Origin of the sequence: Streptococcus sp. HMSC034E03, assembly GCF_001811505.1 — a bacterium.
In the GTDB taxonomy this organism is placed as follows: Bacteria; Bacillota; Bacilli; order Lactobacillales; family Streptococcaceae; genus Streptococcus.
In genome coordinates this window covers 65,043-114,663 of record NZ_KV804976.1, presented here as the reverse complement: position 1 = coordinate 114,663, position 49,621 = coordinate 65,043, and the positions used below count along the sequence as shown (strand labels likewise).

The window sequence follows — 49,621 nt, the reverse complement described above, 5'->3', positions numbered from 1 at the left end:
ACATATAGGATTTTATGATTTAAAGTCAGAAATAGAAGTCACTATTACTGAAATTCTGCAATAAGTTACCGTCAAAGAACATTTAGACCTCATTACCCAGATTACAGGCGGTGTGGGATTTTAGGATTTGAAATCAAGGATAGTAATCTAGGGGAACTAAACCTACGAGCGCTGGTGATGATTCAAAAGATAATACTTGGTCAAGGGATGATCGCTGGCTACTTCAGATGCTCATACTGGATGAAGTGCTAGAAATTTTAAGTTAGTGGTTGATATGGCTACAAAACCTATTGTCCATTTTAACTTTAGAAGGCGATTATATATGTTTAAAATTACAAAAGAATACGATATGAACGATAGACGATTAGTTTATAGACCAGAAGAATATAGTTTTGATTCCATACCTCTAAAAAATTCTGATTACTACATATTATTTGACACACTCCAACTTGGCTTTGATTCAGAAAACAATGCGTGCGTACAAATTTTTGGATTTTTTCCTCAGGCATTAAAAGCAGAAGAAAGAGATGTTCTCGTTCCTAACTCGAATAAAGGGAGTATTATTCTATTATTGGATGAATGCCAGTTAGATTTAGGGGATAGTATTCGATTCGTACAATCAGATAGTTGGGTAAGTTATTATTCACCAATCAAAGGATATACTTATTTTGGTAAGGAAAAATTATCAGATTCAGTAGAGTATGTTGAGTTTTATCCAGATTGCATTGCAGCGTTAAATGAGAAGGGTGATATAGAAGCTTTTTGGCTAAAGGTGAATTTTGAAGAGTAGTATAATGACTATTTTAGAATATCTAATGATAAACGATAGCAATTCGTACCTCATTTCATTTATCCAGTAAGTATATCTGATTAGATAGGGACTCAGTTTTGAAATCAATACCTTGTTTGAATCCTCAAAGGAGATTGTTAGTAGTTGCGCGATAGTGACTTGGTGCTAGGATGAACCTTGTAGTTGAGTTTATTTAAAACAAGATTATCTGCAAGTGAAGGCAGAATTCCTTTGACTGGAGGTAAATAAAATGACTTTTGAGGATTTAAGAGAACTCTTACTCTCGATAGTTGAAGAAGACGCTATTATTTCGACTTTATTTTCGTTTTTTATTAAAAATAAAGGATATTCAACTCAGATATTGGAAGAGATTATTTTTTATGGAGTGACAATAGGTTGGTTTGAAATAGTTAATGTCGAAAATAATGATATTCTCTATACAGATATCGAGTGGAGAATTGATAATGACTTCCAAGAAATCGTTTTTGCGATAATGATTTTGCTGTAAAGGCTTTATTTACACAGGAAGGTGGAATTCCAGAATTATTTAAGAAATTTATCTTATGACAGGAACAATCTTCATTTGTCAAAGAGAGAATTTTGGTAACTTGAATCTCCAGGCCTATGCGATAAGGAAGTTCAACATACCCATAATAAAAGTAGAAAGACTAGATAAAGCATGACAGATCAGCAAGCACTATTTTTCCAAGAACTAAAAATCATCCAGAAACAAGCTGTAAATATGAATCTCCATCAAAGTGATTTAACTAAAGAAGAACTGCTTTTTAATGTTAGTTATGATACTTTGGTTTTGATGATGGAATTATTGGATGGCTATCGTAATATGAATTTAGAGTTATCTGATAAAGAGAGTAAGGAAGTTTTAAATAAGAATATACAATTGTTGGATGGCTATCGTAATATGAACTTGGAGCTATCTGATAAAGAGAGCAAGGAAGTTTTAAATGAGAATATACAATTACATGATGGGTTGGTTGATTTTTTGAAGTCATTTTAGTTTAGCTAAGAAGTGACATGTGCTCTAATCTCCATAAAATAGGGAGTGAATAGGAGGAGAGGAAATGGTTGGAGATCTTTTGAAAATCGATAGGATTAAGACGCTATTGCTCGAGAATGGCATTTCTTTGGAACCAGGTCTAAGTGATGAAGAAATACAAAAAGTCGAGACAATCTATGGAATTGAATTTCCTGAGCAGTGGCTGGCAGTTTATCAACAATTGTTGCCTATTTCAGAAGGTTTTTATAACTGGAGAAATTTCTCAGCTGAAAATATAGAACATATAAAACGGAGCCTAGTTGCTCCCTATGATGGAATTTTGGAAAGTTTGGATGAACTGGTGTGGGATGCCTCTTGGGGGAGCGAGCCAACTACACTCTTGGACAGAAATATTCAAATCAGGAAAATGTTAGAAGCAGCACCTCGACTAATCCCCTTATATGGGCATCGTTTTCTCCCTAGTTATGAGAATCAGGAGATGCCGATTTTATCAGTAGTGGATTTAGATATTATTTATTATGGCAAAGACTTATACGATTATTTTGAGATTGAATTTGGGAATAGAGAACTTTCTCAGTCTTTAAAAGACTATAAGCCAGTGCCCTTCTGGACGAGTGACTTTTATTAAATGGTTTTACAAAGATAACTGGTCGCACCCTTGAAAACTTCATCTTACTTTGCAAATGTACTAATCCCGCGATTGGAATTTCTAGATGTCAAGTTAGAGTTTGATCTGTAACTAAATGCCAGGATAAGCGTCGTATTTGTTCTGATAGGAAAGTCTGTATCGGCTGCGCGTTAGTGCTTTTAAAATAGCTTCTATAGGCGTTCCAGCCTGTTTAGCAAGATGTTGGAATTTATGAGGACCTTGATGGATATTATTTTTCTTCATGGTATGTGGTGTTATCATGTAGATACGATATGAAAAATTAAGATAGCTCTGTAAATTCTGTAAATGTCACTTTGTGTGAACATGAGTAAATTTGAGTTTAGAGAATGATAGGAGATGGTTTAGAATGATAAGTTTAGAGTTGATGTCTGAAGAAAATAGCATAGATGTTTATTCTTTTGAAAAAGAAAATCGGGAGTATTTTGAGCGAAGTTTACCTCCTAGACCAGCCCACTATTTTGACTCAGAAGGTTTTAAAGAACTTACAAGGGAATTGTTAAGGGAACAAGAGAATCATGATGTCTACATGCATCTTATTAGAGATGCACAAGGCGCTATGGTCGGAAGAATCAATTTAAGTGTTTTAGGGAAGGATAGGAAAACAGCAGAACTTGGATATAGGATTGGAGAAAATGTTACTAATTTAGGTTATGCAAGTGAAGCAGTTAAACTCGTTTTAGAAAAGGCCTTTACTACTTATGGTTTACATAAGATTATCGCAGGGACGGCAACGGACAATCTGGCTTCTCAGAGAGTGCTTTTAAAAAACGGTTTCACCTTTAGTAAAATCATAGAGAATGACTTTCAAATGCATAACGAGTGGATTCATACGGCAGTATTTGAGATAAGGAATCTATAGCATCATCATTCCCAGTCGTTTGCCAAAACTCAACATTTCTAGTAGACATTCGTCTGCTTTTATACGGAAAATATAGTAGAATGAATCTAGAACAGTACACCAAGGCTGCTAAAAATGTTTTAGAATCTATATTGTATTACTCTAAGTTCAATCCGCTATAGCATTCTTTGTTCTTGTTTTTAGTTCTCTATCGTCATGATTACAAGCCAATTTGTATCTATAATACTTCTTTATTAGCCTTGTTTCTTGTCAAACTTTTTAATCCTCAGATCAAGACGAATATCTTATCAGCTAGTTTTGCTAGGGGATTTAATATTCTATTAAATTCTTTAATTTTCTTTTATCTTTATTTTTTTGAATTAAGGAATCTTAGTTTTAGTCTTTTCTTATTCTTTTGTTTACTATATTTTATAAAAATTTTTATCATTCCTTTATGTTTGGTTTCTAGTCAAAATTCTAAGTATGGTCCTTATCTAGTCCATAGTAGTTTCTTTAAGGGGAATGCTTCAGATGTAATTCATGTTTAATTTTATAAAAATGATGACTTTCTACTTTTTGGTAGGAAGTTTTTTATTATTTCCATATCGAAATAGTTGACAGATGTAATTCAGAGTGTTACAATAATTAAAAGGTTCGATATAGAACAAAAAAGGAGACAAAATGCACAAAATGTTAGGAGGCTACCAAGCTCTACAGATTCGATTGTTAAACGGGCGTATCTTTCAAAAACTATTGAGCAATGAACCAGATGCTCAATACAGAAGTGAACAGGGAAAAATTTTAACGATTTTGTGGAAGCAAGAGTTGGGGTGCGCTACAGCGACCGATATCGCTCTTGCGACGGGTCTAGCCAATAATACATTGACCAGTATGGTTAAGAAATTGGAAGAACAAGGCTTGGTCACGATTCAACCTTGCACACAAGATAAAAGGAAAAAATATATCTCTTTGACAGACCTCGGTTGGGCGCAAAAAGAAATTGGAGATCGTGTCAGCAAAGAACTGGGAGAGATTTTTTATCAAGGATTTTCGGATCATGAAATCCGAGAATTTGAAACCTATCAAGAGAGAATTATCTCAAATCTAAAGGCTAAAGAAAATGACATCTAAGGAAAGGAAGTAACAGTTATGATTGGTATTACAGGGGTAACAGGGAAATTAGGTTCCTATGTGGCTGATCTTGTCGATAAAAAAGAAATCGCTTCAGTCCATCTAGCACGAAGCCCAGAGCGTGCAAAGATCTATGCGTCAGCGGAAATTCGTAAAATAGTGTATGCCAATACTTCAGAGGTGGTTGAGGCCTTAAAGGGGATCGATATCTTGTTGATGGTTTCTGCTCGGGAGAATCCAGAGCGTGTCAAGGAACACAAGGACTTTTTAGATGCTGCAAAGCTAGCAGGAGTAGAGCATATCGTCTATACCTCCTTTTATGGGGCAGATGAGAAGGCAACTTTCACTTTGTCTCGAGATCATGCCCAGACGGAAGCCTATATCAAGGAGTTAGGGTTCACCTACACTTTTTTGAGAGATAATTTTTACTTGGACTTCCTGATTGATATGGCGCTTGAAAATGGAGAGATTCGTGGTCCGGCTAGCAGTGGCCTTGTGTCAGCTGTTGCCCGTAAGGATACATCTAGGGTTGCAGCAAAGATTCTTTTAAATCCTAAGGAGTGGGAAAATCAAAGCTTGAATCTGACAGGGCCTGAGAATCTTTCTATGAAAAAAATCGTAGCGCTTCTCTCAAAGGAGACCGGTAAGGCCATCATGTATGTAGATGAATCAGTAGAAGAAGCCTATGAGTCACGGGAAAAATGGCCAGCACAAACTTGGGAGTACGATGCCTGGGTCAGCACCTATACAGCGATTAAAGCTGGCGAACAGGCTGGGGTTTCAACAGATATCGAAAAAGTCTTAGGGCATCCAGCAAGCAGCCTATTGGATATTATTAGAGACAGAAAACTTATTGAGGAAGAACATGATTGAATACAAACATGTAGCCTTGCGCTACACGGATAAAAACATTTTAAAAGATGTCAATCTCCGCATTGAAAATGGAGAATTCATGGTGCTAGTGGGTCCTTCAGGATCTGGTAAGACCACCATGATCAAGATGATTAACCGTCTCTTGGAGCCAACGGATGGTAATATCTATATGGATGGGAAACGCATCAAAGACTATGACGAACGGGAGTTGCGTCTCAGTACCGGCTATGTCCTTCAAGCTATTGCCCTATTTCCAAATTTAACAGTTGCTGAAAATATAGCATTGATTCCTGAGATGAAGGGTTGGAGCAAGGAACAAATCTCCTCTAAAACAGAAGAACTCTTGGACAAGGTGGGTCTGCCTGCTGCAGAGTATGCAAAGCGCATACCTAGTGAGTTATCTGGTGGGGAGCAACAGCGGATTGGGATTGTGCGGGCTATCATTGGGGAACCAAAAATCTTGCTGATGGATGAGCCTTTCTCTGCTCTCGATGCCATTTCTCGCAAGCAGTTGCAGGCTCTTACCAAAGATTTGCACAAAGAATTCGGCATGACTACCATCTTCGTTACTCATGATACGGATGAGGCTTTAAAATTAGGGGATCGAATTGCAGTTTTACAAGATGGAGAAATTCGCCAGGTCGCAGAACCTGAAACAATTTTACAAGCGCCTGCGACAGACTTTGTAGCGAACTTGTTTGGAGGTAGCCTTCATGTCTAATTTCATTTCAACCTTTCAGGAGCGATTTAGTGAATGGGTAACAGCTCTGGGTCAACACTTACAATTATCGCTTTTGACCTTATTGGTTGCTATTTTTCTGACCATCCCACTTGCGGTTTATCTAAATGGTCATAAAAAAGCAGCGACCTGGGTGCTGCAAGTTGCGGGTATTTTTCAGACCATTCCTTCAATGGCCTTGTTGGGGCTCTTTATTCCTTTCATGGGGATTGGAACCTTACCAGCTCTCACAGCCCTTGTCATTTACGCTATTTTCCCGATTTTAGAAAATACAATCACAGCCCTGAATGGTATTGATCCTAGTCTTGAGGAGGCAGGGATTGCTTTTGGGATGACCAAGTGGGAGCGACTTAAGAAGTTTGAAATTCCACTGGCCATGCCCGTCATTGTATCGGGGGTTCGTACAGCAACCGTTATGATCATTGGGACAGCGACTTTAGCCGCTCTTGTTGGAGCTGGAGGATTGGGATCCTTTATCCTTTTGGGAATTGATCGTCGGAATGCTAGTCTGATTTTAATCGGGGCTATTTCATCGGCTATCTTGGCCATTCTTTTCAATGTCATTCTCAAATGGTTGGAAAAGGCAAAGTTGCGTACGATTGTTGCAGCCTTTGCGGTGATGCTCCTTGGTTTGGGAGTTAGTTATGCTCCAAGCATGATTCCTCAGACAGAAAAAGAAAATCTAGTCATAGCTGGGAAATTGGGGCCTGAGCCTGAAATTCTCATGAATATGTACAAGCTTCTCATTGAGGAAAATACGGATATGACGGTGACGGTCAAGCCTAACTTTGGGAAGACAGATTTCCTTTATCAAGCGCTGAAAAAGGGTGATATCGATATCTATCCAGAATTTTCTGGAACAGTGACAGAGAGTCTCCTCCAACCATCTCCACAAATTGGGCATGACCCAGAAAAGGTTTACGAGGTGGCTCGTGATGGCATTGCCAAACAGGATCAACTAGCCTTTCTTAAACCCATGGCTTATCAAAACACTTATGCTATAGCAGTTCCCAAAAAAATTGCGCAAGAATATGGACTTAAGACGATTTCAGACTTGAAAAAAGTGGAAGGACAGCTCAAGGCAGGATTCACTCTAGAGTTTAACGATCGTGAGGATGGAAACAAGGGCTTGCAGTCTGTTTATGGATTGAATCTCAATGTGGCAACCATGGAGCCAGCCCTTCGCTACCAAGCCATCCAGTCAGGGGACATTCAAATTACAGATGCTTACTCGACAGATGCTGAAATTGCTCGTTATGATTTAGTGGTTTTGGAGGATGATAAACAACTCTTCCCTCCATACCAAGGCGCTCCACTGATGAAAGCTAAATTACTCGAAAAACATCCTGAGTTGGAAGCAGTCCTCAATAAACTAGCTGGTAAAATCACCGAGAGCCAGATGAGTCAGATGAACTATCAGGTTGGTATTGATGGTAAGGATGCTTATACTGTTGCACATGATTTCTTGGTGGAACAGGGATTATTGAAGAAATGATGAGGCAAGAAGAAATACAAGAGACTCTTTTGCGACTCTGTAAGCACTATGGAGAACAAAATTGGTGGCAATCGGATAACAAGCTTGAAGATCTGGTATCGACTATTCTTATCCAGCGAACATCTGAGAAAAATGCTAAGTTGGCTTTAGCTGGTCTTATGGATGTCATGACAGTAGAGGGTATCCTAGGGTTATCACTAGAAGATTTACAGGAACGTATTCGACCTGCTGGATTTTTTAAGCAAAAGTCTCAAACGATTAGGGGACTTCTAATCTGGCTAAGAGAAAATGGTGGTTTTGAGGTTCTTGCTAGGATTGGAACAGAAGATTTACGGAAGCAACTTTTGGAGTTAAAAGGGATTGGACCAGAGACTGCAGATGCACTTTTACTATATCTTTTTGATCGTTCAGTTTTTATTTCGGACGAATATGCTAGAAGACTTTTTCGACGATTAGGATTTGGAAATTTTGATACCTATAATGAAATGCATGCTGTTTATTGTAATGTATTGGAAGGACTCACTCTCAAACAATGCCAAGAGATTCATGCTGTTATTGATGAACATGGGAAAGCTTTTAGCAAAAGTAAAGGCCAGTTAGACGAAAGTTGGTTACGATAAAAAAATTCTAAGGCTCCTTGTCTTAGAATTTTTTTAGTTAATGTACTTGCTTAAAAAATCATAATTTGATCAGATTACTAAATAGAAAGTAGAGGCAAAATATTCATGGTGAATGGAATATTTGAATGATAGAATGTTGACAGGTATTTTTCTTTTGAGTGGATATGAAATCTATAGTTGTGTTTGCTACTTCATCCCCATGACGTCTAAGTAAAATCTCACTACTTGATCCTCCGTGTAAGATTTCCCCTTTTTCAGCCACCAGGTCAATGTTTCGATAAAGTTAGTTACAACATAGTGTTTGAGATAAGAAGCAGGAATATTAGGATAGGAAACTTGCAAGTCCTCTGCGACCATAGGATAAACATGGTGTTCCAATTCTTTCTGCAATTGACGGAGGAAGTAGTCGTTTTTAGAGAAAAGAAGACTGGTGACGTGGTCCTGATTTTTCTTAAAATGTGAAAAGATATGTGTCAAGTAAGCATTTGTAGTTATATTTTCCTCACGTTCAAAAAGATGATGAAAGAGATAACGGCAGAGCTCGTCTAGGAGTAATTCCTTGCTCTCATAGTGACTGTAGAAGGTGGAACGACCGACATCTGCTAGGTCAATAATCTCCTGAACAGTGATGGATTCAAAATTTTTTTGATTTAGTAATTGTAAAAAAGCAGTATAAATAGCTTTTCGAGTCTTGGTAATGCGACGATCTTGAGCAGTCATATGGACACTTTGAACAAACTGTTCATTAACTTACAAAGTAAACAGTTTGCCCCTATCCTTTCTTTTCGGAGTAAGAGATAATACTAGTAAAGGAAATAATTATACTACAATTATACCAAAGGAGGATGGGAAAATGTCAACGAAAGGTGCTGTTTGGTTAGCTTTTTTCTTAAATTTGAGTTATGCCATTATTGAGTTTATCGCAGGAGGGATTTTTGGTTCTAGTGCTGTGCTTGCTGACTCCGTTCATGACTTGGGAGATGCAATCGCAATTGGGGTATCAGCCTTTCTAGAAACAGTCTCTAATCGTGAAGAAGACAGCCACTATACCTTGGGCTATAAGCGCTTTAGCCTCTTGGGGGCCATGGTAACGGCTGTGATTCTAATAACAGGGTCTGTTCTCGTTATTTTAGAAAATATAACGAAACTCTTTAATCCACAACCGGTCAATGATGAGGGTATCCTCTGGCTAGGAATCATTGCTGTTAGCATTAATGTGCTGGCGAGTCTAGTAGTTCGCAAGGGAAAAACAAAAAACGAATCCATTCTTAGCCTGCATTTTCTGGAAGATACTCTGGGTTGGCTGGCTGTTATCCTAATGGCTATTGTTCTGCGATTTACCGACTGGTATATTCTGGATCCGCTCTTATCTCTTGTCATTTCCTTCTTCATTCTGTTAAAGGCTATTCCACGTTTTTGGTCTACACTCAAGATTTTCCTCGATGCCGTGCCAGAAGGAGTGGATATCAAGCAAGTAAAGAGTGATTTGGAACGGTTGGAGTATGTGGCTAGTATCAATCAGCTTAACCTATGGACCATGGATGGTTTGGAGAAAAATGCCATTATCCATGTTTGTCTAAAAGAGATCGGACAGATGGAGGTTTGTAAAGAATCCATTCGAACCCTACTCAAAGATTGTGGTTTTCAAAATATTACCATTGAGGTAGATGCAGACTTAGCAAGCCACCAGGTTCATAAGCGTAATATGGCAGAGCTAGAAGAAAGCCATGATCACGATCATCATCATTGATGAGGAGTAGTATAAGAGAGCGAAAGCTTCATAAAAAGTGTATACTTGAAGTAAGTTAGATACAGAGAGGTAAATGTTTATGAAATCAGCAGTCTATAAAAAAGCAGGTCAGGTTGGTATTGAAGAGGTTAAACGTCCAAGCATTCAAGAAGCAGATGATGTGATTATCCGTGTGGTTCGTGCTTGCGTTTGTGGTTCAGATCTATGGAGTTATCGTAATCCAGATATTAAAGCGGGTCACAAAAATAGTGGACATGAAGCAATTGGAATCGTTGAAGAAACTGGAGAGGCCATTACAACAGTCAAGCCCGGTGATTTTGTGATTGTACCATTTACTCATGGATGTGGGGAATGCGACGCTTGTCGTGCTGGATTTGATGGTTCTTGTGACAATCATATTGGAAATAATCTAGGAGGAAATTTCCAAGCTGAATATCTCCGTTTCCACTACGCTAATTGGGCACTTGTGAAAATTCCTGGTCAACCTTCAGATTATAGCGAAGGCATGCTCAAGTCACTTTTGACACTTGCTGACGTCATGCCGACCGGTTACCATGCAGCGCGTGTGGCTAATGTGCAAAAAGGCGACAAAGTTGTCGTTATTGGGGATGGGGCTGTTGGTCAATGTGCTGTCATTGCAGCTAAGATGCGTGGCGCTTCACAAATTATCCTTATGAGTCGTCACGAAGACCGTCAACAGATGGCCTTAGAATCAGGTGCGACAGCAGTTGTAGCGGAACGTGGTGAAGAAGGGATTGCCAAGGTGCGAGAAATTCTCGGCGGAGGAGCAGATGCCGCTCTTGAATGCGTCGGTACGGAGGTTGCTGTAGAGCAAGCGCTCGGTGTCCTTCACAATGGAGGGCACATGGGATTTGTAGGTGTTCCACATTATAAGAATCGTGCACTTGGTTCAACCTTTATGCAAAATATCTCTGTTGCAGGTGGAGCAGCTTCTGCGACAACATACGATAAACAATTCTTGCTCAAAGCTGTCCTTGACGGTGATATCAATCCAGGTCGTGTCTTTACTTCAAGTTATAAACTGGAAGATATTGACCAAGCCTATAAAGATATGGATGAGCGCAAGACTATCAAGTCTATGATTGTGATGGATTAATACTCTTCGAAAATCTCTTCAAACCACGTCAGCTTCACCTTACCGTAGATATAGGTAACTGACATCGTCAGTCTTATCTACAACCCCAAAGCAGTGCTTTGAGCAACCTGCGGCTCGCTTCCTAGTTTGCTCTTTGATTTTCATTGAGGATAAAAAGAAAAACCTAATAGGATTTGAGAATCTCTATTAGGATTTTTTATTGTAAACAGTTGTATTTAATGCAAGGTGCTTTCTCTAAGAGTCAGCTTGGTTCCCAACATAGTGAGGCTTGGAATTTTGCGCCCGTGGAGCACTTCTCTATTAAGGATATCCATGCCTGTGCGTCCCATTTCCTCTGTATAAACAGTGATACTTGAAAGTGGTGGGAAAACCTGTTTGGTCAAGCTAGTGTCATTAAAGGAAATCAAACTCACTCGCTCTGGCAGGTGGATACTAGCTTCTTGGAGTGCCCGAAGGGCACCGATTGCCAGACTATCGCTTGCAGCAAAAAAGGCAGATGGAAGTTGTTCACCCAAGTTTTGAATTGCATGTTTCATTAAGTCGTAGCCAGATTGGGCAGAAAACTCTCCTTGGAAAATCAGTTCTTCATGATAGATTCCCTGCTCCTGTGTGTAGCTAATAAAGGCTTCCAGTCGTTTATCATGGATTTGTTCCTCTTGATCAGTCGTAACCTCGAGTCCAGTCAGAATTCCAACCCTGTCCATGCCTTGATTGATAAAATAATCCAAAACTTGTTTGACAGCATTTGAAAAATCAGTGATAACACAAGTATGACCTAAAGCCAGAGTGTCACTATCTAAAAATACTAGAGGTTTTTGATATTCTTCAAATGAAGCAATCTGTGCACGACTAAATTTACCAATACAGAGGATACCAATCACTTCCTCACTAAGCGTGAAAGGTTGGTCGTTAAAATAGCGCAAAATGTCATAGTCTAACTCTTGAGCTCTTTTTTCAATTCCAAGACGGATCTGGTAGTAGTAGAGATCTTCTAATTCTCCTTGTTCGCTCACCCACTGGATGATGGCAATTTTCTGTTTGAGTTTATGACTTTCGCCTGTTTTGAGATGTTTTGTGTACCCTAGTTCTTCTGCGACGGTTAAGATACGATGTCGAGTTTCTTCTGTAACAGATAGGCTCTGATCGCGATTGAGAACGCGGGATACAGTTGCGATCGAGACAGAGGCTAGCTGAGCGATATCTTTGAGTGTAGCCATAATTCCCCTCCTTTTTAGGTTATTATAGCATATTTTTGTTGCTTTTTACCTATAGTTTAGTAAAATATAGGTAAAAATGTTGACCAAAGCAAAACCCTTGGGTACAATAGAAGAAAACGATTACAGGTTAAGTTTTTTTACCTAACAATTGTCAAAGGAGAATTCATATGACACAACATCTTACTGCTGATGCACTTCGCAAGGACTTTCTTGCTGTTTTTGGTCAAGAAGCAGATCAAACCTTCTTTTCACCAGGCCGTATCAACTTGATTGGGGAGCATACTGACTACAACGGTGGCCATGTTTTCCCAGCAGCTATTTCACTAGGAACTTATGGGGCTGCTCGCAAGCGCGATGATCAAGTTTTGCGTTTCTACTCAGCCAACTTTGAGGATAAGGGCATTATCGAAGTGCCTCTTGCTGACCTCAAATTTGAGAAAGAGCACAACTGGACTAACTATCCAAAAGGTGTTCTTCATTTCTTGCAAGAAGCTGGTCATGTGATTGATAAAGGTTTTGATTTTTATGTTTTTGGGAATATCCCAAATGGTGCAGGCTTGTCTTCTTCAGCATCCTTGGAACTTTTGACTGGTGTTGTGGCAGAATACCTCTTTAACCTAAAATTGGACCGTCTAGACTTAGTTAAAATCGGAAAATTGACAGAAAATAACTTTATCGGTGTTAACTCTGGTATCATGGACCAGTTTGCCATCGGTATGGGGGCTGACCAACGTGCTATTTACCTGGATACTAACACTCTAGAATACGACTTGGTACCACTTGATTTGAAAGACAATGTCGTTGTTATCATGAATACCAATAAGCGTCGTGAACTAGCAGATTCTAAGTACAATGAACGCCGTGCTGAATGTGAAAAAGCAGTGGAAGAACTCCAAGTTGCCTTGGATATCCAGACTTTAGGTGAGTTGGATGAATGGGCTTTTGATGAATACAGCTATCTAATCAAAGACGCAAATCGTTTGAAACGTGCCCGCCATGCTGTTCTTGAAAATCAACGCACCCTTAAGGCACAAGCGGCTCTTCAAGCAGGAGATTTGGAAAAATTTGGTCGTTTGATGAATGCGTCTCATGTTTCACTTGAGCATGACTATGAAGTGACTGGTTTGGAATTGGATACCCTTGTTCATACAGCTTGGACTCAAGAAGGTGTTCTTGGTGCTCGTATGACAGGGGCAGGATTTGGTGGCTGTGCCATTGCCTTGGTGCAAAAAGATGCTGTTGAGGCCTTCAAGGAAGCTGTAGGCAAGCACTACGAGGAAGTAGTTGGCTACGCTCCAAGTTTCTATATCGCTGAAGTGGCAGGTGGAACTCGCGTTCTTGATTAGTCAGAAGGAGGGTTTCTAGTGACCTTAGTAGAAAATTTTGTGACCAAAATCATTGCAGAAAGTAGCTTTGAAGAGTTGGATCGTATCTATCTGACCAATCGTGTTTTAGCACTGGTGGGAGATGGAGTTCTTGAAGTTGAGACTGACCAGGATGATTTGATTGAACTAAAAGATCAGCTTGTCGAGGAAGCCGTTCGATTGGAAACAATTGAAGATAGTCAGGCTGCGCGTGAGATTCTCGGTGCTGACCTCATGGATTTGGTAACCCCTTGTCCAAGTCAGGTTAATCGTGACTTTTGGGATACCTATGCCCAGTCACCAGAGCAGGCAATTGCGGATTTCTACCAACTCAGTCAGAAGAATGACTACATCAAACTAAAGGCTATCGCAAAGAATATTGCTTATCGTGTTCCGTCTGACTACGGTGAACTAGAGATTACCATCAATCTCTCTAAACCTGAAAAGGATCCAAAAGAGATCGCGGCAGCCAAGTTAGTCAAGTCGAGCAACTATCCTCAATGTCAGCTTTGTATGGAAAATGAGGGCTATCATGGTCGTGTCAACCATCCAGCTAGAAGCAATCACCGGATTATACGTTTTGATATTTCTGGGCAGGAGTGGGGCTTCCAGTATTCGCCTTATGCGTACTTTAATGAGCACTGTATCTTCCTAGATAGCCAACATCGTCCAATGGCCATCAGTCGCCAAAGTTTTGAGCATTTGTTAGCAATCGTAGAGCAGTTTCCAGGTTATTTTGCAGGTTCAAATGCTGACCTACCAATTGTGGGTGGCTCCATCCTGACGCATGATCATTACCAAGGTGGGCGACATGTCTTCCCAATGGAAGTGGCTCCTTTACAGAAAAGCTTTACCTTTGAAGGTTTTGAATCTGTCAAAGCAGGGATTGTTCAGTGGCCTATGTCTGTGATTCGATTGACGTCGGATTCAAAAGACGATTTGACCAATCTTGCTGAGAAAATCTTACTGGCTTGGCGTCAATACTCCGATCCAAGTGTGCAGGTTTTGGCGGAAAGCAATGGAACTCCGCACCACACCATTACACCGATTGCGCGTAAACGAGATGGGCAGTTTGAGTTGGATTTGGTCTTGCGGGACAATCAAACCTCTCCAGAGCATCCAGACGGCATCTATCATCCCCACAAGGATGTCCAACATATCAAGAAGGAAAATATCGGCTTGATAGAGGTTATGGGCTTAGCAATCTTGCCACCACGCTTGAAGGAAGAAGTAGAGCAAGTAGCAGCTTATCTAGTCGGAGAGGATGTTTTAGTAGCCGATTATCACCAAGAATGGGCAGATGAGTTGAAAGAAAGTCATCCTGGATTGACTGATAAAGACCAAGCTCTCGAAATTGTCCAAGAATCTGTGGGTAAAATCTTCGCTCGGGTATTGGAAGATGCAGGAGTTTATAAGCAAACAGAAGAAGGACAGGCAGCCTTTATGCGTTTCGTGGAGCAGGTTGGGATTTTACCTGAATAAGTGCTTCTCCCTTGCACAGAGTCATGAAAAGTAGTATCATAGTGTCGTTTGAAACATCAGGAGGAACGTATGAAAGATTTTCACTTTGACGCTATATCTGCCTTTGAAAACTATGAAATTGAAAAAATGAGAGATGGTCACGTTGTGGTAACGACAAAAGTAGTGGACTCCTCACTCAACTATTATGGGAATGCCCATGGAGGCTATCTATTTACCCTTTGTGACCAAATCAGTGGTCTTGTGGTGATTTCGCTTGGCTTAGATGGAGTGACGCTCCAGTCTTCTATCAACTATCTGAAAGCTGGAAATCTAGGGGACATTCTCACTATCAAAGGAGAATGTGTCCATCATGGACGCACCACTTGTGTCGTCGATGTTGATATCACTAATCAAGATGGCCGAAATGTCTGCAAGGCAACCTTCACCATGTTTGTCACAGGCCAACGATCTGAAGATAGACAGGTGAGGATATAGGAAATAATAAAAAGAGGCTCATGCCTCTTTTTTTATTACATTCCCACTCTAATGCTTTATTATTCTATTCACTAAATCTTAAAAAATAACCATCTGGGTCTAAAACTGCAAATTCATGAGGATAGATATATTGTTCACCAACTCGAAATTCTCTTTTAGTCAAAGGACGATGAATAGGATAGTTGGATTCTAATAATTTTTGATAGAGTCTAGGGACATCCTCTATGCCAAAGGAAATGTTGATTCCACGACCAAAGGGATAGGTCAGTTCAGCTAGCTCCTCCTTTGTCCCCTCTTCTAGCATTAGCTGGCAATCTTCAAGAGACAGGAAGAGAAATTTTTCTTCTGGTCGCTCGTATTCGATCGTAAAACCCAGTAAATCACAGTAGAAGGAACGGGACTGTTCTATATTTGAGACCATAAACTCGGGAATAACTGCATTGTAGTCCATAAAGAAAATCCTTATAATTCAATCTCCATGACAATCGGTGTATGGTCTTGGCGTGCGCCTGAGTCAATCATGTCTGACTTGGTAACCTTGTCTGCTACACGGTTACTTGTGAGCCAGTAGTCGATTCTCCAGCCTGTGTTGTTGATTTTTGAAGTTTTGCTACGTTGTGCCCACCAAGTATAGCGTTCTGGCACATCGCCATGGATATGGCGGAAGGTATCTGTAAATCCTTTGGCTAAAAGGTTTGTAAATCCTTCACGTTCTTCGTCCGTGAAACCTGGTGAACGACGGTTGCTGGCTGGGTTGGCAAGGTCAATTTCCTTGTGGGCAACGTTGTAGTCTCCGGTTGCTAGGACAGGTTTTTGCTTGTCTAGTTGAGCCAAGTACTCTGCATATTTGACATCCCAGACTTGACGTTCTTCCAAGCGTTTGAGTCCATCACCAGCGTTTGGTGTGTAAACTTGAGTCACGAAAAATGTATCAAATTCCAAAGTAATGATGCGGCCTTCCAAGTCCATAGTAGAAGGTGCGCCAATTTCTGGGAAGCTAACAGTTGGAGTCAGTTCTTTCTTATAGAGGAACATGGTTCCAGCATAGCCTTTGCGGGCAGGCTCTTGAGAGGAACGCCAAGTATTTTCGTAACCTGGGAAGAGTTCTTCCAGTACCTCAAGGTGTTTTTTAGTAGGACCTTTAGCTGAAAGCTTGGTTTCCTGGATAGCAATGATATCAGCGTCTTCGGCTACCAAAGTTTGGAGAACGTCTTGAGACAATTTCGCACGCGCAGAGTCACTCGTCAACGCTGCATTGAGGGAATCAATATTCCATGAGATCAGTTTCATAGTATGTACCTTTTCAATCAGATTATAGACAATATTATACCAGAAAAAGAAGTAATTCCCCAACGTATAGTTTGAAAAATCAAGCCCATTCCTTTATAATAAAGAATGATTTATGTAAAGGATTGAAAATAAATGAAATGTTACTCCTTTGAGTATCTTTATCGCTGAGTATGATAAGGGTCAACTAAGCGTCATCACCTATGAATAGGAAAAACCTGAGGCAGTCACCTCAGGTTTCCATTTGTCATTAGAAAGGAATTTTATGTCCATCATCCAAAAACTCTGGTGGTTTTTTAAATTAGAAAAACGCCGTTACCTAGTTGGAATCGTAGCTTTGGTTTTGGTTTCTGTACTAAACCTCATCCCACCTATGGTCATGGGGCGCGTGATTGATGCCATCACTTCGGGACGATTAACACAAGATGAGCTCTTGCTTCATCTCTTTTATCTCCTGCTGGCAGCTTTCGGGATGTACTACCTGCGTTATGTTTGGCGCATGTATATCCTAGGAACCTCATATCGACTTGGACAAATCATGCGTTCAAGACTATTCGAGCACTTTACAAAAATGTCTCCCGCTTTTTATCAGAGTTATCGGACTGGGGATTTGATGGCTCACGCAACCAATGATATCAATGCTCTGACTCGTTTAGCAGGTGGTGGTGTCATGATGGCAGTGGATGCCTCTATCACAGCCTTGGTGACTTTACTGACCATGCTCTTTAGTATTTCTTGGCAAATGACCTTGGTTGCCATCATTCCCTTGCCATTTATGGCCTATGCGACTAGTCGTCTGGGGAGAAAGACCCATAAGGCTTTCGGAGAATCCCAAGCAGCCTTTTCTGAACTCAACAATAAGGTTCAAGAATCTGTAGCTGGGATCAAGGTAACCAAGTCCTTCGGTTATCAGTCTGATGAATTAGCCTCTTTCCAGGAAGTCAATGATTTGACCTTCCAAAAGAATCTGCAAACCATGAAATATGATAGTCTCTTTGACCCCATGGTTCTACTCTTTGTTGGTTCTTCCTATGCCTTAACTCTCTTAGTCGGTGCCTTTATGGTGCAAGCAGGACAAGTAACCATTGGTAATCTGGTTACCTTTATCTCTTACTTGGATATGTTGGTCTGGCCCTTGATGGCGATTGGTTTCCTCTTTAATATTACTCAAAGAGGGAAGGTTTCTTATCAACGAATTGAGAGTCTTTTGTCCCAAGAGCCACCTGTCAAAGATCCAGAATCTCCACCTGAAGGGATTGAAAATGGGCGCTTGGACTATGCCATTGATCGTTTTGCCTTTGAAGACGAAGAGACGCTGAGAGATATACATTTTAGTCTCGAAAAAGGGCAAACCTTGGGCTTGGTTGGACAGACTGGTTCAGGGAAAACTACTATAATTAAATTGCTCCTACGTGAGTATGACGTTGACCAAGGAGCTATTTATCTAAATGGTCATGACATTCGTGATTATCGACTAGCTGACTTACGAAGTTTGATGGGATACGTCCCACAGGACCAATTTCTTTTTGCCAGCTCTATCCTAGACAATATTCGATTTGGGAATCCTGACCTGCCTTTCTCAAAAGTAGAAGAAGCAACTAAGCTGGCTCAAGTCTATCAAGACATTCAAGCCATGCCCCAGGGATTTGATACGGTTATCGGCGAAAAAGGTGTCAGTCTATCTGGTGGACAAAAGCAACGTCTGGCTATGAGTCGGGCTATGATTTTAAATCCTGATATCTTGATTTTAGATGATTCCTTGTCAGCTGTGGATGCTAAGACAGAGTTCGCAATCATCGATAATCTCAAGGAAACTCGCAAGGACAAGACAACCATTATCACAGCCCATCGTCTCAGTGCAGTTGTCCATGCAGATTTAATTTTGGTCATGCAAAATGGCCGCATCATTGAACGAGGCACACATGAAGACTTACTAGCCTTGGATGGTTGGTACGCACAAACCTACCAGTCTCAACAGTTAGAAATGAAAGGAGAAGAAGATGCGCAATAAACAAGAACAATGGGCTGTATTGAAGCGTTTGTTGTCCTATCTCAAGCCTTACGGTCTCCTCACCTTTTTAGCACTCGCTTTTCTCCTTACGACGACTGTTATCAAGAGCGTAATTCCCCTAGTGGCTTCGCACTTTATCGACCAGTATCTACATAATCTCAACCAGCTTGCTGTTACAGTTCTGCTAGTTTACTATGGTCTCTACATTCTTCAAACCCTTGTCCAATATGTAGGGAACATCCTCTTTGCGCGAGTGTCCTACAGTATCGTTAGAGATATTCGACGGGATGCCTTTGCCAATATGGAAAAACTAGGCATGTCTTATTTTGATAAAACACCTGCAGGTTCTATCGTTTCGCGTTTGACCAATGACACTGAGACTATTAGTGATATGTTTTCAGGAATTTTATCCAGCTTTGTCTCAGCAGTCTTTATCTTTGTGACAACCCTTTATACCATGCTCGTTTTGGATTATCGTCTGACAGCTTTAGTATTGCTCTTTCTACCTTTGATTTTTCTTTTGGTCAATCTCTACCGTAAAAAATCCGTCAAGGTCATCGAAAAAACCAGAAGTCTCTTGTCAGATATTAACAGTAAGCTGGCTGAAAATATCGAAGGGATTCGCATTATTCAAGCCTTTAATCAAGAAAAGCGCCTGCAAGAAGAGTTTGATGGGATAAACCAGGAACATCTGGTCTACGCCAACCGTTCAGTAGCTTTGGACTCCCTCTTTTTACGTCCAGCTATGAGTTTGTTGAAGTTGTTGGGCTATGCAGTTTTGATGGCTTACTTTGGCTATCGTGGTCTCTATCTAGGAATAACGGCAGGAACCATGTATGCCTTTATCCAGTACATCAATCGCCTCTTTGATCCCCTCATCGAGGTTACGCAAAACTTTTCTACCCTTCAGACATCCATGGTGTCAGCAGGTCGTGTCTTTGCACTTATCGATGAGACCAACTATGAACCGGTCCAAGAAAATGGACAAGCCGAGATTAGAGAAGGAAATATCCGTTTTGAACATGTGTCCTTCTCTTATGACGGGAAACACCAGATTCTCGATGATATTTCCTTTACAGTCAATAAAGGTGAAACCATCGCCTTTGTCGGACATACTGGCTCTGGGAAATCCTCTATCATCAATGTTCTCATGCGCTTTTATGAATTCCAGTCAGGTCGAGTTCTCCTTGATGGTGTGGATATTCGTAAGTATAGCCAAGAGGAATTGAGAAAAAATATCGGTCTGGTCCTACAGGAACCTTTCCTCTATCATGGGACCATCAAGTCCAATATTGCTATGTACCAAGATATCAGCGATGACCAGGTTAAGGTGGCAGCAGAGTTTGTGGATGCAGATTCTTTCATTCAGGATCTTCCATTAGGCTATGATGCTCCAGTATCGGAGCGTGGTTCGAGTTTTTCAACCGGTCAACGTCAGCTTCTTGCCTTTGCTAGAACCGTTGCCAGTCAACCGAAAATTCTGATTTTGGATGAAGCGACAGCCAATATTGACTCTGAAACAGAAGCCTTGGTCCAAAATTCCCTAGCCAAGATGAGACAGGGCCGGACGACCATTGCCATCGCTCATCGTCTTTCTACCATTCAGGATGCTAACTGTATCTATGTCCTAGATAAGGGACGAATCATCGAGAGAGGCACGCACGAGGAACTTTTGGCCTTAGGAGGAACCTATCACAAGATGTATAGTTTACAGGCAGGAGCTCTGTCCTAAGGAAGAATTCCTTTAAAATACAGATTTCTTGCACCGCCTCTTTCATTTTGTGGTATAATGTAGAATGTTTAAAGATTACATATTAAAAAACAGAGGAGAATGTGCATGCTGAAATGGGATGAACTACCTCAAGAAATGCAATTAAGTGAGGTAAAACCATACTACCAGCTCGTCTCTGGAAGAAAAGGTTCACTGATTCTCAAGCGTTGTCTAGACTTGTTTCTAGCCTTGGTCTTGTTAATCTTGACTTCACCCGTATTTCTGATTCTAAGCATTTGGATCAAGCTAGATAGCAAGGGTCCAGTCATTTACAAGCAAGTCCGGGTAACCCAGTACAACCGACATTTCAAGATTTGGAAATTCCGGACCATGGTGACGGATGCGGATAAGAAAGGAAGTCTAGTAACTTCTGCCAATGACAGCCGCATCACCAAGGTTGGAAATTTCATTCGCCGTGTTCGTTTGGACGAACTTCCACAATTGGTCAATGTTCTCAAAGGAGAGATGTCCTTTGTGGGAACTCGTCCAGAAGTACCACGCTATACTGAGCAGTACAGCCCTGAAATGATGGCTACCTTGCTCTTGCCAGCAGGGATTACATCGCTTGCCAGCATTAACTATAAGGACGAGGATGCCATTATCAGTCAAATGACTGCAAAAGGTATGTCGGTCGACCAAGCTTATGTCGAAAGAGTCCTTCCAGAAAAGATGCACTATAATCTAGCCTACCTACGTGATTTTAATTTCTTCGGAGATATCAAGATCATGTTCCAGACTGTATTTGAAGTTTTAAAATAAGTAATCACAAGAGTGAATACAGTAAAAGGAGTAAATCAATGCCAAATTACAATATTCCATTTTCACCACCCGATATTACCGAAGCTGAAATTGCTGAAGTAGCAGATACCCTCCGTTCTGGTTGGATCACAACAGGTCCAAAGACAAAAGAATTGGAGCGTCGTCTGTCTGTCTATACTCAAACGCCTAAGACAGTCTGCCTCAACTCTGCAACAGCAGCTCTTGAATTGATCTTGCGTGTGCTTGAAGTGGGCCCTGGCGATGAAGTTATCGTTCCCGCTATGACCTATACAGCATCATGTAGCGTTATCACTCACGTAGGTGCTACACCAGTTATGGTTGATATCCAAGATGATACTTTTGAAATGGACTATGACAAGCTTGAGCAAGCGATTACTGAGAAGACTAAGGTTATCATCCCAGTAGAACTTGCAGGGATTATCTGTGACTATGACCGTTTGTTCCAAGTTGTTGAGAAAAAACGTGATCTCTTTACAGCTACTAGCAAGTGGCAAAAAGTCTTTAACCGTATCGTTGTTGTCTCAGATAGCGCCCATGCTTTGGGTTCAACCTACAAAGGGCAACCAGCTGGTTCCATTGCAGACTTTACATCATTCTCTTTCCACGCTGTCAAGAACTTTACAACTGCTGAAGGAGGAAGTGCTACTTGGAAAGCTAATCCAGCTATTGATGATGAAGAAATGTACAAGGAATTCCAAATCCTATCTCTTCATGGTCAAACAAAAGATGCGCTAGCTAAGATGCAACTAGGTTCATGGGAATACGATATCGTAACTCCTGCCTACAAGTGCAACATGACGGATATCATGGCTTCACTTGGTCTGGTTCAGTTGGACCGTTATCCTAGCTTGCTACAACGTCGTAAGGACATCGTAGATCGCTATGACCGTGGATTTGCAGGGACTCGAATCCATCCATTGGCTCATGAGACAGATACTGTAGAATCTTGTCGTCACCTTTACGTTACCCATGTAGAAGGTGCTAGTCTCGAGCAACGTAATCAAATTATCCAAGAATTGGCCAAAGCAGGAATCGCAAGTAACGTTCACTACAAACCGCTTCCACTTTTGACTGCCTATAAGAATCTTGGCTTTGACATGGCAAACTATCCTAAAGCTTATGCCTACTTTGTAAACGAGATTACACTACCGCTTCACACCAAATTAACGGATGAAGAAGTAGATTATATCATTGAGACTTTTGTCAAAGTTTCTGATGAAGTTCTAAGTGCTTCACAAAAATAATTAAAAAAATTAGTAAAAAATTAGTGAAAACGGTTGACAAAGAAAAAACAATAACATATAATTAACTCAACAAATCAGAAAAGTAATTATTTTTAATCTTCAGGGAGCCTGTGGTTACTGTGAACAGGTGGTTGGAACTAGTGAAATTGGGCTGATTTTAAAAGTGAATTTGAAACAATGAAAATTCGGTAGGCACACCTTACAGTGCAACTTGTTGTTAGACAAGGCAGAGATGTAAAGGGGATATTCTCTTTACAATTGAGGTGGTACCGCGTTACAAACGCCCTCACATGGAAGTAGATTCCGTGTGTGGGCTTTTTCATATTTTGGAACAATAGAAAAGAGGAAAAATTTATGACAACTAAAGGTTATTTTGGACAGTTTGGTGGTAGTTTTGTACCAGAACCAATTCAGGCTTTATTAGATGAGTTGGAAGTGACTTTTGATAAATACAAGGATGATCCAGAATTTTTGGCAGAATATCGTCATTACTTGAAAGATTATTCAGGTCGTGAGACTCCGCTCTATTTTGCAGAAAGTTTGACGGATTATCTAGGTGGGGCTAAGATTTATCTCAAACGTGAAGACCTTAACCACCTTGGTTCACACAAACTTAACAATGTCCTTGGACAAATCCTTCTTGCTAAACGCATGGGTAAAAAACGTGTGATTGCAGAGACAGGAGCTGGTCAGCACGGTGTTGCGACAGCTGCAGCTGCAGCCAAATTTGGTATGGCCTGTGATGTCTACATGGGGGCAGAAGATGTGGAACGTCAACGTCTCAACGTCTTCCGTATGGAGATGATGGGAGCGACTGTTCACTCAGTTGAAACGGGAACTCGTACACTGAAGGATGCGGTTGATGCAGCCTTTGGAGCATGGATGAATGACCTTGATGCTTTCTACGTTTTAGGTTCGGCTGTAGGTCCGCACCCTTACCCAACGATTGTTCATGAATTCCAAAAAGTAATCAGTGAAGAATCACGTCGTCAAATCTTGGAAAAAGAAGGACGACTGCCAGACTACGTCATTGCCTGTGTGGGCGGTGGTTCTAATGCCATCGGAGCTTTTTCACAGTATGTAGCTGATGAAGAAGTAAAATTGGTTGGGGTAGAAGCTGCTGGTCACGGTTTAGATACCGACAAACACGCAGCAACTATGACCAAGGGTAGTGTCGGAATTGTCGATGGAATGAAGACCTATGCAGTCTTTAAGGAAGATGGAGAGCTCGCGCCAGTTTACTCTATCTCAGCAGGTTTGGACTATCCAGGGGTTGGTCCAGAACATGCCTTCTTTAAAGATTCTGGTCGCGTGGAATATGTCGCTGCGACAGATGAAGAAGCTGTTCAAGCTTTACTTTTACTTAGCAAGACAGAAGGAATTATCCCAGCTATTGAAAGCTCCCATGCCATCGCAGAAGCAGTCAAACGCGCACCAAAACTAAGTAAGGATGAGATTATCATCATCAATGTCTCTGGTCGTGGAGACAAGGACGTAGCTGCCATTGCAGACTACCTTGAAGCTAAAAAATAAAAGATGGAAAAATTATAGCTGTTTCTCTCTCAGAGAGCTTGTGGTTGCTGAAAACAAGCAGAGAAAGCTGTAAGGTTGGGTCCATCTCAAATGAGAGAAGAATTCATAATTCTCAAGGGAGTGCCCTTTATCGCACGGCCTGTTACAGGAGCTATCTGAGACAGGAATGAGAGATAGGAGAAATCCTATAATTGAGGTGGCACCGCGAATTTCGTCCTCACGCAAGTTATTTTGCGTGGGGATTTTTCATACAGTCGCCACGGACTAGAAGTAGAACTGAAAGGGAAATTACAATGGAACGAATCATTCATGGAGATGTTTTATCACCAATCTTGGCTTATATGCGTTTGAACGGACAACACAAGGTCATACTTGAAAGTATCCCAAGAGAAAAGGAAAATGCTCGTTTTTCTATCTTAGCCTATAACCCAGTTTTTGAGATTAAGTTTGAGAATGGAGTTCTTTATCAAAATGGTCAGGTGATTGATCGTGATCCTTTGGATTTTCTCTATGAGGTGACTCATAAGAGTCAGCACCATTCAGAACTACCTTTTGGTGGTGGAGCTATTGGCTTTGTTGGCTACGATATGATTTCTCTCTATGAAGAAATTGGTCAGCTCCCTGAGGATACGATTGGGACACCAGATATGCATTTCTTCGTATATGAGAGTTATATAGTTTTTGACCATAAGAAAGAAAAAATTCATATCATAGAGGATGCTCTCTACAGTGAACGTAGTAATGAAGAACTAGAAGTGGCTTTAGATCAGGTTTTAGAAGAGTTAAAAATCCCTGCTCCAAATGAATTTGAAGATTTGGAAGTTTCTCCACTTCAGTTTAGACCACATATTGCACCTCAGAAATTTGAAGAAATGGTAGAAACAGCTCGCGACTTGATTCGCAATGGAGATATGTTCCAATGTGTGCTTAGCCAGCGCTTCTCCGCAGAGGTAACTGGAAATCCTTTTGACTTCTACAGAAATCTCCGAGTGACCAATCCATCAAATTACCTCTACTTTTATGATTTTGGAGATTATCAAATTATCGGTGCCAGTCCTGAGAGCTTGGTTTCCGTCAAGAATGGTATCGTGACAACCAATCCAATTGCAGGTACGCGACCTAGAGGCACTAATGACGAGGAAGATGCAGCACTTGCAAGTGATCTACTTTCTGATGAAAAGGAAACGGCAGAACACCGAATGTTGGTTGATTTGGGACGAAATGATATCGGTAGAATTGCTGAAACAGCAAGTGTCCAAGTAACTAAGTATATGGAAGTGGAACTTTTCCGTTATGTCATGCATTTGACCAGCGTGGTTAAAGGACGTTTATTACCAGAATTAACTGCCATGGATGCCTTGAAGGCAACACTTCCAGCAGGAACAGTATCGGGGGCACCAAAGATTCGAGCCATGAAACGCATCTATGAACTAGAAACAGAGAAGCGAGGCGTATACGCAGGAGCTATCGGTTACTTATCAGCAACTGGAGATATGGATTTCGCTATTGCAATTCGAACCATGGTTCTTAAAAATCAAAGAGCCTATGTGCAGGCTGGGGCAGGGATTGTCTACGACTCTATCGCCCAAAACGAATACCAAGAAACCATTAACAAAGCTAAATCTATGACTAGAATGGGAGAACTAAGACCATGATCTTATTGATTGACAATTATGATTCATTTACCTATAACCTGGCTCAATATATCGGGAATTTCGCAGAAGTTCAGGTTTTGAGAAATGATGATCCACATCTTTATGAACATGCTGAAAAGGCAGATGGACTGGTCTTTTCTCCTGGTCCAGGTTGGCCAGCTGATGCTGGAAAAATGGAAGAAATGATTCGTGATTTTGCAGGTAAGAAACCTATTCTGGGGATTTGTTTGGGACACCAAGCCATCGCAGAAGTCTTTGGTGGTAAGTTGGGATTGGCTCCTAAAGTTATGCACGGGAAACAAAGTCAAATCCGGTTTGAGACTCCATCCGTTCTCTATCAAGGGATTGAGGACAATCGTCCAGTCATGCGTTACCACAGTATTTTAATTGAAGAGATGCCAGAAGAGTTTGAAGTGACAGCTCGTTCGATAGATGACCAAGCTATTATGGGGATTCAACACAAAACCTTGCCGATTTATGGCTTGCAGTATCATCCAGAAAGTATTGGAACGCCAGATGGCCTATCTTCTATTCAGAATTTTATCGAGAAAGTTGTAAAGTGAGGAACACAAAATGAAAGAAATTATTGAAAAATTAGCCAACTTTGAAGATTTATCAAGTGTTGAAATGACAGATGTTATCGAACGCATCGTGACAGGGCGAGTGACAGAAGCACAAATTGCTTCACTACTTTTAGCTCTTAAGATGAAGGGAGAAACACCTGAAGAAAGAACAGCTCTCGCTCAAGTCATGAGAGGACATGCTCAACACATTCCAACAAACATTCAAGATGCTATGGATAACTGTGGTACAGGTGGAGATAAGTCATTTAGCTTCAACATTTCCACAACTGCAGCCTTTGTCTTGGCTGGTGGCGGTGTTCACATGGCCAAGCACGGTAACCGTTCAATTTCTTCTAAATCGGGTTCTGCAGATGTCCTCGAAGCCTTGGGGATCAACCTAGACCTCAAACCAGCTGAACTAGGTAAGGTCTTTGATAAAACTGGAATCGTCTTTCTCTTTGCCAAAAATATGCACCCAGCCATGAAATACATCATGCCAGCTCGTTTGGAATTGGGAATTCCAACGATCATGAACTTGACTGGTCCACTGATTCACCCAATGGCCTTGGAAACACAGCTTCTTGGGATTAGTCGTCCAGAACTTCTAGAAAGTACAGCTCAGGTTTTGAAAAATATGGGTCGCAAACGTGCCATCGTGGTTGCTGGACCAGAAGGATTGGATGAAGCTGGCTTGAACGGAACAACCAAGATTGCTCTTCTTGAAAATGGTGAAATTACCTTGTCAAGCTTTACTCCAGAGGATTTGGGAATGGAGCGCTACGCTATCGAAGATATCCGTGGAGGCAATGCTCAGGAAAATGCAGAAATTTTGCTCAGCGTTCTGAAAAACGAACCAAGTCCATTCTTGGAAACTACAGTTTTAAATGCTGGTCTTGGTTTCTATGCTAATGGTAAGGTAGCTAGTATCAAGGAAGGAGTTGCCTTGGCCCGTCAAGTGATTGCTAGTGGCAAGGCCCTTGAAAAACTCAGACTGTTACAGGAGTACCAAAAATGAGTCAGGAATTTTTAGCACGAATCTTGGAGCAGAAGGCGCGTGAGGTTGAGCAGATGGAGCTGGAGGAAATCCAGCCCTTGCGTCAGACCTATCGCTTGGCTGAGTATCTAAAAAAACATCAGGACCGTTTACAGGTAATCGCTGAGGTCAAGAAAGCTAGCCCTAGTCTGGGAGATATCAATCTCGATGTGGATATTGTGCAACAGGCCCAGACTTATGAAGCGAACGGAGCAGTGATGATTTCTGTTTTGACAGATGAGGTTTTCTTTAAAGGGCATTTGGATTATCTACGAGGGATTTCCAGTCAGGTAGAGATTCCGACGCTCAACAAGGACTTTATCATCGATGAAAAGCAAATCATCCGCGCTCGCAATGCCGGTGCGACAGTCATCTTGCTCATTGTCGCTGCCTTGGCAGAAGAACGCCTTAGGGAACTCTATGACTACGCGACAGAGCTTGGTCTGGAAGTCTTGGTGGAGACTCACAATCTAGCTGAACTAGAGGTGGCTCATAGACTTGGTGCGGAGATTATCGGGGTTAATAACCGCAACTTGACCACCTTTGAGGTCGACTTACAGACCAGTGTAGACTTGGCCCAGCACTTTGAGGAAGGTCGCTATTACATTTCTGAATCTGCCATTTTCACAGGGCAGGATGCGGAACGAGTAGCACCATACTTTAACGGAATTTTAGTAGGAACAGCCCTCATGCAGGCAGAAGATGTAGCTCAGAGAATCAAGGAGTTGCAGATTGACAAAGGTTAAGATTTGTGGACTATCGACCAAAGAAGCGGTAAAAACAGCTGTGTCGGCTGGAGCAGACTACATTGGTTTTGTCTTCGCACCTAGCAAAAGACAGGTGACCTTCGGAAAGGCTGCTGAGCTAGCGAAGTTTATTCCAGCAGATGTAAAAAAGGTTGGCGTATTTGTTTCACCAAGTCGAGCTCAACTGCTAGAAGCGATTGAAAAAGTTGGCTTGGACTTGGTTCAAGTTCACAGTCAGGTGGCAGATGATTTGTTTGAGAATTTGCCTTGTGCCAGCATTCAGGCTGTGCAGGTGGATGGAAATGGGCATGTGCCTAATTCTCAGGCAGACTATCTACTCTTTGATGCTCCTGTGGCTGGGAGTGGCCAGACCTTTGACTGGGGTCAACTGGATACGACAGGACTAGCTCAACCCTTCTTTATTGCAGGTGGGCTTAATGAAGACAATGTAGTACAAGCAATTCAACACTTTACTCCCTATGCAGTAGATGTATCGAGTGGAGTGGAGACAGATGGACAAAAAGACCATGAAAAGATTAGAAGATTTATAGAGAGGGTAAAGAATGGCATATCAAGAACCAAATAAAGATGGATTTTACGGAAAATTCGGCGGACGTTTCGTCCCAGAAACATTGATGACAGCAGTATTGGAATTGGAAGAAGCTTATCGTGAAAGTCAGGCAGACCCAAGTTTCCAAGAGGAATTAAACCAACTCTTGCGCCAGTATGTGGGGCGTGAAACTCCCCTTTACTACGCAAAAAACTTGACCCAGCATATCGGCGGAGCCAAGATTTACCTTAAACGTGAAGACCTCAACCATACAGGCGCCCACAAGATTAACAATGCCTTGGGACAAGTTCTCCTCGCTAAACGCATGGGCAAGAAGAAAATTATCGCTGAAACAGGTGCCGGTCAACATGGTGTGGCAACTGCAACAGCTGCAGCCCTCTTCAACATGGAATGTACTATCTACATGGGTGAGGAAGATGTCAAGCGTCAAGCCCTCAATGTTTTCCGCATGGAACTTTTAGGAGCTAAGGTAGAGGCAGTGACAGATGGTTCGCGCGTGCTCAAGGATGCAGTCAATGCAGCCCTTCGTTCTTGGGTGGCAAATATCGATGATACCCACTATATCCTTGGTTCTGCCTTGGGACCTCATCCTTTCCCAGAAATTGTTCGTGACTTCCAAAGTGTTATCGGACGAGAAGCCAAGCAACAGTACCGTGATTTGACAGGTGAAAATCTGCCAGATGCCCTAGTAGCCTGTGTTGGTGGTGGTTCGAATGCCATCGGGCTCTTCCATCCATTTGTGGAAGATGAGACAGTAGCTATGTATGGTGCTGAAGCAGCAGGACTCGGTGTGGATACAGAGCACCACGCAGCTACCTTGACCAAGGGTCGTCCAGGTGTTCTTCACGGTTCGCTTATGGATGTGCTCCAAGATGCTCATGGTCAAATCTTAGAAGCTTTCTCAATCTCAGCAGGTTTGGACTATCCTGGTATCGGTCCAGAGCATTCCCATTACCACGATATCAAACGCGCGACCTATGTACCAGTGACAGACGAGGAAGCCTTGGAAGGATTCCAACTCTTGTCTCGTGTAGAAGGAATTATCCCAGCTTTGGAATCTAGCCATGCCATCGCCTTTGCGGTGAAATTGGCTAAAGAACTTGGACCAGATAAGTCTATGATTGTCTGTCTATCAGGTCGTGGAGACAAGGATGTGGTTCAAGTTAAAGACCGCTTGGAAGCAGAAGCAGCAAAGAAGGGAGAAGCTCATGCCTAAGACCTTAACCGAAAAATTGACAACTCTTAAAGCAGCAAAAAAGGGAATTTTTGTTCCCTATATCATGGCTGGAGACCATGAAAAAGGTTTGGATGGACTTGCTGAAACAATCCACTTTTTAGAAGACTTGGGTGTGTCTGCTATTGAGATAGGAGTTCCCTTTTCAGACCCAGTTGCAGATGGTCCAGTTATCGAAGAAGCAGGCTTGCGCAGTCTAGCTCGCGGAACCTCTACCCAGGCTTTGGTTGAAACCTTGAAAACCATTGAAACAGAAATCCCGCTTGTCATCATGACCTACTTTAACCCCCTCTTTCAGTACGGTGTGGAGAAATTGGTTAAAGATCTTTCTGATACAGCGGTCAAGGGATTGATTATTCCAGACCTGCCTCATGAGCATGCTAACTTTGTAGAGCCCTTTTTGGTGAATACAGACATTGCTTTGATTCCACTTGTCAGCTTGACGACAGGAATTGAGCGTCAAAAAGAACTCATTGAAGGGGCTGAAGGTTTTGTCTATGCTGTTGCTATTAACGGGGTGACAGGGAAAGCAGGTAATTACCGAGATGACTTGGACAAGCACTTGGCTCAACTTCATCAAGTAGCCAACATTCCAGTATTGACAGGTTTTGGTGTATCCAGACAGGCTGATGTAGAACGTTTCAATGAGGTATCGGACGGCGTTATCGTCGGTTCCAAGATTGTTAAGGCTCTACATGAAGGACAAGTAGCAGATATCACTGACTTTATCCAAGAAGTAGTAGCTTACCCAAAATAATCATACAAGCAGCAAGTAAGAGGAAGGGCACAAAAGGAAGTCTTTCCTTTTTCTTTTGTAGGAGAAAGGCCAGTTTTAGATATCATTTGCTAAGTTACTCTGATATGTAACTTTAAGAAAAAGCTAATTATTGTAGTAATTTCTTTAAGAAAATGATATAATTCATTAAAAAGTATTCGGAGGAGGAAGAATTATGTTGAATCAGGATCTCTTTGATTCGCTCAAGGCACAAAAAATTGTAGATACTTTGATGAAAGGTCAAAAAGATTATGTAGATGAACGTCTAGAAAAAAGAGAGACAATGAAAGTGTCGAATGGTTATGCATGGACGCGACCTAATCATATTGATAATGCATTTGCATCAGCAGATTTGTTTGAGTATAAATTACAATTAGCAGGACAGACTTGGGGATATTTAGAATTTGAAACAAATACAGAAAAATATGGGAAAGTATTGTTAATTATAAAGGGTAAGAAGCGACTTACGAGCCAATTTCCTTTGGTACAAAAAAATAAGAGTGGCTACTTATTTGAATATGCTAGGATGAATACACTTTATCTTAATCAACATTCTTCCTACAAAAATGATGAAGATAGTCATTCTTTTCCAATTCAGATGGAGTTAGTTTCTGATGAAATGATTCAAGAAATTGAACAAGCTACTAAAAATTCGAATATCGAAAAATTTATGATTTTAACTTATGAGGCGGACTCGGAAAACAATATTATATCTGTAGATGTTGTTATGCCTGATGCACGAACTGGTCAGTTACACTTGATTCAGGATTTGTCTGAGTATATTCAATCAAGTTCGTACCATTTCGAAGAAGCTAAATATCAAGATATTCCTAATTTTTCAGAATTATCGGAAACAGAAGATTTTGAAATTATTCCAAGAATAGAAAAACAAGAAGCTCAAAAGTAGTAAGGAGTATGTAAATGTTTAATGGTCGGGTATTGAAAGAATTACGGCTGTTAAATGGTTTAAGTAGAGCAGAATTGGCTCAGAGAATTAATTTAACGGAACAAGCCATTTGGCAGTTTGAGTCTAACGAAACGAAACCTAAATTATCAACTAGACTGCATTTGGCCAACCAATTTCATGTTGATTTAACTTATTTTGAACAGGAAGAAGAGAGCATTCGATTTGATTCTTCTGTAATTGCCTTTAGAAATGCAGATCTAGCAACACGGAAAACAATAGATATTCAAACTATGTATTTACATAAGGTAGATAGTTTGATTGATTATTTTGAAAGTTTTGTAATTATACCTAATATTACAATTCATGACCTAAGTAATGTAGTGAGTGAATCTTATCATAAGGGAGAATCTATTGAGGAATTGGCTCTTTACGCCAGAGGAAAATTAGGCATTTCAAAAGATAATCATGATTTGCTTTATAAATTAGAACGTTCAGGAATCTATATCGTGGAACGACTCATTAATGGTCAAGCTGATGCTTATAGCGCATGGTCAAAATCGGGAAGACCTTATATTGTATTGGGAACGAATAAATCATCTGTACGTCGAAATTTTGATTTAGCTCATGAGCTAGGACATATTCTTTTGCACAAATATAAAGATATGAATGAAGATGGTGATTGTTTGGAGCAAGAAGCAAATTATTTTGCATCATGTTTTTTATTGCCAAAAGAAGAGTTTTTAGTCAAATTTGAAGAGAGGGTAGGGAAACGTGTTAGCAATCCTGATAGTTATATTTTATTGAAGTCGGATTTGAATGTTTCTATACAGGCTTTAGAGTATCGAGCTTTTAAGTTAGGATTATTGACTCCAAAGCAACATTCTTACTTTTATCGTCAAATTGCGCAAAAAGGTTACAAAATTATTGAACCTTTGGATGATCAAATTTTTGTTAAAAAACCAAGCAAAGTAAAGAGTATTCTGGACGTTGTTTTGAGTAATCGTCTAGTCAGTCTAGCGACGATAATGTCTAAACAAAGTATTCGTTTACAGTTTATAAGCGAAATATTTTCGGTCGAAATGAAATTTTTTGATCAATATCAAGAAGATAAAAGAACAGATCAATTTGATAATATCATTCCTTTGTATAAAAGAAATAATTTATAATTTAACTGTGAAATAATTTCATGAAGGACATATGATAGAAATTGGACTTTATCAAACAAGCAGTAGCTTACCCAAAATAATCACACAAGCAGCCAGTAAGAGGAAAGGCACAAAAGGAAGTCTTTCCTTTTTCTTTAGCAGGAGAAAAGATAAGATGCCGGTAGTAGAGGCAAATTGAATGAGAATCAGTATTTCTGTAAGTGTAAAAACTAGGGCACAAGAGGCCAGAAAGAGAAAATCTCCTGCTCCAATGCGAATATCAATAACATAGGCAATGATTCCAAGAACTAGGAAGAAAGCCATGATTAGATTCCAACCACAGCAAGCCATGAGGATTAAGTGAAAAACTAGCCAGACGATCAAGGGATATTCCTGATGACGAAAGTCGTAGATGCCCAAAGTCAAGCCGGCAGTTATCAAGATGACTTGCCCCAAGGTTAAAAATCCCACAGACTCAGCTAGAAAGAGCAGTCCAAAGCACAACTCAAAGAAAGCATACCAGAAAGGATATCTTACCTTGCAATAGCGACAGCGAAAGCGCCCAATTACTTGAGAAACAATTGGAATCAAATCTAGTGTTCTCAAGCGAGTCTGACAAGAATCACAGTGACTAGCAGGAAAGACGATGGATTGCTCAGGAAAACGATCAACGACTAAACCTAGAAAGGAAGCAAGAATCGCTCCAACAAGAAAAAAGTAAAGATGAATCATACTTATTTATTCGGAAAAGATAAAAGAAAGAGTATAATAGTTGGATGCAGGAGAAGTTTTAGGAACAAATATGAAAATTCACTTTGAAAAAGGACTTCAGTTAGAAAATGCCCAACTCATTTGTCAGTGGTCTAATGCTTTGGGAGAAAGTTTTCAGAAGCAATGGATGGGACCAAAGATTTCTTATCCCTTGATTGCCCAATCTTTGCAAAAGATGGAAGGGATTTTTTCCATTTTTGCTGGAGAAGAGTTTGTAGGCATCATCCAGAAAATCAAACTAGAAGATAAAAATCTTCATATTGGAAGATTTCTCATAGCTCCACATAAGCAGGGGAAAGGATTAGGTCGAAAAGCTTTTCAATACTTTCTTCAAGAAATGTTTGAAAATAAAGAAATAGAGAGTATTTCCCTAACGGTTTTTGAATCAAATCAAAGAGCTCAGAATCTTTACCAAAAAGAAGGATTTGAAATCGTTCAAATGTTTGAAGCGCCTGTACGAAAATATATGATGATAAAATCTAGATAAGAACTAGATTATACTAGAATCTGTCCCCGTACAATTTTTAGTTTTCAAACTTGTTACAGAGAAATTTTCTTGATAAAATAGATACATGACTAGATATAAAGCTATCATTTCCTATGATGGATACGCCTTTGCTGGTTTCCAGCGACAGCCACACGCACGTAGTGTCCAAGAGGAAATTGAAAAAACTTTAACCAAATTAAATAAAGGGCAGGCCATTACCATTCATGGCGCTGGGCGAACGGATAGTGGTGTCCATGCCTTAGGGCAGGTTATCCACTTTGATCTTCCCTATCAGATGGATGAGGAAAAGCTTCGTTTCGCTCTCGATACTCAAAGTCCTGAAGATATCGATGTCATTTCGATTGAGATTGTGGCTGATGATTTTCATTGCCGATATGCTAAGCATAGTAAGACCTATGAGTTTATTGTGGATAGAGGGCGTCCTAAAAATCCTATGAGACGTCATTATGCCACCCATTATCCCTATCCACTAGATGTGGAGCGGATGCAGCTTGCTGTAAAAAAACTAGAGGGGACACATGACTTTACTGGTTTTACAGCATCAGGAACCAGCGTGGAAGACAAGGTAAGAACGATTACGGAAGCTAGCCTTAGGGTTGATGAAACAGGTCAGTTTTTGACTTTTACCTTCTCAGGCAATGGCTTCTTGTATAAGCAAATCCGTAATATGGTTGGAACCCTGCTGAAAATTGGCAATAATCGGATGCCCATTGAGCAGATTGACTTGATTTTGGAGAAAAAAGACAGACAGTTGGCGGGGCCAACTGCAGCACCTAATGGTTTATATTTGAAGGAGATTCGTTATGAAAAATAATCGTATTTTAGCACTTTCAGGAAATGATATTTTTAGTGGTGGGGGACTAGCCGCTGACCTTGCTACCTATACTTTAAATGGTTTGCATGGTTTTGTGGCTATGACTTGCTTAACTGCTTTGACAGAGAATGGATTTGAGGTCTTTCCGACAGATGAGACTATTTTCCAACAACAGCTAGATAGTCTCAAGAGCGTAGACTTTGGAGGGATTAAGATTGGCCTCTTACCGACTGTCGGTGTTGCTGAGAAAGCTCTTAACTTTATCAAGGAACGCACAGGAGTCCCTGTCGTATTAGACCCAGTTCTGGTTTGTAAGGAAACACACGACGTTGCTGTTAGCGAGCTCTGTCAAGAGTTGATTCGCTTTTTCCCTTATGTGACTGTGATTACACCCAATCTTCCTGAGGCAGAATTGCTAGTAGATCAAAAGATTGAAAGTCTGGATGATATGAAGTTTGCAGCTCAGAAATTGCATGACTTAGGAGCGCCAGCAGTCATTATCAAGGGTGGAAATCGCCTCAGCCAGGATAAGGCTATGGATGTTTTTTATGATGGTCATGACTTTACCATTTTAGAAAATCCAGTTATTCAAGGTCAAAATGCAGGTGCAGGATGTACCTTTGCGTCAAGCATTGCCAGTCAATTAGTACAAGGAGAGGAGCTCTTATCAGCGGTTGAGAGTTCTAAAGCCTTTGTTTACCGTGCCATCGCACAAGCAGATCAATATGGAGTCAGACAATATGAAGCAAACCAAAACAAGTAAAATCGCCCTATTATCTATACTAACTGCTCTATCAGTAGTTTTAGGTTATATTGTAAAAATCCCAACTCAAACAGGAATCTTAACTCTTTTAGATGCAGGAATCTTCTTTACCGCTTTTTATTATGGGCGCCGTGAAGGAGCCATTGTTGGAGGATTAGGAGGATTTCTCATTGACCTGATTTCAGGTTACCCTCACTGGATGGTCTTCAGCTTGCTTTTCCATGGTCTGCAGGGATATTTTGCAGGTTTTAAAGGAAAATGGCAGGGGCTTGGATTAGTTTTGGCGACTATCATCATGGTAGCTGGATATGCATGTGCGACTGCTTGGATGAAAGGTTGGGGACAAGCCTTGTTAGATGTCCCTCACAATCTGCTACAGAATTTTGTTGGGATGCTTGTCGGCTATCTTATTCATCAGAGTATTGAAAAGATTCGTAAGCGGTAAAAAGGGAATCTTCCTCTGAACTATTGAAAAAACTCTGATTTTTTGCTAGAATGAAAGCTATGAAAACACTCTACGATGTGCAACAATTTCTCAAACAGTTCGGTATCATTGTCTATATGGGGAAACGTCTCTATGATATTGAACTGATGAAGATTGAACTATCACGGATTTATGATGCAGGCTTGATGGATAAGCTGGATTATCTTGAAGCGGAGGCTGTTCTTCGCAGAGAGCACAAACTAGAATTAGACTATTTAGAAAAAAATGGAGATTAGGGATTATGGTAACTTGGGTATTATGGGGACTTATTGTAGCGATGTTGGCATGGATGGGTTACAACTACCTTCGTATTCGTCGTGCGGCAAAAATTGTAGACAATGCAGAGTTTGAGTCTTTGATTCGTACAGGTCAGTTGATTGACTTGCGTGATCCTGCCGACTTCCACAAAAAACACATCCTTGGAGCTCGTAATATTCCTTCAAACCAATTGAAGACAAGTCTTGCAGCTCTTCGAAAGGATAAACCTGTCCTTCTTTATGAAAACCAACGTGCGCAACGTGTCACAAATGCAGCACTTTTCTTGAAAAAACAAGGTTTCTCAGAAATCTATATCCTTTCTTACGGATTGGATTCTTGGACAGGGAAAGTAAAAGTTGAAAAATAAGAAATGGCGGTGGGACAGAAATCGATAGACAAAGTCTCGATTTCGTAGTCCCAGCCCCGCGAGGATGATTAGGAGCTTTTTGGAGTCTAAAAGACGAACAAAAAGTTCAATCAGCAACCGCGTCAAAGTTTGATTGCTAATAAAAAGTGAGCTCGGTTGTTTCCGAGCTCATTTTTTAACCACTTTTTCTAAGAAAGTCACGAATAATTGTCAATTCTTTTGAGTTTAGATGTCGATAGTCGCCTTCTTGGAGATTGTCATCAAGACACCAAGGACCAAAATGGGTACGCTTGAGAGAGGTCACTTTGACACCAATCGAGAGGAACATTTTCTTGACTTGATGAAATTTTCCTTCAGAGATGGTAATGGTGGCTTGGCTAAAAGTAGGACTTGAAGATAGAATCTCAAGTTGAGCAGGTTTACAGGTTGTTCCGTCTAAAAATACAATTCCATCCTTAAATTTTTGGATATGATTAGGAGTCAGTGCTCCATTGACCTCAACCTGATAAGTTTTATCCACATGATATTGAGGGTGGAGGAGTTGAAAACCTAGAGGACCATTGTCCGTTAAGAGGAGGAGTCCTGTCGTATCTCGATCCAGCCGACCGATGGCGTAGAGTTGCTCTGACTGGAGATGCTGAGGAAGAAGGTCCATGACAGTTGGGAGTTTTTTGTCTTTGTTAGCTGTAACGACACCAGCAGGCTTATGAAGCATAAAATAGGTGTGTTCATAGCCTTGAATGATTCGGTCCTGAAAAAGGAGTTCTTGTAGTCCTGTATCGATATTCTGAGCTAGGGAGCAGGCTGGGAGTCCATCAACTAAAATTTCTTTTTTCAGAAGAGCTTGTTTCATGCTCTTACGACTGATTTTTTCTTGGGCCAATAAATTATCTAAACGCATACCAGCTTATCTTATCACAAGTTGATTCTTTTGAAAAGAAAAGGAATGAAAATCTTTTGCAATGTCAAGCCAAGTGTGACAAATTAGTCCATTTGGTTATCGAGAATCTTTTAAGTTATTTGGGCTAGCTCGATAGTTTTTGGCAGATTTATAGCTAGGAACCTTTTGAATTTCTATCTTGTATAGGTTTCTAAAAATTCCGAATTTAGTTTTTTGCATGGGTCAATGCAACGAATTCTTTCAATAAGCTTCAATCATATCTGATGAATAGATCTGAGATCAGAGTTTGTATGAATAATTTTTGTCAGAATGAATAATGAACATATTCATCATACCTTGTACAGTTGTTGTGATTCTAATATATCAGACGAAGCTATCTTTTCTATTAGATTTCATTTTACAATAGAGAAACAAAAATTTAATAAATGTTGTAATAAAAAGGCATTTTATACAAAAAATGGATTTACAAAGCATACAGGTTTCTGATAAAATGATAGTATGGGAGCGAGTACATGAAAATTTTGAAGTTTAGTTTATCACTAATTACAATACTAGTGGTGTTATTTTTAGGTTTAAAGTTCTTAGATGGCTTTGAACAGAGGGCTGTGGAACAACATTCTCAAAACGCAGTTGAGAAGAAGTTTCATCAGAATCCGGATGTCTTTGCTTGGCTAACAGTTGAAGGGACTCGAATAGATTATCCAGTCGCTCAACATCCAAGGGATGATGCTTATTACCTATCTCACGATATAGATGGTAAAGAAACCTATTATGGAGCTATATTTACAGAGCTGGTTAACAAAATAACATTTGAAGATCCTGTCACTATAATTTATGGGCATGCTATGTTAGATGATTCTATGTTTGGGTCTTTAGATTATTTTGCGAAGCCAGCTTTTTTTAAGGAGCATGAACGTATTACGATTGACACCTTGACTCAACATTTTGAATATGAGGTGCTGGCAGCTCACTCCTATACAGATGATCATCTTTTTCATACATTCGAATTAGGAAGTCGAGAAGGACTTGGACATTATTTAGATACATTACAGATAAGAACGTCAGACTATGGGGGATTCTATCGCCAGATAGCCACTGACCCTCAAAAAGATCGGTTTTTAATCTTATCAACCTGTGATGTTGCTGGAAATGATCAACGATTTGTGGTTACTGCTCGTTTAAAAAGTGTTAAAGAAAGGACAAGTAAATAATGAAAATATTAAGACTCTCAAGGTTTTGGAGACTAGCTACTGGCTTACTGTTTCTAGGAGCGGGGCAACGCCTTCTATTTACAGGTGCGATTTCTCCAGTGGTTGTTGAGGAAGGTTTATCACTCATTCTGACCTTACTCAGCCTACTATTTTTAATGATAGGAACAGTTCTTATTTTTCCAATAGCGATCTGGTTTTATAAGCAGTATCGATCAGATAAACGTTTAAATCACACTATTCTGATTTACTTGTTTAGTGCAATTTTATGTGGTATCCTCATCGGAGGTTTAGGTCAAGTTTTATACGATAATACAAGTTTGGAATATACCCATGTCAAGATTGCTATCTGGGCTTTTACTACCATTATACAAACTTTTCTTAAAGTAATCTTATCCTATAGTCTGGTTAGTATTTACAAAGATTTACCAATTAAAAGTAGGGTAGATCAATTGCGACTACCTGTGCTAGCATCAATGATTATCGTTACTGTTTGTTTAGCTATTGCTACTTGGTTTCATATACTAGGTTCTTTCGTTTTATCAATCGCTGATGCTCTTATTTTAATTTTTACACTTTATTATTTTATTTATCTTACAAAGGAGAATGATGATGAAAAGACTGCGTAAGTCCGTACAGTGGTTATTATTGCTGAGTTTGTTTGTTTCTAATATGCCGTTGATCTATGCGGAAGAAATAAGTCATGCAATCAAACAAGGCCAAACTGAGGAAGCTTATAAAAAAGCTGTTACAGATGCGAGTAGCCAGACTGTAGGTTCTGAGAATGCGAATACAGAAGGTTCGACAAGTGCTGACACCTCATCAAAACCAGCAAAAGATGGTGGAGATGCCCTTCAACAGCCCAAAGTTGTCAATGAAGAGAGTAAGGCAGAGGCAGAACTGAAAAAACAATACGGGGCACCAGTAGCGGTTAGTGGGCAAGAACAACTGTTTCGAGTGGATGAGACTCACTTTGTGACGCATATTGGCAGTGATATCAAAACATATATTGATAAAGAAGGGGTAGAAGTTCCTGTTGACTTATCTCTCTATTCTTATCATGCCAATGGAAAACACTATTATCTACCTAAAGAATCTCCAGTAGGCGTAGTTCTTCCGAGCGAAGTCAAAGAAGAAACCCCTATTGATATTACACACAAGGATGACAAAATTTCCCTGTATCCGCTTGATAAAACGTATGATCAGGCAACTGTCGAAAAGAATGCCATCTTATACAATAACGTTGATGGCAAAACAGATGTGCAATATACGGTACAGTCTAATGGTGTCAAAGAAGAGATTATCCTAGCAGAGTGGGGTGGGAAGAACTCCTTTACTTATGGTTTGGATGCATCTAAGTATGATGTTTCTTTGAAAGACAATCAAATCCTTGTTCGCGAAAAGGGGAAAACAAAAATCCTCTTTGTACTAACTGCCCCAATGATGGTGGATAGTGCAGGTGCTACAAGTAATGCCTTAACTCTTGGCTTGAAAAAAGGAGATGGACGTCATGAAGTGACAGTCACAGCTAGTAAAGAGTGGTTGTCTGATTCTGAACGTAAGTATCCTGTTCGAATAGACCCGACTGTAACAGTTCCACGAGAAAAAATTCTTGACATTGTTACCTCATCTGTACATGGGCAATATCAAGGTTACTCTTATGGGTATGTTGGATATCTAACAGCCGAAATGATCGGAATGGCGGGTGTTCCAGGTGTTCGTGACATCGGGCGTGCAAGGATGTACTTTAAGATTAATTACGATTTTCAAAAGAGTATTCCTAAGGAAGCGCGTATTGATAGTGCGAGTTTAAATATCTATGAATATACGGCACCAGATTCTCAATCAACCCAGTTTGCAGCTTATCGCTTAAAACAAGACTTTGATATTAATAACCTCACATGGGATACTTCTGTGGGCCTTGATATGGAAATCGCAGGAAAGAATGCGACCAGTGGTAAAAAGATTGGGATGCATAACTTTGATATCCGCGAGACTGTAAATGCATGGGTTCAAGGTTTGGAACCAAACTATGGTTTAGTTGTAGCTGCAACCGACGAAGGCTCAGACGGTGGTGCTTTCTATACAACTGAAGCGACGGCAGAAAATGCAGGACAGATTGGGTTTACTCCAGACAAGGCTCCAAATTTGACGATTAATTGGTCCGTTCCAGATCCAGTTGATGTCAATTATCCAATAGGGAACACAACCATCAATCTTCGGACAATGGTGAAGACAGATAAGAAAGGGAAATTACAATTTCAGGGAGTCTTTGCGGATGGTCTGACAACGCCGGGTGCTCAGGTTGATTACAATCTTAGTGATACTGCGAAAGATTACAAGGGACAAAGCCCTGCAAGTTTTTCTTACAAATACCCTGATAGTAGTTCCTTTGATGCAGCATTTGAAAAGGGAACGACCAAATATAAAGACAAGCTCTCAAATTGGCAGACTCAGGTCCCTTTTACAGAACCTGAACTAAATAAGGTTTATACGATTGACGCAGAGAGTAAAAAGGATAGTCAAACTAGTGGTAAAAAATCAAGTGATACTTTCTTGATTTACAAGGTTACCCAGTTTGATACCCTTCCAAAGATTGCGGCATACTATGGAGTACCACTCAATCAACTTGCTTACGATAATCGTATCCAAGATATGATGCTTGTGCAAAATAACACCCTATTTATTCGTAATCCAAGAAAGAATGCCGATAAACCTTATAATCCACCAGCCTTAACATCCAATACTAAGGCGGAAATAGACAGGCTTTTAATGGGGCGTGGTCTTCACTGTGAATTTGGATTTGAGCCAATCAATCTAAACACGGGGAATTTCTACCTAGATCGAACAGATGTTTCTATCACTGATGTTGACGGCAAATTTGAAATTACTCGCGCCTATAATTCTAAAGCAGCAGGCATCAATAGTCTCTTTGGACGTGGTTGGTCATTTGCCTTTAATGAGCAGTTATCAAGCGATGAAGATCAAAATCTCTACTATACTCGTACAGACGGTTCTATTCTTAAGTTTGCGAAGGATGGAGATGGATATCGTGCTCCAAGTGGCTATGACCTCACTCTCGAAGTAAAAACAGTTGAAACGAAGAAGGGTGACTTTGGCGGAGACGAAAAAGAAAACTATGATGTAAAGGAATACCGAATTGTTGATCACAATCATCAAGAGAAAACCTTTAACTATCACGGACTCTTAACGAGCCAGACGGATGAAAAAGGCAATAAAACAAGCTTTGATTATAATGAAAATTACCAGCTGGTCAAGATTACCTCTCCTACAGGCTTGAGTTATAGTATCACCTATAACTCAGAGGGCTATATTGGTGCGATTCAAATCCCAAATGGCTCAACTTTGACCTATGAATATGACACGAATGGTCATTTGACCACCTATACGGATGCGACGGGAGTTCCTACTCGTTATGAATATGACGATAAGGGACGTATGACAGCCTGGTATGATGGAAATGGGACCAAGGTTATCCAAAACGAGTACGATGAGGAAAATCGTGTCATTAAGCAAACAGATGGTGCAGGTGCTGTTTCAACTCTTTCTTATAGTGAAGGTCAGACAATCACTACCGATGGAAATGGCAATCAAACCGTATATACTTACGATGAGCAATATCGCACAACTGGCATTCGCTATGCAGATGGAACTAGTGTCTCAAAAACGTATGATGAAAACAACCGTCTGTCAAGCGTGACGAATGAAGCGGGGCAAACAACTCGCTACACCTATGACAGCAATGGAAACACCTTAACAGAAACGCGTTTCGACGGTGCGGTAAAAACTTCTAGCTATGATGAGAAGAACCATCTTCTGTCTCTCACTGACTTTAGTGGTGCATCAACAGTTCATAGCTATGATGCCAATGGCAATCTAATCCAGACAACATTGCCAGATGGGTCTAAGATTACCTATACTGTCGATCAGCAAGGGCGCATCTTGTCTACAACAGATGCGGCGGGGCATACAACTTCCTTTGCCTATGAAGGTGCGAATCTGGTAAGCCTCACTAATCCTTTGGGAGGCGTATCAACCTTTACCTATAATGCACACAATCAAGTCACTAGCATTACGAATCCTCTAGGTGGAACCAAGACCTTTACCTATGATGCAGAAGGTCGCAAGCTGAGCGAAAAAGATGCCGATGGTGTTGGGACGAGCCATACTTTTGATAAGGCTGGTCAAGTGACAGCTGTGACAGAAGGCAATGGTAATACGACTACCTTCACCTATGATGGTTTCGGCCGTAAAGTCGGTGCTTCGAATGGAGAAGGTGGAACCTATAGCTACACTTATGATGGTGTTGGAAACCAGCTTTCCGTGACTGATGCAGAAGGACACGCTACTAGCTATACATATGATAGCAAGGGTCGTTTCCTAACAGAAACCAATGCTTCAGGTCAAACGACTACCGTTACTCGTGATGCGCTGGGTCGAATTGTCACTCGAACCAATGAAGCAGGTAATAGCAGTAGCTTGACTTATGATGATAGAAACAATGCCGTTAAAACCATCACAGACGCTTTAGGTCAAGTTACTCAAAATACTTATGACGCGGCAGGCAAACTAACCTCAGTTTCTTACCCAATCGGTACAAAGGCAGAGACTACTTATGATATCATGGGTCGTGTGCTATCTTACACCGATGAAGCGGGTCAGACAGTGACCTACACCTATGACAGTGTTGGAAATAAACTCAGTGAAACTAAAGAGAAAAAGACTACCAGCTATACCTATGATGCAGCGGGAAATGTGACAGGTGTTACCTACCCAGATGGTAGCAGTGTTTCATATGTATTGGATGCGATGGGGAACATCCTGTCCATGACAGATGCCCTTGGAAAAGAAACGACTTATGAATACAGCAAAGCAGGGCGCCTGATCGCAACGACCAATGCCTTGGGTTACCGCACCAGCATGACCTATGATGCCAATGGCAATCAAAATAGCCTAACAGATGCGGCTGGCTATACTGCTAGCACGACTTATACAGGCCAAAATCAAGTTTCCAGTATTACAGATGGTTTAGGCAATGTCACTAAGATGGCCTACAACCAGATGGAACAGTTGACAGAGTTGACAGATGCCTTGGGTGGCAAGACTCAGTACACCTATAATGACCTAGGCTATCCGACCCAAGTCACCGATGCCAATGGCAATGTCACTAAGATGACCTATACTTCAACGGCTCAACTGGAAGAAGTGACTCTTCCAGACGGAACTACCGTAAGACAAGAATACGATGCCCTTGATCGTCTTATCAAGCAGACGCATTCTAGTGGCTTGGTGACGGAGTACAGCTACGATGCTGCCAACCGTGTAGTGAACAAAAAAGATAATCAGGATCTCAATGAGACCTATACTTACGATAAGGCAGGAAATCGTCTCACTTTAACAAACAGCTTGGGTGAAGTTACCCAATATAGCTACAATAGTGACAACCAACTGACTAAGGTGGTCTACGCAGATAAGACCAGCGAAACCTTCACCTATGATGTCATGGGCAATGTCGCAAGCTCAACTGACCAAGAAGGTAAGACAAAGACCTATCACTATGATCAAAATGGCAATCTAGTTAAGACCGTCGATCATTTAAAACGTGAAACCAAGTATAGCTACGATGCCCTCAACCGAGTGGTGACAGAGTCGGATGCCGATGGCAATACCTCCACTTACGAATATGATGTCCTAGGTAACCTCTCTAAAATGACAGATGCCAATGGCCATTCAAGTAGCTATGGTTATGATGCTAATAAAAAATTGGTACTCTATACAGATCCAAATGGTCAAGCGACAGCCTTTAAGTACGACCCATTAGGACGAATCATCGAAACAGTAGCTCCAACAGGAAGCAAGCAAAGCTTCAGCTATGATGCTTTGGGAAATCGTTTGAGCGAAACAAGTGGCGAAGGACATACAACGACCTACAGCTATGACAGTATGAACCGTGTCAGCAGTAAGAAACGTCCAACAGGTGGAGAGACTCAGTATGCCTATGACGCTACAGGTAGCTTGGCAAAAGAAACAGATGCCAACGGTCATAGTACCAACTATGTCAATGACCTTTATGGTCGTGTGACCAAACGCACCTTACCAAATGAGGCGGCTTACACCTACGCCTATGATGCCTTGGGACGTCTCACCAAGCAAACAGGTCCACAGGGACTATCGAAAACCTATAGCTATGATGTGTCTGGGAACTTGGTACAGGAGACAGACCAATCTGATCGAAGCAATCACTATAGCTATGACAAGGTTGGCCGTCTCTTAACGGCTAAGAACGCCCTTGACCTTGAAACCAAGTATAGCTACGATGAAGCGGGGAATCTAGCTAAACTGACCAAGCCGTCAGGTGCTACAACCACTTTTGACTATACGACCCTCGATCAACTCAAAACGATCAAAACGCCAACTGGTCGAACAGTGGAGTCAAGCTATGACCCAGTCGGTCAGGTGACAAAACGAACCATCAATGGCAAGCGCGAAACGACCTATACCTATGATCCGAACGGTAATCTCCTTGAGGAGACGAATCCTCTCGGTCAAGTAACCAAGCGGACCTATGATAGCCTCAATCGCCTCACCTCAGAAAGCGATACAGCAGGCCAGTGGACTAAGTATAGCTATGACCACGACAATCATCTCACGAAGATCACAGATGAAGCTGGTGGCGTTGCAAGCATGACCTATGATGCCAATGGCAACCTCACCAGTGTCACATCCGGAAGCAAGCGTGTCAAGACCTACACCTATGACCTAAAGGATCAGTTGCTTACAGCGACACAAGGAAGTGGAGAGAAGGCTTCTACCTCTAGCTATACCTATGACAGTGTGGGCAATGTCACTTCGGTCACGAATGGCAATGGCAAGGTCACAAGCTACAGCTATGACCAGCTTTCCAATCTAGTGGAGCGCATGACCAGTCTCGGAGACAAGGAGACCTATACCTATAATGTCAATAACCAGCTCGAAAAAGTAACCAAGTCCGATGGGAAAACCATCAGCTATGATTACAACAAGCTGGATCAACTGCTCAAGGTGGAGTACTCTGAAAAGCAAGATGGTCAAGTCCTCTATACCTATGATGCGGATGGCCGTCGGGTGTCTATGAGTGATCTGACAGGAACTAGTCAGTACGCGACCAACGAAGAAGGCGAGATTACTGGTGTTCGTCAGGGAGATGGTAGCCTGATTCAGTACGAGTATGATGCCTATGGCAATATCTCGAAGATGATTTACCCAGATGGTAGTACAGTCTCTTACACTTACGATGAACTGGATCGTCTGACTTCCGTGACAGATGTCAAGGGACAAAAGACCACCTATAGCTACAACCCAACAGGGGATCTGACGGAGGTTGTTCGAGGAGATGGGACCAAGAGTTTCTTGACCTATGACAAGGCTCACCGTCTCACCGAACTCCGCCACATGGACAAGCAAGACAAGCTCATCTCCAGCTACGGCTATGAGTATGATGATGGTGGCTACATTGTCAAAGAAACCATCAAGCAGGATGGCGAAACCCTAGTCCATACCTACACCTATGATACTCTGGGTCAAGTGGAAAACATGACCGTATCGGATGGAGCTGGTAAGGAACTCTCTAAACTCTCTTACACCTATGACTTAGCCGGCAATAAACTGACCAGCACCGAGACAGTTGATGGCAAGGAGAACCAGACACGCTTTACCTACGATGACCATAACCGCTTGACCAAACTGGAAGGGCCAGATGGCACCATCACCTATACCTACGACAAGAATGGCAATCGCATCGCTTCTGAGAAGAATTCAGAGAAGCTAGACTATATCTACGACACCGAGAACCGCTTACTTGCGATCAAGGATAAGAAGGGTCTTCTCATGGCTGCACTTTACGACGGAGATGATAATCGTGTCTTCACTGCTAGTCGCAAGGAAGGCAAAAATACCTATCAACTCTTCCAACGCAAACCTAAGGAAGATCAATCTGGTGATCAGGCATCGCATGCAGGTAGAGGCAAGTCAGGTCGTAAGTCGCCATATACAGCCCCAAGTGGGGAAGAAAACTCCCTCTTCTGGTATGGCTTTAGCCAGAATGTCCTCCAAGCCCTATCCACCCTACCACAGACAGTAGGAAGCATCTGGCACAGCATCTTTGACGATGTGTCGAGAGCCTATCACCAGAAAGTGGCTAAGGATCGAGCAACCAAGGAAGGAATCGTCGTCAACCCACCAGAGCTCGGGAACTTACCGGGTCAGGGAGAAGTGACCTATGCCAGTCAGGTTCAGGATGTCCTGATCCCTTATACCACACGAGAGGATACCTACAACTATTATGAGGAACGCAACTATGTCAACGATGTCAATCGTGAACATACAGAAGTCCTTGAAACCTATGACCATGATGGCAAGGCACGAGAGACCTATAGTTATGGCAAAGGTCGAGCTAGCTACCTCAACAACCAAACTGGTGACAGCTACAACTACTTGACTAACCAGTCAGGCTCTGTGACAGGCTTGACCAAGGATGGACAAGCCGTCGCATCAAGCAGCTATAACCTCTATGGGGCAAGAAAGACAAGCACAGACACGACAGGGAATCCATTTGCCTACAACGGCGAAGCTCGTGACGATACTGAACTTGACTATTTACGAGCAAGGTATTATGATAGTCAAGGAGGTACTTTCTTAACCGAGGATAGCTACCCAGGTGAGGACACAGATCCTCTCAGCCAGAACAGCTACAGCTATGTGCAGAACAACCCTGTTAACTATACAGACCCGAGTGGACACTTCTGGAACAGTATCAAAAAAGGCTGGAACTATGTTAAGTCAGGAGTTAATTGGGCTGGCAGACAAATTAGTAGAGGCGTTAATTGGGCTGGTAGACAAATTAGTAGAGGAGTCAGCTGGGCAAACACCCAATTTAACCGAGCGTCGAATTGGGTTGGTAGACAGATTGATAGAGGTGTTAACTGGGTCAGCACCCAGGTTAACCGTGCATCGAATTGGATTGGCAGACAGTGGAATAAGGTTCAAACGACCTACAATAGTGCCCGCGACTATGTACAAACGAAATACCAGCAAGCGGCAGCACAGATAGAAGCTAAGCGCCAACAAGTGGTTCGGTCTGCCTATGCCCTAGCAACAGGCTTGAGCTCTTCCCCAACCATCCGAGAAGGAAAGAATCTCCTCCGAAACTGGGGAACAGCCTTGCAGAATACCTTAAAACATGTTTGTACAACAGCCGAACGGATCAAGAATCAAGTCGTTGATTTCGTGAGAAATGTCGACTGGAAGAAGGTTGCCGTAACTGCGGGAGCTATCGGTGTCGGTATTGCTCTTACCGTAGCGACTGGAGGTCTTGGAGCCCCCGTAGCGATGGCTATCGGTGGTGCAGCCTCTGGAGCAATCATCTCAGGATATGATGCCTATAGTTCTGGCCAACGTGGTTGGGAATTGGTTGGTTCGATTGCCAAAGGAGCAGGAACGGGTGCTATCTCAGGTCTTATTGGCGGTCAATTGATGGGAGCAGGAGCTGGTCTAGCAACTAATGTGACCCAAAATATTGGCAATCAAGCAGTTCGACAAGTTGCCAAGATTGGAGTGGAATCTGCGGTTGAGACTGCGATTGATACAGGTATTGATTTGGCCACAGGCAATAAGATTACTGGTCAAACAGTCGCTATGAACTTTGCCTTTAACACCTTTACCAACGGAGCAGGTAGTGTGTCTCCTAAGAAGGCTCCTAAGGCTGATGTGGTGACGACGAAGCCGAAATCAGGGGATGTACCGATCACGAGACCACGCAAAGATGTAACCCCTGTTCAGCAACTAGCATTGCCTGGGCCGACTAGTAAACCACTTGCCTTGCCAGCACCATCAGATAAAATATCACAAATTAATCCCTACAACATTAGGTTTAGTCAAAGTTCTGTTAATGGAGCCGATTCTATACAATCTAGTATGATATCTAATGGTTGGAAAGGAGATGCAATTGATGTTGTGAATATGCCTGATGGTAAGTTAACAACTATTGATAATACAAGGGTTATAGCTGCTAGAGGAGCTGGGATTGCTGCTACGGCTAGAGTACATCAATATACGGATCCTCTTCCAGAACAATTTATAGATAGACTTACAACTCCTGCTGGTACACCTTCAACTTGGGGAGAAGCAGTTCAGTTACGTGTTGGTAAGCAAAAATCATCTTTTCGAACCTTGAATCCATACGGTTCGTACGACTTAGAACGGAGGAATTAATTCATGCCATTTACATTTAATCATTCTTTTTTTTCCTATCCACAACAATTAAAAGATTTAGTTTCTAAAGGTATCGTTGATTTTGGTGTTTGGTACTTGATGAACGATGAAGAAACGGTTAGGAGATTTAGAGGTCTTCAAACAAGATATCCTGAGCGAACATTATATCCATTTGCAAGGAGAGATGATAATGATGATATCGCCTGTTTTGAAGATGTTGATAGTACTCTAGTGCATATAATTCATGACTTTGCTGATTCAGGATGGGAACAAAGGGAAGTTCTACCTAATATTGATGCATGGTTAGAATACATTGAGGAGTGTAATCTTCAAGACGGATAATAATTTAAGAATTATTTGAGCTATAAGAATATTATTCCAATTTAGACCTGTTTTGGATATACAAGAATAGCGTACATATAGGATTTTATGATTTAAAGTCAGA

At 41.2% G+C, this 49,621-nt stretch carries 45 protein-coding genes, 1 pseudogene and 1 other annotated feature; of the genes and pseudogenes, 39 read left to right on the top strand and 7 right to left on the bottom strand.

Annotated elements, in window-relative coordinates:
• The first annotated feature begins 322 nt into the window (after nt 1-322).
• The 10 genes from HMPREF2805_RS04025 to HMPREF2805_RS03980 all read left to right on the top strand — a co-directional run bounded on the left by HMPREF2805_RS04025 (nt 323) and on the right by HMPREF2805_RS03980 (nt 8,174).
• The gene (locus tag HMPREF2805_RS04025) at nt 323-790 is read left to right on the top strand and encodes a hypothetical protein (protein WP_075231500.1); all 468 of its coding nucleotides are present in this window, start codon (nt 323-325) and stop codon (nt 788-790) included.
• A gap of 250 nt (nt 791-1,040) precedes the next feature.
• A complete protein-coding gene (locus tag HMPREF2805_RS04020) occupies nt 1,041-1,298 on the top strand; it encodes a hypothetical protein (protein ID WP_261676257.1) in 258 nt (85 codons plus the stop codon).
• Between the two features lie 171 nt (nt 1,299-1,469).
• Nucleotides 1,470-1,808 carry a hypothetical protein gene (locus tag HMPREF2805_RS04015; RefSeq protein ID WP_075231499.1) on the top strand — a complete coding sequence of 113 codons (339 nt, stop codon included), beginning with the start codon at nt 1,470-1,472 and terminating at the stop codon, nt 1,806-1,808.
• Nucleotides 1,809-1,872: 64 nt separating this feature from the next.
• Nucleotides 1,873-2,436: a hypothetical protein gene (locus HMPREF2805_RS04010; RefSeq protein ID WP_075231498.1), complete on the top strand. Its 564-nt coding sequence runs from the start codon at nt 1,873-1,875 to the stop codon at nt 2,434-2,436.
• A 388-nt stretch (nt 2,437-2,824) separates the two neighbouring features.
• A complete protein-coding gene (locus tag HMPREF2805_RS04005) occupies nt 2,825-3,337 on the top strand; it encodes a GNAT family N-acetyltransferase (protein ID WP_075231497.1) in 513 nt (170 codons plus the stop codon).
• Between the two features lie 660 nt (nt 3,338-3,997).
• On the top strand, nt 3,998-4,447 hold the full coding sequence (locus tag HMPREF2805_RS04000) for a MarR family winged helix-turn-helix transcriptional regulator (RefSeq protein ID WP_075231496.1): 450 nt from the start codon (nt 3,998-4,000) through the stop codon (nt 4,445-4,447).
• An 18-nt stretch (nt 4,448-4,465) separates the two neighbouring features.
• A complete protein-coding gene (locus HMPREF2805_RS03995) occupies nt 4,466-5,320 on the top strand; it encodes an SDR family oxidoreductase (RefSeq protein WP_075231495.1) in 855 nt (284 codons plus the stop codon).
• Nucleotides 5,313-6,041, top strand: coding sequence for an ABC transporter ATP-binding protein (locus HMPREF2805_RS03990; RefSeq protein WP_075231494.1), 729 nt, complete (start codon nt 5,313-5,315; stop codon nt 6,039-6,041). The genes HMPREF2805_RS03995 and HMPREF2805_RS03990 overlap by 8 nt, the downstream gene beginning before the upstream one ends.
• Nucleotides 6,034-7,554, top strand: a complete 1,521-nt coding sequence (locus tag HMPREF2805_RS03985) for an ABC transporter permease/substrate-binding protein (RefSeq protein WP_075231493.1) — start codon at nt 6,034-6,036, stop codon at nt 7,552-7,554. The genes HMPREF2805_RS03990 and HMPREF2805_RS03985 overlap by 8 nt, the downstream gene beginning before the upstream one ends.
• Nucleotides 7,551-8,174 carry an endonuclease III domain-containing protein gene (locus HMPREF2805_RS03980; RefSeq protein ID WP_075231492.1) on the top strand — a complete coding sequence of 208 codons (624 nt, stop codon included), beginning with the start codon at nt 7,551-7,553 and terminating at the stop codon, nt 8,172-8,174. The genes HMPREF2805_RS03985 and HMPREF2805_RS03980 overlap by 4 nt, the downstream gene beginning before the upstream one ends.
• Before the next feature lie 186 nt (nt 8,175-8,360).
• On the opposite strand, the gene HMPREF2805_RS03975 is transcribed toward HMPREF2805_RS03980, so the two are convergent.
• Nucleotides 8,361-8,894 (bottom strand): TetR/AcrR family transcriptional regulator, encoded by a 534-nt coding sequence (locus HMPREF2805_RS03975; RefSeq protein WP_075231491.1) that lies wholly within the window; start codon nt 8,892-8,894, stop codon nt 8,361-8,363.
• A gap of 133 nt (nt 8,895-9,027) precedes the next feature.
• On the opposite strand from HMPREF2805_RS03975, the gene HMPREF2805_RS03970 reads away from it, so the two are divergent.
• Both HMPREF2805_RS03970 and HMPREF2805_RS03965 read left to right on the top strand, forming a co-directional pair.
• Nucleotides 9,028-9,924: a cation diffusion facilitator family transporter gene (locus HMPREF2805_RS03970; RefSeq protein ID WP_075231490.1), complete on the top strand. Its 897-nt coding sequence runs from the start codon at nt 9,028-9,030 to the stop codon at nt 9,922-9,924.
• A 79-nt stretch (nt 9,925-10,003) separates the two neighbouring features.
• Entirely contained in the window at nt 10,004-11,041 is a 1,038-nt protein-coding gene (locus tag HMPREF2805_RS03965; RefSeq protein WP_075231489.1) for a zinc-binding dehydrogenase, read from the top strand.
• 215 nt (nt 11,042-11,256) lie between these two features.
• Here HMPREF2805_RS03965 and HMPREF2805_RS03960 read toward each other — a convergent pair whose 3' ends face one another.
• Nucleotides 11,257-12,258, bottom strand: coding sequence for a LacI family DNA-binding transcriptional regulator (locus HMPREF2805_RS03960; protein ID WP_075231488.1), 1,002 nt, complete (start codon nt 12,256-12,258; stop codon nt 11,257-11,259).
• A gap of 167 nt (nt 12,259-12,425) precedes the next feature.
• Between HMPREF2805_RS03960 and HMPREF2805_RS03955 the strand changes: the two genes are divergently transcribed.
• From HMPREF2805_RS03955 to HMPREF2805_RS03945, 3 genes are all read left to right on the top strand, one after another.
• Complete coding sequence (locus tag HMPREF2805_RS03955) at nt 12,426-13,604, top strand: galactokinase (protein ID WP_075231487.1); 1,179 nt, start codon at nt 12,426-12,428, stop codon at nt 13,602-13,604.
• A gap of 18 nt (nt 13,605-13,622) precedes the next feature.
• A complete protein-coding gene (locus tag HMPREF2805_RS03950) occupies nt 13,623-15,104 on the top strand; it encodes a UDP-glucose--hexose-1-phosphate uridylyltransferase (RefSeq protein ID WP_075231486.1) in 1,482 nt (493 codons plus the stop codon).
• Nucleotides 15,105-15,173: 69 nt separating this feature from the next.
• Nucleotides 15,174-15,578 carry a PaaI family thioesterase gene (locus HMPREF2805_RS03945; RefSeq protein WP_045763132.1) on the top strand — a complete coding sequence of 135 codons (405 nt, stop codon included), beginning with the start codon at nt 15,174-15,176 and terminating at the stop codon, nt 15,576-15,578.
• A gap of 64 nt (nt 15,579-15,642) precedes the next feature.
• On the opposite strand, the gene HMPREF2805_RS03940 is transcribed toward HMPREF2805_RS03945, so the two are convergent.
• Both HMPREF2805_RS03940 and HMPREF2805_RS03935 read right to left on the bottom strand, forming a co-directional pair.
• On the bottom strand, nt 15,643-16,029 hold the full coding sequence (locus HMPREF2805_RS03940) for a bleomycin resistance protein (RefSeq protein WP_075231485.1): 387 nt from the start codon (nt 16,027-16,029) through the stop codon (nt 15,643-15,645).
• 11 nt (nt 16,030-16,040) lie between these two features.
• Nucleotides 16,041-16,868 carry an exodeoxyribonuclease III gene (locus HMPREF2805_RS03935; protein WP_075231484.1) on the bottom strand — a complete coding sequence of 276 codons (828 nt, stop codon included), beginning with the start codon at nt 16,866-16,868 and terminating at the stop codon, nt 16,041-16,043.
• Nucleotides 16,869-17,130: 262 nt separating this feature from the next.
• Here HMPREF2805_RS03935 and HMPREF2805_RS03930 point away from each other — a divergent pair, with 262 nt between their 5' ends.
• The 12 genes from HMPREF2805_RS03930 (at nt 17,131) to trpA (ending at nt 30,763) form a co-directional block, all read left to right on the top strand.
• A complete protein-coding gene (locus tag HMPREF2805_RS03930; RefSeq protein ID WP_075231483.1) occupies nt 17,131-18,876 on the top strand; it encodes an ABC transporter ATP-binding protein in 1,746 nt (581 codons plus the stop codon).
• Nucleotides 18,866-20,608, top strand: a complete 1,743-nt coding sequence (locus tag HMPREF2805_RS03925) for an ABC transporter ATP-binding protein (protein ID WP_075231482.1) — start codon at nt 18,866-18,868, stop codon at nt 20,606-20,608. Before HMPREF2805_RS03930 ends, HMPREF2805_RS03925 begins: the two co-directional genes overlap by 11 nt.
• A 105-nt stretch (nt 20,609-20,713) precedes the next feature.
• Nucleotides 20,714-21,406 carry a sugar transferase gene (locus HMPREF2805_RS03920; protein ID WP_075231481.1) on the top strand — a complete coding sequence of 231 codons (693 nt, stop codon included), beginning with the start codon at nt 20,714-20,716 and terminating at the stop codon, nt 21,404-21,406.
• A 38-nt stretch (nt 21,407-21,444) separates the two neighbouring features.
• The gene (locus tag HMPREF2805_RS03915) at nt 21,445-22,671 is read left to right on the top strand and encodes a DegT/DnrJ/EryC1/StrS family aminotransferase (protein WP_075231480.1); all 1,227 of its coding nucleotides are present in this window, start codon (nt 21,445-21,447) and stop codon (nt 22,669-22,671) included.
• Between the two features lie 60 nt (nt 22,672-22,731).
• Nucleotides 22,732-22,962, top strand: a binding site (T-box leader).
• A gap of 63 nt (nt 22,963-23,025) precedes the next feature.
• Nucleotides 23,026-24,204 (top strand): tryptophan synthase subunit beta, encoded by a 1,179-nt coding sequence (gene trpB / locus HMPREF2805_RS03910; protein WP_075231479.1) that lies wholly within the window; start codon nt 23,026-23,028, stop codon nt 24,202-24,204.
• A 293-nt stretch (nt 24,205-24,497) separates the two neighbouring features.
• The gene (gene trpE / locus HMPREF2805_RS03905; protein WP_075231478.1) at nt 24,498-25,859 is read left to right on the top strand and encodes an anthranilate synthase component I; all 1,362 of its coding nucleotides are present in this window, start codon (nt 24,498-24,500) and stop codon (nt 25,857-25,859) included.
• Nucleotides 25,856-26,422, top strand: a complete 567-nt coding sequence (locus HMPREF2805_RS03900) for an aminodeoxychorismate/anthranilate synthase component II (protein ID WP_075231477.1) — start codon at nt 25,856-25,858, stop codon at nt 26,420-26,422. The genes trpE and HMPREF2805_RS03900 overlap by 4 nt, the downstream gene beginning before the upstream one ends.
• Nucleotides 26,423-26,432: 10 nt before the next feature.
• A complete protein-coding gene (trpD, locus tag HMPREF2805_RS03895; RefSeq protein WP_075231476.1) occupies nt 26,433-27,437 on the top strand; it encodes an anthranilate phosphoribosyltransferase in 1,005 nt (334 codons plus the stop codon).
• Nucleotides 27,434-28,201 (top strand): indole-3-glycerol phosphate synthase TrpC, encoded by a 768-nt coding sequence (trpC, locus tag HMPREF2805_RS03890; RefSeq protein ID WP_075231475.1) that lies wholly within the window; start codon nt 27,434-27,436, stop codon nt 28,199-28,201. Before trpD ends, trpC begins: the two co-directional genes overlap by 4 nt.
• The gene (locus tag HMPREF2805_RS03885) at nt 28,188-28,787 is read left to right on the top strand and encodes a phosphoribosylanthranilate isomerase (RefSeq protein WP_075231474.1); all 600 of its coding nucleotides are present in this window, start codon (nt 28,188-28,190) and stop codon (nt 28,785-28,787) included. Before trpC ends, HMPREF2805_RS03885 begins: the two co-directional genes overlap by 14 nt.
• Nucleotides 28,765-29,988, top strand: a complete 1,224-nt coding sequence (gene trpB, locus HMPREF2805_RS03880; RefSeq protein ID WP_075231473.1) for a tryptophan synthase subunit beta — start codon at nt 28,765-28,767, stop codon at nt 29,986-29,988. Before HMPREF2805_RS03885 ends, trpB (HMPREF2805_RS03880) begins: the two co-directional genes overlap by 23 nt.
• Nucleotides 29,981-30,763, top strand: a complete 783-nt coding sequence (gene trpA / locus HMPREF2805_RS03875) for a tryptophan synthase subunit alpha (protein WP_075231472.1) — start codon at nt 29,981-29,983, stop codon at nt 30,761-30,763. The genes trpB (HMPREF2805_RS03880) and trpA overlap by 8 nt, the downstream gene beginning before the upstream one ends.
• Here the strand turns inward: trpA and HMPREF2805_RS10585 are convergent.
• Nucleotides 30,732-30,836: pseudogene (locus HMPREF2805_RS10585) on the bottom strand (prepilin peptidase); the annotation flags it as partial. The gene trpA and the pseudogene HMPREF2805_RS10585 overlap by 32 nt on opposite strands.
• A gap of 120 nt (nt 30,837-30,956) precedes the next feature.
• Here HMPREF2805_RS10585 and HMPREF2805_RS03870 point away from each other — a divergent pair.
• Nucleotides 30,957-31,688, top strand: a complete 732-nt coding sequence (locus tag HMPREF2805_RS03870) for a spr1630 family ClpXP-sensitive toxin (protein WP_075231471.1) — start codon at nt 30,957-30,959, stop codon at nt 31,686-31,688.
• Between the two features lie 14 nt (nt 31,689-31,702).
• Complete coding sequence (locus HMPREF2805_RS03865; RefSeq protein ID WP_075231470.1) at nt 31,703-32,854, top strand: spr1629 family repressor/antitoxin; 1,152 nt, start codon at nt 31,703-31,705, stop codon at nt 32,852-32,854.
• A gap of 51 nt (nt 32,855-32,905) precedes the next feature.
• Here the strand turns inward: HMPREF2805_RS03865 and HMPREF2805_RS03860 are convergent, their stop codons facing one another.
• A complete protein-coding gene (locus tag HMPREF2805_RS03860) occupies nt 32,906-33,565 on the bottom strand; it encodes a prepilin peptidase (protein WP_075231469.1) in 660 nt (219 codons plus the stop codon).
• 70 nt (nt 33,566-33,635) lie between these two features.
• Between HMPREF2805_RS03860 and HMPREF2805_RS03855 the strand changes: the two genes are divergently transcribed.
• From HMPREF2805_RS03855 to HMPREF2805_RS03830, 6 genes are all read left to right on the top strand, one after another.
• Nucleotides 33,636-34,091: a GNAT family N-acetyltransferase gene (locus HMPREF2805_RS03855; RefSeq protein WP_075231532.1), complete on the top strand. Its 456-nt coding sequence runs from the start codon at nt 33,636-33,638 to the stop codon at nt 34,089-34,091.
• A gap of 85 nt (nt 34,092-34,176) precedes the next feature.
• Entirely contained in the window at nt 34,177-34,926 is a 750-nt protein-coding gene (gene truA / locus HMPREF2805_RS03850) for a tRNA pseudouridine(38-40) synthase TruA (RefSeq protein ID WP_075231468.1), read from the top strand.
• Nucleotides 34,916-35,689, top strand: coding sequence for a bifunctional hydroxymethylpyrimidine kinase/phosphomethylpyrimidine kinase (locus HMPREF2805_RS03845; RefSeq protein ID WP_075231467.1), 774 nt, complete (start codon nt 34,916-34,918; stop codon nt 35,687-35,689). Before truA ends, HMPREF2805_RS03845 begins: the two co-directional genes overlap by 11 nt.
• Complete coding sequence (locus tag HMPREF2805_RS03840) at nt 35,667-36,134, top strand: ECF transporter S component (protein WP_075231466.1); 468 nt, start codon at nt 35,667-35,669, stop codon at nt 36,132-36,134. Before HMPREF2805_RS03845 ends, HMPREF2805_RS03840 begins: the two co-directional genes overlap by 23 nt.
• Nucleotides 36,135-36,184: 50 nt before the next feature.
• Complete coding sequence (locus HMPREF2805_RS03835) at nt 36,185-36,409, top strand: YqgQ family protein (protein WP_000646475.1); 225 nt, start codon at nt 36,185-36,187, stop codon at nt 36,407-36,409.
• A 5-nt stretch (nt 36,410-36,414) separates the two neighbouring features.
• Nucleotides 36,415-36,798, top strand: coding sequence for a rhodanese-like domain-containing protein (locus HMPREF2805_RS03830; RefSeq protein ID WP_075231465.1), 384 nt, complete (start codon nt 36,415-36,417; stop codon nt 36,796-36,798).
• Between the two features lie 175 nt (nt 36,799-36,973).
• Here the strand turns inward: HMPREF2805_RS03830 and HMPREF2805_RS03825 are convergent, their stop codons facing one another.
• Nucleotides 36,974-37,699 (bottom strand): 16S rRNA pseudouridine(516) synthase, encoded by a 726-nt coding sequence (locus HMPREF2805_RS03825; RefSeq protein WP_075231464.1) that lies wholly within the window; start codon nt 37,697-37,699, stop codon nt 36,974-36,976.
• A gap of 512 nt (nt 37,700-38,211) precedes the next feature.
• On the opposite strand from HMPREF2805_RS03825, the gene HMPREF2805_RS03820 reads away from it, so the two are divergent.
• From HMPREF2805_RS03820 to HMPREF2805_RS03805, 4 genes are read left to right on the top strand one after another with little or no spacing between them, the layout of a single operon-like run.
• Nucleotides 38,212-38,910 carry a class B sortase gene (locus HMPREF2805_RS03820; protein ID WP_075231463.1) on the top strand — a complete coding sequence of 233 codons (699 nt, stop codon included), beginning with the start codon at nt 38,212-38,214 and terminating at the stop codon, nt 38,908-38,910.
• Nucleotides 38,910-39,536, top strand: a complete 627-nt coding sequence (locus tag HMPREF2805_RS03815; RefSeq protein ID WP_083301276.1) for a hypothetical protein — start codon at nt 38,910-38,912, stop codon at nt 39,534-39,536. Before HMPREF2805_RS03820 ends, HMPREF2805_RS03815 begins: the two co-directional genes overlap by 1 nt.
• A complete protein-coding gene (locus HMPREF2805_RS03810; RefSeq protein ID WP_398577613.1) occupies nt 39,520-49,176 on the top strand; it encodes a DUF6531 domain-containing protein in 9,657 nt (3,218 codons plus the stop codon). The genes HMPREF2805_RS03815 and HMPREF2805_RS03810 overlap by 17 nt, the downstream gene beginning before the upstream one ends.
• 3 nt (nt 49,177-49,179) lie before the next feature.
• A complete protein-coding gene (locus tag HMPREF2805_RS03805; RefSeq protein WP_075231461.1) occupies nt 49,180-49,518 on the top strand; it encodes a hypothetical protein in 339 nt (112 codons plus the stop codon).
• The last annotated feature ends 103 nt before the right edge of the window (nt 49,519-49,621 follow it).

Bases quoted from the DNA above. Each gene is read 5' to 3' on its own strand.
- HMPREF2805_RS04025 (WP_075231500.1), top strand. From the start codon at position 323: ATGTTTAAAATTACAAAAGAATACGATATGAACGATAGACGATTAGTT.
- HMPREF2805_RS04020 (WP_261676257.1), top strand. From the start codon at position 1,041: ATGACTTTTGAGGATTTAAGAGAACTCTTACTCTCGATAGTTGAAGAA.
- HMPREF2805_RS04015 (WP_075231499.1), top strand. From the start codon at position 1,470: ATGACAGATCAGCAAGCACTATTTTTCCAAGAACTAAAAATCATCCAG.
- HMPREF2805_RS04010 (WP_075231498.1), top strand. From the start codon at position 1,873: ATGGTTGGAGATCTTTTGAAAATCGATAGGATTAAGACGCTATTGCTC.
- HMPREF2805_RS04005 (WP_075231497.1), top strand. From the start codon at position 2,825: ATGATAAGTTTAGAGTTGATGTCTGAAGAAAATAGCATAGATGTTTAT.
- HMPREF2805_RS04000 (WP_075231496.1), top strand. From the start codon at position 3,998: ATGCACAAAATGTTAGGAGGCTACCAAGCTCTACAGATTCGATTGTTA.
- HMPREF2805_RS03995 (WP_075231495.1), top strand. From the start codon at position 4,466: ATGATTGGTATTACAGGGGTAACAGGGAAATTAGGTTCCTATGTGGCT.
- HMPREF2805_RS03990 (WP_075231494.1), top strand. From the start codon at position 5,313: ATGATTGAATACAAACATGTAGCCTTGCGCTACACGGATAAAAACATT.
- HMPREF2805_RS03985 (WP_075231493.1), top strand. From the start codon at position 6,034: ATGTCTAATTTCATTTCAACCTTTCAGGAGCGATTTAGTGAATGGGTA.
- HMPREF2805_RS03980 (WP_075231492.1), top strand. From the start codon at position 7,551: ATGATGAGGCAAGAAGAAATACAAGAGACTCTTTTGCGACTCTGTAAG.
- HMPREF2805_RS03975 (WP_075231491.1), bottom strand. From the start codon at position 8,894: ATGACTGCTCAAGATCGTCGCATTACCAAGACTCGAAAAGCTATTTAT.
- HMPREF2805_RS03970 (WP_075231490.1), top strand. From the start codon at position 9,028: ATGTCAACGAAAGGTGCTGTTTGGTTAGCTTTTTTCTTAAATTTGAGT.
- HMPREF2805_RS03965 (WP_075231489.1), top strand. From the start codon at position 10,004: ATGAAATCAGCAGTCTATAAAAAAGCAGGTCAGGTTGGTATTGAAGAG.
- HMPREF2805_RS03960 (WP_075231488.1), bottom strand. From the start codon at position 12,258: ATGGCTACACTCAAAGATATCGCTCAGCTAGCCTCTGTCTCGATCGCA.
- HMPREF2805_RS03955 (WP_075231487.1), top strand. From the start codon at position 12,426: ATGACACAACATCTTACTGCTGATGCACTTCGCAAGGACTTTCTTGCT.
- HMPREF2805_RS03945 (WP_045763132.1), top strand. From the start codon at position 15,174: ATGAAAGATTTTCACTTTGACGCTATATCTGCCTTTGAAAACTATGAA.
- HMPREF2805_RS03940 (WP_075231485.1), bottom strand. From the start codon at position 16,029: ATGGACTACAATGCAGTTATTCCCGAGTTTATGGTCTCAAATATAGAA.
- HMPREF2805_RS03935 (WP_075231484.1), bottom strand. From the start codon at position 16,868: ATGAAACTGATCTCATGGAATATTGATTCCCTCAATGCAGCGTTGACG.
- HMPREF2805_RS03930 (WP_075231483.1), top strand. From the start codon at position 17,131: ATGTCCATCATCCAAAAACTCTGGTGGTTTTTTAAATTAGAAAAACGC.
- HMPREF2805_RS03925 (WP_075231482.1), top strand. From the start codon at position 18,866: ATGCGCAATAAACAAGAACAATGGGCTGTATTGAAGCGTTTGTTGTCC.
- HMPREF2805_RS03920 (WP_075231481.1), top strand. From the start codon at position 20,714: ATGCTGAAATGGGATGAACTACCTCAAGAAATGCAATTAAGTGAGGTA.
- HMPREF2805_RS03915 (WP_075231480.1), top strand. From the start codon at position 21,445: ATGCCAAATTACAATATTCCATTTTCACCACCCGATATTACCGAAGCT.
- trpB (WP_075231479.1), top strand. From the start codon at position 23,026: ATGACAACTAAAGGTTATTTTGGACAGTTTGGTGGTAGTTTTGTACCA.
- trpE (WP_075231478.1), top strand. From the start codon at position 24,498: ATGGAACGAATCATTCATGGAGATGTTTTATCACCAATCTTGGCTTAT.
- HMPREF2805_RS03900 (WP_075231477.1), top strand. From the start codon at position 25,856: ATGATCTTATTGATTGACAATTATGATTCATTTACCTATAACCTGGCT.
- trpD (WP_075231476.1), top strand. From the start codon at position 26,433: ATGAAAGAAATTATTGAAAAATTAGCCAACTTTGAAGATTTATCAAGT.
- trpC (WP_075231475.1), top strand. From the start codon at position 27,434: ATGAGTCAGGAATTTTTAGCACGAATCTTGGAGCAGAAGGCGCGTGAG.
- trpB (WP_075231473.1), top strand. From the start codon at position 28,765: ATGGCATATCAAGAACCAAATAAAGATGGATTTTACGGAAAATTCGGC.
- trpA (WP_075231472.1), top strand. From the start codon at position 29,981: ATGCCTAAGACCTTAACCGAAAAATTGACAACTCTTAAAGCAGCAAAA.
- HMPREF2805_RS03870 (WP_075231471.1), top strand. From the start codon at position 30,957: ATGTTGAATCAGGATCTCTTTGATTCGCTCAAGGCACAAAAAATTGTA.
- HMPREF2805_RS03865 (WP_075231470.1), top strand. From the start codon at position 31,703: ATGTTTAATGGTCGGGTATTGAAAGAATTACGGCTGTTAAATGGTTTA.
- HMPREF2805_RS03860 (WP_075231469.1), bottom strand. From the start codon at position 33,565: ATGATTCATCTTTACTTTTTTCTTGTTGGAGCGATTCTTGCTTCCTTT.
- HMPREF2805_RS03855 (WP_075231532.1), top strand. From the start codon at position 33,636: ATGAAAATTCACTTTGAAAAAGGACTTCAGTTAGAAAATGCCCAACTC.
- truA (WP_075231468.1), top strand. From the start codon at position 34,177: ATGACTAGATATAAAGCTATCATTTCCTATGATGGATACGCCTTTGCT.
- HMPREF2805_RS03845 (WP_075231467.1), top strand. From the start codon at position 34,916: ATGAAAAATAATCGTATTTTAGCACTTTCAGGAAATGATATTTTTAGT.
- HMPREF2805_RS03840 (WP_075231466.1), top strand. From the start codon at position 35,667: ATGAAGCAAACCAAAACAAGTAAAATCGCCCTATTATCTATACTAACT.
- HMPREF2805_RS03835 (WP_000646475.1), top strand. From the start codon at position 36,185: ATGAAAGCTATGAAAACACTCTACGATGTGCAACAATTTCTCAAACAG.
- HMPREF2805_RS03830 (WP_075231465.1), top strand. From the start codon at position 36,415: ATGGTAACTTGGGTATTATGGGGACTTATTGTAGCGATGTTGGCATGG.
- HMPREF2805_RS03825 (WP_075231464.1), bottom strand. From the start codon at position 37,699: ATGCGTTTAGATAATTTATTGGCCCAAGAAAAAATCAGTCGTAAGAGC.
- HMPREF2805_RS03820 (WP_075231463.1), top strand. From the start codon at position 38,212: ATGAAAATTTTGAAGTTTAGTTTATCACTAATTACAATACTAGTGGTG.
- HMPREF2805_RS03815 (WP_083301276.1), top strand. From the start codon at position 38,910: ATGAAAATATTAAGACTCTCAAGGTTTTGGAGACTAGCTACTGGCTTA.
- HMPREF2805_RS03810 (WP_398577613.1), top strand. From the start codon at position 39,520: ATGAAAAGACTGCGTAAGTCCGTACAGTGGTTATTATTGCTGAGTTTG.
- HMPREF2805_RS03805 (WP_075231461.1), top strand. From the start codon at position 49,180: ATGCCATTTACATTTAATCATTCTTTTTTTTCCTATCCACAACAATTA.